This is a genomic window from Opacimonas viscosa, from assembly GCF_024199005.1.
GTDB lineage: Bacteria > Pseudomonadota > Gammaproteobacteria > Enterobacterales > Alteromonadaceae > Opacimonas > Opacimonas viscosa.
The window spans coordinates 1-57,671 of the sequence record NZ_JANATA010000004.1 but is presented as its reverse complement, the minus strand read 5'-3'; the positions used below and the strand labels follow the sequence as shown (position 1 = coordinate 57,671).

Annotated in this window: 55 protein-coding genes and 1 other annotated feature (1 of these 56 running past the window's edge); of the genes, 16 read left to right on the top strand and 39 right to left on the bottom strand. The window is 42.1% G+C overall.

What is annotated here, in order from left to right; genetic code table 11:
* The 12 genes from purF to fabB form a co-directional block, all read right to left on the bottom strand.
* Positions 1-926, bottom strand: the 5' portion of a protein-coding gene (gene purF / locus NLF92_RS03705; RefSeq protein ID WP_254099025.1) for an amidophosphoribosyltransferase. It extends 598 nt beyond the left edge of the window; 926 of the gene's 1,524 nt are visible here — the first part of the coding sequence; its start codon is at positions 924-926; its stop codon lies off the left edge, out of view.
* 11 nt (positions 927-937) lie between these two features.
* The gene (locus NLF92_RS03700; RefSeq protein ID WP_254099023.1) at positions 938-1,432 is read right to left on the bottom strand and encodes a CvpA family protein; all 495 of its coding nucleotides are present in this window, start codon (positions 1,430-1,432) and stop codon (positions 938-940) included.
* A 103-nt stretch (positions 1,433-1,535) separates the two neighbouring features.
* Positions 1,536-2,159, bottom strand: coding sequence for an SPOR domain-containing protein (locus NLF92_RS03695; protein WP_254099021.1), 624 nt, complete (start codon positions 2,157-2,159; stop codon positions 1,536-1,538).
* Between the two features lie 20 nt (positions 2,160-2,179).
* Complete coding sequence (gene folC / locus NLF92_RS03690; RefSeq protein WP_254099019.1) at positions 2,180-3,490, bottom strand: bifunctional tetrahydrofolate synthase/dihydrofolate synthase; 1,311 nt, start codon at positions 3,488-3,490, stop codon at positions 2,180-2,182.
* A complete protein-coding gene (gene accD, locus NLF92_RS03685; protein WP_254099017.1) occupies positions 3,490-4,401 on the bottom strand; it encodes an acetyl-CoA carboxylase, carboxyltransferase subunit beta in 912 nt (303 codons plus the stop codon). The genes folC and accD overlap by 1 nt, the downstream gene beginning before the upstream one ends.
* A gap of 124 nt (positions 4,402-4,525) precedes the next feature.
* On the bottom strand, positions 4,526-5,329 hold the full coding sequence (gene truA, locus NLF92_RS03680; protein WP_254099015.1) for a tRNA pseudouridine(38-40) synthase TruA: 804 nt from the start codon (positions 5,327-5,329) through the stop codon (positions 4,526-4,528).
* Positions 5,329-8,307, bottom strand: coding sequence for a FimV/HubP family polar landmark protein (locus tag NLF92_RS03675; protein ID WP_254099013.1), 2,979 nt, complete (start codon positions 8,305-8,307; stop codon positions 5,329-5,331). The genes truA and NLF92_RS03675 overlap by 1 nt, the downstream gene beginning before the upstream one ends.
* Positions 8,308-8,446: 139 nt before the next feature.
* Positions 8,447-9,463, bottom strand: a complete 1,017-nt coding sequence (locus NLF92_RS03670) for an aspartate-semialdehyde dehydrogenase (protein WP_254099011.1) — start codon at positions 9,461-9,463, stop codon at positions 8,447-8,449.
* A gap of 21 nt (positions 9,464-9,484) precedes the next feature.
* Complete coding sequence (locus NLF92_RS03665) at positions 9,485-10,666, bottom strand: 4-phosphoerythronate dehydrogenase (RefSeq protein WP_254099005.1); 1,182 nt, start codon at positions 10,664-10,666, stop codon at positions 9,485-9,487.
* Positions 10,667-10,687: 21 nt separating this feature from the next.
* Positions 10,688-11,629 carry an alpha/beta fold hydrolase gene (locus NLF92_RS03660; RefSeq protein WP_254099003.1) on the bottom strand — a complete coding sequence of 314 codons (942 nt, stop codon included), beginning with the start codon at positions 11,627-11,629 and terminating at the stop codon, positions 10,688-10,690.
* 51 nt (positions 11,630-11,680) lie between these two features.
* Positions 11,681-12,433 carry a class II aldolase/adducin family protein gene (locus NLF92_RS03655; RefSeq protein ID WP_254099001.1) on the bottom strand — a complete coding sequence of 251 codons (753 nt, stop codon included), beginning with the start codon at positions 12,431-12,433 and terminating at the stop codon, positions 11,681-11,683.
* 232 nt (positions 12,434-12,665) lie between these two features.
* Complete coding sequence (gene fabB / locus NLF92_RS03650) at positions 12,666-13,880, bottom strand: beta-ketoacyl-ACP synthase I (protein WP_254098999.1); 1,215 nt, start codon at positions 13,878-13,880, stop codon at positions 12,666-12,668.
* Positions 13,881-14,023: 143 nt separating this feature from the next.
* Between fabB and mnmC1 the strand changes: the two genes are divergently transcribed.
* Positions 14,024-16,141: an FAD-dependent 5-carboxymethylaminomethyl-2-thiouridine(34) oxidoreductase MnmC1 gene (gene mnmC1 / locus NLF92_RS03645; protein WP_254098997.1), complete on the top strand. Its 2,118-nt coding sequence runs from the start codon at positions 14,024-14,026 to the stop codon at positions 16,139-16,141.
* Here mnmC1 and NLF92_RS03640 read toward each other — a convergent pair.
* From NLF92_RS03640 to NLF92_RS03615, 6 genes are all read right to left on the bottom strand, one after another.
* The gene (locus tag NLF92_RS03640; RefSeq protein ID WP_254098995.1) at positions 16,138-16,914 is read right to left on the bottom strand and encodes a FlgO family outer membrane protein; all 777 of its coding nucleotides are present in this window, start codon (positions 16,912-16,914) and stop codon (positions 16,138-16,140) included. The two genes, mnmC1 and NLF92_RS03640, sit on opposite strands and share 4 nt — an antisense overlap.
* Before the next feature lie 50 nt (positions 16,915-16,964).
* Positions 16,965-17,633: a FlgO family outer membrane protein gene (locus NLF92_RS03635; RefSeq protein ID WP_254098993.1), complete on the bottom strand. Its 669-nt coding sequence runs from the start codon at positions 17,631-17,633 to the stop codon at positions 16,965-16,967.
* A 12-nt stretch (positions 17,634-17,645) separates the two neighbouring features.
* Positions 17,646-18,263 (bottom strand): FlgO family outer membrane protein, encoded by a 618-nt coding sequence (locus NLF92_RS03630; protein WP_254098991.1) that lies wholly within the window; start codon positions 18,261-18,263, stop codon positions 17,646-17,648.
* Positions 18,264-18,349: 86 nt separating this feature from the next.
* Positions 18,350-18,649, bottom strand: coding sequence for a YfcL family protein (locus NLF92_RS03625; RefSeq protein ID WP_254098989.1), 300 nt, complete (start codon positions 18,647-18,649; stop codon positions 18,350-18,352).
* On the bottom strand, positions 18,639-19,829 hold the full coding sequence (locus NLF92_RS03620) for an ATP-NAD kinase family protein (protein WP_254098987.1): 1,191 nt from the start codon (positions 19,827-19,829) through the stop codon (positions 18,639-18,641). Before NLF92_RS03620 ends, NLF92_RS03625 begins: the two co-directional genes overlap by 11 nt.
* Before the next feature lie 3 nt (positions 19,830-19,832).
* Positions 19,833-20,414 carry an elongation factor P hydroxylase gene (locus NLF92_RS03615; protein ID WP_254098985.1) on the bottom strand — a complete coding sequence of 194 codons (582 nt, stop codon included), beginning with the start codon at positions 20,412-20,414 and terminating at the stop codon, positions 19,833-19,835.
* 100 nt (positions 20,415-20,514) lie between these two features.
* Between NLF92_RS03615 and NLF92_RS03610 the strand changes: the two genes are divergently transcribed.
* Together NLF92_RS03610 and NLF92_RS03605 are read left to right on the top strand one after the other, a co-directional pair.
* Positions 20,515-20,961: an acyl-CoA thioesterase gene (locus tag NLF92_RS03610; protein WP_254098983.1), complete on the top strand. Its 447-nt coding sequence runs from the start codon at positions 20,515-20,517 to the stop codon at positions 20,959-20,961.
* Positions 20,955-22,187 carry a retropepsin-like aspartic protease family protein gene (locus NLF92_RS03605; protein WP_254098981.1) on the top strand — a complete coding sequence of 411 codons (1,233 nt, stop codon included), beginning with the start codon at positions 20,955-20,957 and terminating at the stop codon, positions 22,185-22,187. The genes NLF92_RS03610 and NLF92_RS03605 overlap by 7 nt, the downstream gene beginning before the upstream one ends.
* 38 nt (positions 22,188-22,225) lie before the next feature.
* On the opposite strand, the gene NLF92_RS03600 is transcribed toward NLF92_RS03605, so the two are convergent.
* The 3 genes from NLF92_RS03600 to fadR form a co-directional block, all read right to left on the bottom strand.
* The gene (locus NLF92_RS03600) at positions 22,226-24,271 is read right to left on the bottom strand and encodes an NADPH-dependent 2,4-dienoyl-CoA reductase (RefSeq protein WP_254098979.1); all 2,046 of its coding nucleotides are present in this window, start codon (positions 24,269-24,271) and stop codon (positions 22,226-22,228) included.
* A 33-nt stretch (positions 24,272-24,304) separates the two neighbouring features.
* Positions 24,305-26,047 (bottom strand): GMC family oxidoreductase, encoded by a 1,743-nt coding sequence (locus tag NLF92_RS03595; protein ID WP_254098977.1) that lies wholly within the window; start codon positions 26,045-26,047, stop codon positions 24,305-24,307.
* A 172-nt stretch (positions 26,048-26,219) separates the two neighbouring features.
* Entirely contained in the window at positions 26,220-26,930 is a 711-nt protein-coding gene (gene fadR, locus NLF92_RS03590; protein ID WP_254098975.1) for a fatty acid metabolism transcriptional regulator FadR, read from the bottom strand.
* 254 nt (positions 26,931-27,184) lie between these two features.
* On the opposite strand from fadR, the gene dsbB reads away from it, so the two are divergent.
* Entirely contained in the window at positions 27,185-27,709 is a 525-nt protein-coding gene (gene dsbB, locus NLF92_RS03585) for a disulfide bond formation protein DsbB (protein ID WP_254098973.1), read from the top strand.
* Positions 27,710-27,747: 38 nt separating this feature from the next.
* Here the strand turns inward: dsbB and NLF92_RS03580 are convergent, their stop codons facing one another.
* The 7 genes from NLF92_RS03580 to NLF92_RS03550 form a co-directional block, all read right to left on the bottom strand.
* Positions 27,748-28,272, bottom strand: a complete 525-nt coding sequence (locus NLF92_RS03580) for a YcgN family cysteine cluster protein (protein WP_254098971.1) — start codon at positions 28,270-28,272, stop codon at positions 27,748-27,750.
* 8 nt (positions 28,273-28,280) lie between these two features.
* Positions 28,281-28,583: a YcgL domain-containing protein gene (locus NLF92_RS03575; protein WP_284700353.1), complete on the bottom strand. Its 303-nt coding sequence runs from the start codon at positions 28,581-28,583 to the stop codon at positions 28,281-28,283.
* 15 nt (positions 28,584-28,598) lie between these two features.
* Entirely contained in the window at positions 28,599-29,741 is a 1,143-nt protein-coding gene (gene rnd / locus NLF92_RS03570; protein WP_254098969.1) for a ribonuclease D, read from the bottom strand.
* Entirely contained in the window at positions 29,742-31,451 is a 1,710-nt protein-coding gene (locus NLF92_RS03565; protein ID WP_254098967.1) for an AMP-binding protein, read from the bottom strand. It abuts the gene before it with no gap.
* A gap of 95 nt (positions 31,452-31,546) precedes the next feature.
* Entirely contained in the window at positions 31,547-32,461 is a 915-nt protein-coding gene (locus tag NLF92_RS03560; RefSeq protein WP_254098965.1) for a DMT family transporter, read from the bottom strand.
* A gap of 29 nt (positions 32,462-32,490) precedes the next feature.
* Positions 32,491-33,384 (bottom strand): DUF6279 family lipoprotein, encoded by an 894-nt coding sequence (locus NLF92_RS03555; RefSeq protein WP_254098963.1) that lies wholly within the window; start codon positions 33,382-33,384, stop codon positions 32,491-32,493.
* A gap of 92 nt (positions 33,385-33,476) precedes the next feature.
* Positions 33,477-33,938 (bottom strand): Mpo1 family 2-hydroxy fatty acid dioxygenase, encoded by a 462-nt coding sequence (locus tag NLF92_RS03550; protein WP_254098956.1) that lies wholly within the window; start codon positions 33,936-33,938, stop codon positions 33,477-33,479.
* 454 nt (positions 33,939-34,392) lie between these two features.
* On the opposite strand from NLF92_RS03550, the gene NLF92_RS03545 reads away from it, so the two are divergent.
* Entirely contained in the window at positions 34,393-36,246 is a 1,854-nt protein-coding gene (locus NLF92_RS03545) for a M61 family metallopeptidase (RefSeq protein WP_254098954.1), read from the top strand.
* A 44-nt stretch (positions 36,247-36,290) separates the two neighbouring features.
* Here NLF92_RS03545 and NLF92_RS03540 read toward each other — a convergent pair whose 3' ends face one another.
* The 6 genes from NLF92_RS03540 to NLF92_RS03515 form a co-directional block, all read right to left on the bottom strand.
* Positions 36,291-37,274, bottom strand: coding sequence for an alpha/beta fold hydrolase (locus tag NLF92_RS03540; RefSeq protein WP_254098952.1), 984 nt, complete (start codon positions 37,272-37,274; stop codon positions 36,291-36,293).
* Positions 37,271-38,032, bottom strand: coding sequence for a Slp family lipoprotein (locus NLF92_RS03535; protein WP_254098950.1), 762 nt, complete (start codon positions 38,030-38,032; stop codon positions 37,271-37,273). Before NLF92_RS03535 ends, NLF92_RS03540 begins: the two co-directional genes overlap by 4 nt.
* Before the next feature lie 175 nt (positions 38,033-38,207).
* Positions 38,208-38,537 (bottom strand): hypothetical protein, encoded by a 330-nt coding sequence (locus NLF92_RS03530; protein WP_254098948.1) that lies wholly within the window; start codon positions 38,535-38,537, stop codon positions 38,208-38,210.
* 194 nt (positions 38,538-38,731) lie between these two features.
* A complete protein-coding gene (tsaB, locus tag NLF92_RS03525) occupies positions 38,732-39,457 on the bottom strand; it encodes a tRNA (adenosine(37)-N6)-threonylcarbamoyltransferase complex dimerization subunit type 1 TsaB (protein ID WP_254098946.1) in 726 nt (241 codons plus the stop codon).
* A gap of 43 nt (positions 39,458-39,500) precedes the next feature.
* The gene (gene yoaA, locus NLF92_RS03520) at positions 39,501-41,426 is read right to left on the bottom strand and encodes a DNA repair helicase YoaA (RefSeq protein WP_254098944.1); all 1,926 of its coding nucleotides are present in this window, start codon (positions 41,424-41,426) and stop codon (positions 39,501-39,503) included.
* Between the two features lie 89 nt (positions 41,427-41,515).
* Positions 41,516-42,379 carry a sulfite exporter TauE/SafE family protein gene (locus tag NLF92_RS03515; RefSeq protein ID WP_254098942.1) on the bottom strand — a complete coding sequence of 288 codons (864 nt, stop codon included), beginning with the start codon at positions 42,377-42,379 and terminating at the stop codon, positions 41,516-41,518.
* A 236-nt stretch (positions 42,380-42,615) separates the two neighbouring features.
* On the opposite strand from NLF92_RS03515, the gene NLF92_RS03510 reads away from it, so the two are divergent.
* Complete coding sequence (locus tag NLF92_RS03510; RefSeq protein ID WP_254098940.1) at positions 42,616-43,113, top strand: DUF2244 domain-containing protein; 498 nt, start codon at positions 42,616-42,618, stop codon at positions 43,111-43,113.
* 56 nt (positions 43,114-43,169) lie between these two features.
* Here the strand turns inward: NLF92_RS03510 and NLF92_RS03505 are convergent, their stop codons facing one another.
* On the bottom strand, positions 43,170-44,288 hold the full coding sequence (locus tag NLF92_RS03505; protein ID WP_254098938.1) for a DUF2855 family protein: 1,119 nt from the start codon (positions 44,286-44,288) through the stop codon (positions 43,170-43,172).
* Positions 44,289-44,403: 115 nt separating this feature from the next.
* On the opposite strand from NLF92_RS03505, the gene NLF92_RS03500 reads away from it, so the two are divergent.
* Complete coding sequence (locus tag NLF92_RS03500) at positions 44,404-45,609, top strand: saccharopine dehydrogenase family protein (RefSeq protein WP_254098936.1); 1,206 nt, start codon at positions 44,404-44,406, stop codon at positions 45,607-45,609.
* 160 nt (positions 45,610-45,769) lie between these two features.
* Positions 45,770-48,670, top strand: a complete 2,901-nt coding sequence (locus tag NLF92_RS03495) for a reprolysin-like metallopeptidase (RefSeq protein WP_254098934.1) — start codon at positions 45,770-45,772, stop codon at positions 48,668-48,670.
* A 94-nt stretch (positions 48,671-48,764) separates the two neighbouring features.
* On the opposite strand, the gene NLF92_RS03490 is transcribed toward NLF92_RS03495, so the two are convergent.
* From NLF92_RS03490 to NLF92_RS03480, 3 genes are all read right to left on the bottom strand, one after another.
* Positions 48,765-49,175, bottom strand: a complete 411-nt coding sequence (locus tag NLF92_RS03490) for a hypothetical protein (protein ID WP_254098932.1) — start codon at positions 49,173-49,175, stop codon at positions 48,765-48,767.
* Between the two features lie 62 nt (positions 49,176-49,237).
* A complete protein-coding gene (locus tag NLF92_RS03485; protein ID WP_254098930.1) occupies positions 49,238-49,465 on the bottom strand; it encodes a hypothetical protein in 228 nt (75 codons plus the stop codon).
* Positions 49,466-49,493: 28 nt separating this feature from the next.
* Entirely contained in the window at positions 49,494-49,742 is a 249-nt protein-coding gene (locus NLF92_RS03480; protein ID WP_254098928.1) for a hypothetical protein, read from the bottom strand.
* A gap of 166 nt (positions 49,743-49,908) precedes the next feature.
* Positions 49,909-50,024, top strand: a sequence feature (His leader region).
* Positions 50,025-50,077: 53 nt separating this feature from the next.
* Between NLF92_RS03480 and hisG the strand changes: the two genes are divergently transcribed.
* Genes hisG through hisIE form a run of 8 tightly spaced genes read left to right on the top strand, consistent with a single transcriptional unit; the run spans position 50,078 to position 57,229 of the window.
* Complete coding sequence (gene hisG, locus NLF92_RS03475; RefSeq protein WP_254098926.1) at positions 50,078-50,977, top strand: ATP phosphoribosyltransferase; 900 nt, start codon at positions 50,078-50,080, stop codon at positions 50,975-50,977.
* A gap of 7 nt (positions 50,978-50,984) precedes the next feature.
* The gene (gene hisD, locus NLF92_RS03470; RefSeq protein WP_254098924.1) at positions 50,985-52,298 is read left to right on the top strand and encodes a histidinol dehydrogenase; all 1,314 of its coding nucleotides are present in this window, start codon (positions 50,985-50,987) and stop codon (positions 52,296-52,298) included.
* Positions 52,291-53,442: a histidinol-phosphate transaminase gene (gene hisC, locus NLF92_RS03465; RefSeq protein ID WP_254098922.1), complete on the top strand. Its 1,152-nt coding sequence runs from the start codon at positions 52,291-52,293 to the stop codon at positions 53,440-53,442. The genes hisD and hisC overlap by 8 nt, the downstream gene beginning before the upstream one ends.
* On the top strand, positions 53,439-54,512 hold the full coding sequence (hisB, locus tag NLF92_RS03460; RefSeq protein WP_254098920.1) for a bifunctional histidinol-phosphatase/imidazoleglycerol-phosphate dehydratase HisB: 1,074 nt from the start codon (positions 53,439-53,441) through the stop codon (positions 54,510-54,512). Before hisC ends, hisB begins: the two co-directional genes overlap by 4 nt.
* On the top strand, positions 54,512-55,120 hold the full coding sequence (hisH, locus tag NLF92_RS03455; RefSeq protein WP_254098918.1) for an imidazole glycerol phosphate synthase subunit HisH: 609 nt from the start codon (positions 54,512-54,514) through the stop codon (positions 55,118-55,120). The genes hisB and hisH overlap by 1 nt, the downstream gene beginning before the upstream one ends.
* Entirely contained in the window at positions 55,120-55,857 is a 738-nt protein-coding gene (hisA, locus tag NLF92_RS03450) for a 1-(5-phosphoribosyl)-5-[(5-phosphoribosylamino)methylideneamino]imidazole-4-carboxamide isomerase (RefSeq protein ID WP_254098916.1), read from the top strand. The genes hisH and hisA overlap by 1 nt, the downstream gene beginning before the upstream one ends.
* On the top strand, positions 55,839-56,615 hold the full coding sequence (hisF, locus tag NLF92_RS03445) for an imidazole glycerol phosphate synthase subunit HisF (RefSeq protein WP_254098914.1): 777 nt from the start codon (positions 55,839-55,841) through the stop codon (positions 56,613-56,615). The genes hisA and hisF overlap by 19 nt, the downstream gene beginning before the upstream one ends.
* On the top strand, positions 56,612-57,229 hold the full coding sequence (gene hisIE / locus NLF92_RS03440; RefSeq protein WP_254098912.1) for a bifunctional phosphoribosyl-AMP cyclohydrolase/phosphoribosyl-ATP diphosphatase HisIE: 618 nt from the start codon (positions 56,612-56,614) through the stop codon (positions 57,227-57,229). The genes hisF and hisIE overlap by 4 nt, the downstream gene beginning before the upstream one ends.
* Before the next feature lie 45 nt (positions 57,230-57,274).
* On the opposite strand, the gene NLF92_RS03435 is transcribed toward hisIE, so the two are convergent.
* Positions 57,275-57,538: a hypothetical protein gene (locus NLF92_RS03435; RefSeq protein ID WP_349293214.1), complete on the bottom strand. Its 264-nt coding sequence runs from the start codon at positions 57,536-57,538 to the stop codon at positions 57,275-57,277.
* Between the last annotated feature and the right edge of the window lie 133 nt (positions 57,539-57,671).

The window sequence follows — 57,671 nt, the reverse complement described above, 5'->3', positions numbered from 1 at the left end:
AAGGCAACATCCATTGAGGTTTCAGGAATAGGAATAACGACATCAATATCTTTGTCAGCCCAGTCACGTGCGATTTTCTCACCTAATTTTCGCCCCATGTTAACCCGTGATGCATATACGGATATACCATCAATAAAAGAATCTGGACGAGCAAAGTAAACAAATTCAAAGACGCAAGGGTTGTGCTGGGGTGAGTCAGAGCATTGTTGGCTAAATAGCTCACCGACTTCACTGACATAGATTGCTTCACCTGGCTCGACATCACGAACAAATTCGTAGCCCACTGCGTCAATCGCAACACTTTCTGATGCGACCATATACTCTGTACCAAATTCCGTCTCACGCTTACCAAGAGCTAGCGGACGAATACCATTAGGATCACGGAAAGCAACCATACCATTGCCAATTATCGTAGCAACTACAGCGTAAGCACCGCGTATTTTGTTATTCACATTAGAAATTGCAGTAAAGATCTCTTCTGGCGTAACTGACATTCCTTTACATGCATTTAACTCATGCGCAAAAATATTCAGTAAAACTTCAGAGTCAGAAGTGGTATTAATATGCCTACGTGCTGTTGCAAAAACTTGTTCTGCCAACTCGTGAGTATTGGTAAGATTGCCGTTATGAGCAAACGCTATACCATATGGTGAATTAACGTAAAAGGGTTGGGCTTCTGCTGAACTGGAGGAGCCTGCAGTAGGATAACGACAGTGGCCGATACCACTATTACCACTTAAATTTTTCATATGACGTGTATGAAAAACATCACGTACCAGACCGTTGGCCTTTCTTAAATGAAAATTACCATTTTCTATGGTCATGATCCCGGCAGCATCCTGGCCGCGGTGTTGAAGTACAGTTAAAGCATCATAAAGTTCTTGAGCGACGGGTGCCTTACCAACAATACCGACAATACCACACATGTTTATACCTACTAAGTGTTGTTAGGTTTTAGGAAACTTGAGTTAGACTCTAGGTATTCGAAAAACCATTGGATAATAAAATCAAATTCAGAAATGAGTATAGATGCATCCCACCACTCTTTCTTGTTAAACGTTGTAAAAGTATCAACAAAAAACAACAAAGCAGATACGATAAGTACCCCACGTAGTGCACCAAACACCATCCCTAAAACTCTATCAGTCCCTGATAAACCTGTTGCTTTGACCAACTGACCGAGCACATAATTTAATACGGCCCCCATAATCATGGTCATAACAAACAAAATTGCAATTGCGGTACCATTGCGAAACATATCATCTTTGATTTGTGTTAAAAATAGTGCAACGGTCGGATAAAACTTACTAGCAATGAAGAAAGCAGAGAACCAAATAATTAAAGAAACGGCTTCTTTAACGAATCCACGCACCAGACTAACAAGTGCGGAAAATGCGATGATACCCAATATAGTGAAATCAACCCAATTCATAAATCCTGCTTGGTAAAGATAGGAGATAAACTACAACGCAAGTTGTAGCAAATTTTCGCGCATTTTAGCAGATGCATTCTGAGAACACACTGACTATTTTGAGCTATTTAACTGTAAAAGGAGTTACTCTTCCGGTCAAACCGGTAACCTCTTGCAGATGCGATAAAGACTTTTCGAGTTTAGATTTATCTAAATCAGGGCCAACAAACACTTTATTAAGCTTACCAACACTGGTTTCAACAGGTTGAGAAAAGACTCGGTAACCTGCTTTTTCGACTTTATCCATCAGCTCTCTGACATTTTTTTGGTGTTTAAAACTGCCTAATTGGATGACCCAGCCCGTTGCTTCCTCATCATTCGGTTGTTGAATAAATGTCTGTTGTTCTAAGGTGCTTTGCGGGTTAGTTTTCACGTCATCGGTCTGAGCAATAACATCGTTACCCGATGACGTGCTAGCGTTAGGTACAAAACTATCGTCGCTTGGGTTTACATCATTCGCCACAACATCATTTTCAAGAGTAATAGGTTTGCTAGTCTTGAGTTTTTCCTCTTGCAGGGAATAACTCTGTGGCTCTTGTAAAATAATAGGCTCAGGGGAAGCTGGGATATTGACGATGATATCTCGTCGAGTTTGCTTCTGCCCATCTAGCATGTCGGGTAAAAAAATGACTGCTAGTGCGAAGATAATGATGGTCCCGACTAATCGATTTTTTATCGCTGGTGCCATGTTAATTCCCTGCTATAGACCTAGTGTTTAGCATTGACTTTGAGAAACGCCAGGAGCGCTTCTACTGTGAAAAACGAACCAAATACTAACACTAAATCTTCTGAATGTGCAGTTTTTAGAATCGCTTTATAGGCAGCATCAATTGATTCAGCAGTGTAAATATCAAGAGTCTTTGTTAAAGATTGTGCAGTTGCTGCTAAGTCAGCCTTATCAGCCGCCCGCTCTCCTTCTAAAGTCACGCAATGTAAACTATGTAGAAGTGGTGCTAGTGGTTCCAATACCCCTTTGATATCTTTGTCTTTGAATGCACCAAATATTGCGTGTAACTTTGGTATCTTGGCGTCATTTGTGTCCTGAAATCCAAGTATCTGTAAATGCTTTGCCAGGTATTGAGCTGCTTGGGGATTATGCGCAACATCTAACAAAAAAGGGACATTATGCGTATTCAAAAAATCTGGAATAATCTTTTGTAAACGCCCATGTAACTTCGTTTTTTCAATCAGTGTTTGAATAAATGCAGAGTTGGTTTTCCATTGCAATGCTTCTATTACAGCCAGTGCTGTTGCAGCATTTGGTAAAGGAATAGAAGGAAGTGATGTGGTGACATCTAAACCCTTTGAGCTGTAATGCCAGCTATCATCTTGCACAGAATAGATAAAATCTTTGCCTGCCCAAGATACCTCAGCATTCAGTTCGAGCGGTATGGTTTGCAACGATGCTGGTGGATCGATTTCACCAATAATAACCGGTTTATTCGCCCTAATAATACCCGCTTTTTCTCGGGCAATGGCTTCTCGAGTGTTGCCTAAAAATGCTTGATGATCTAAACCAATACTAGTAATAACGGCAATATCAGGATCAACAATATTGGTTGCATCTAGACGTCCCCCTAGACCAACTTCCAATAAAACAATTTCAATGGAAGGTTTGTTCAATAGCACTAATGCCGCTAGGGTGCCAAATTCAAAATACGTTAAGGAAATATCGCCGCGTGCTTTCTCAACCGCCATAAATGCCTGACAATGCTTGTAATCATTCAGCAAAGTTTGATTTATCCGCACGCGTTCATTGTATATGGATATGTGTGGTGAGGAGTACACGCCAACACTTTTGTTTTGTAATATACAGGCCTGTTCCAGCATAGCACATGTGGTGCCTTTGCCATTTGTCCCAGCAACAGTTATCACTGTCTGTTTTGACCAAGACAAGTTAAGACGCTGATAGACTTCTCTGACTCTATCCAATCCCATATCAATTTCACTGGGATGGATAGACTCAAGATGCTTCAACCATTGAGATAAAGACCAGTCTTTACTTGGTTGAATGCTCATTATTGTGATTCAGATGTGTCATTAGCATCTGCTTCAGGGTTTGCAGATACAACAGCAGTTTCAGCATGCGTATCTTTATGAAGTTTACTAAGCACGCTATACAAGGTATCCCGCATGTCGCGACGGTCTACGATCATATCAATCGCGCCCTTCTCCAACAAGAACTCACTACGTTGGAATCCTTCTGGCAAAGTTTCACGCACTGTTTGTTCAATAACTCGAGGACCTGCAAAACCGATCAATGCTTTTGGCTCAGCGACATTTATGTCACCTAGCATGGCTAATGAAGCCGATACTCCGCCCATAGTTGGATCAGTCAACACAGATATATATGGTAAACCTTGAGCACTCATCTTGGCTAGCGCTGCACTCGTTTTGGCCATTTGCATTAATGACATTAACGCCTCTTGCATACGTGCACCACCACTAGTCGAAAAACATACTAATGGGCAATTATTTGCTAAACAAGCGTTAACGGCAGCCACAAATTTAGCACCTACGACGGAGGCCATAGAGCCACCTAAGAATGCAAACTCAAAGGAAGCAACGACTACTGGCTTGCCCTTTAACTTACCTTGAACAACAATCAGCGCATCTTTTTCATTCGTTGCTTTTTGTGCTGCAGTTATGCGGTCTTTATATTTTTTTGAATCTTTAAATTTTAAGATATCTTGTGGTTCTAAATCTTTCGCTAGCTCAACCCGACCATCAGCATCTAAAAAGTGGTTAATACGTGAACGAGCAGTAATCCGCATATGATGGTCACATTTTGGGCAAACTTCTTGTAGTTTTTCTAGTTCACTACGATACAGAACAGCATCACACTTGGTGCATTTCGTCCAAATACCTTCTGGTACATTACTTTTTTCTGATGACTGTGTTCGGGGAAGAATCTTTTCTATCCAGCTCATGGAATGGTTTATCCTGTACAAAATTTAGGTAATAGTCGTGGACTATTAATATCCGTCTTATTTAACCATAAAATAGCCAAATATCGAAATCATAACTGGTCTAAGAAGTCTTTATGCTTAGTTTTTAATCCAAGTTTAAAAATATAGGGCCTAACTCGGATGGTGGGAACCCATATTGTGCAGGAAAATCAACATCGACAAAATACAAACCATCAGGTTTGGCCGTTGCAGCCGCTAATGTTCGGTCCTTGCTATCTAATAACGTTTGCATCCAAGTCACTGGTTCCTCACCTGCTCCAATAACCGCTAAAGAACCAATGATATTGCGTACCATATGGTGCAAGAATGCATTTGCTTTGATATCCATCACAATGTATTTACCCTGTCGAATCACATGCACATGATGGATGTTGCGCCATGGTGTATTGGATTGACAGTGCGCAGCGCGAAATGCTGAAAAATCATGCTCACCGACTAAGCATTGTGCGGCTCGATCCATAAGATCCGCATCTAGTGGCTTGTATATTTGCGTGACCCCTTTATTTAAAATGCCAGGACGCGTGCGATCGTTGTAAATCACATAACGATAACGACGCGCGGTAGCAGTAAAGCGAGCATGAAAGTTGTCATCAACAGGTTTAACCCATTTAATCGCGATTGGATCAGGTAGATTGCTGTTAATACCTAATACCCAGGCTTTTTCATCTCGTTCTGCATGAGTCGAAAAATGCACAATTTGGTATGTTGCATGCACCCCCGAATCAGTCCGTCCGCTACATTGGACACTGACAGGTTCATTAGCAATTTTAGATAGGGCTAATTCTAGGGATTCTTGAATACTGGGGACATTTGCCTGTCTTTGCCAACCATAAAATTGCGCACCAAAATACTCCACGCATAGCGCATATTTTTTTTTATTTTCTGACATTATAAATTTTTCAACTGTTCAATTAGCGCTTTCGCTTCTACGACTTGTTCGTCACTTCCCTCTGTGACAACCCCTTCTAGCAAAGCCTTTGCTTCATTGTATTCATCAATTTCAATGTATGCGCGAGCGAGGTCCAAATTAGAAGCAAATACATCATCTTGTAATATTTCTGAGCTTGGTACTGCATCTGGAATACCTGGGATATTCTTCAAAACATCGAGGTCTGGTTCTCCTACCTCAAGTTCGGTAGATTCTTGAAGCAAAGCATCCACATCCAAGTATTCAGGGATCTCAGCATCAACACTTTCAGTGATGTCAGTATCCACGACAGACGCCTTGTTAGAATCTTCAGTGGACTGTTTTCCTGACTCATCAAAACTATTTTCAGCAAATGAATCAAAAGATAAATCCCCTAAAATATCATCACTTAAATCTGTAATTTCATTGCTTTCATCTGCAGACTCTAAATCCTTGTCCAAAGAATCTAGTAAATCATCAAAATCCACATTTTCAATCTCATCCAAAACTTGTTTGTCAGAGTCTTCAGTGAGCCAAGCATCCAAATCATCTAACTCAGGTACGTCATCCACTATAGCCGCAGACTGTTCAACCTCTGGGGACTCAGCATCTCCAGAATCAACATGTTCAGTGCTAGGAGTCTCCCCTAAGGGTTCTCCTAGTAGCTCATCCAACAACTCATCAGTCAATGCCTCTTGAACACTGGTATTGCTGGGCTCTTCTAATACTTCATCCAGGTTTAACTCAGTCAGAAAATCATCGTCATCATCACTGATGACTGGATCGTCTAAGTGATCCATTTCATCAGTCACAGTCAGTTCATCAAGCAGTTCATCGGCCAGTGCATCATTTGCATCTAACACAGGGGTGGCCAGTGTATCTTCGTCAGTCGCGCCTAGTTCTGCTAACAGTTCGTCTGCCAACGCATCGTTATCGTCAAGTGCCTGACCAGATCTCAGCTCAGCATCATCATCCAATGTATCCTCATCAGGTGTATCCGTACCGAGCATACTTTCCATCATCTCAATCTGTTCAAGTTCATTGAGCAAATTATCAACGTCTTTATCTATATTTTGGCTTTGCGTTTCAATCTCTTGATCAAGCGTAGTAATTGCTTCATCGTCTAGGGGCTTATACTCGTCAATATCTAAATTTTCAGGTATTGCGGACTCATTCATCTCAGGGCGTTGCTCTAACTCACTGAGCGCTTCATTTGCCTCTAGTTCTGACTCAGCCTGAGCTTCATCCAACAAACTATCAATATCGTCCTCGTCGACTACGGCAGACTCAGCCTGAGCTTCATCCAGCAGACTATCAATATCATCCTCATCGACTGCGGCAGACTCAGCCTGAGCTTCATCCAACAAACTATCAATATCATCCTCATCGACTACGGCAGACTCAGCCTGAGCTTCATCCAACAATCCATCAATATCATCCTCATCGACTACGGCAGACTCAGGCTGAGTTTCATCCAACAATCCATCAATATCGTCCTCGTCGACTGCGGCAGACTCAGCCTGAGCTTCATCCAACAAATTATCAATATCGGTCTCGTCGATGACTTCAGATACCTCTGGGCTGTCATTTACGCTGTCTTTTTGACTCTCTTGAGTGCTGTCTTCAGGGCTTTCATCAAAAATATTGGAATCATCTAAACCACTATCAGCAAACAGAGCATCCAACTCTGATTGGTCTAGTTCCCCATCACCTGGTGTAAAATCAATATCTTCAATCTGCGCTCGAAGTTCATCTTCATTTATTTGAGCATCGGTACTCTCAGGTACTATGAGACCATCAAGATCCCCAGCAAATTCTTCTTCTGGCTCTTCAACTGTGGTTGGTGCTTCTGTAGGCTCTGGAATATCATCTATTAACGCATTTAAGTCTATTTCAGTTGCCGAAGGTTCGGTCGCTTCATTCTCAACGATTTCTTCTAACAAGGATTCACTGACGTCATCTAGTTCTTCTGTATCATCTACACGACTCAGCTCATCATTATCCAGTACATCTTCTGGTTGTTTGCGTCTAAATAACCACAAACCAAATATAATTAAAGATACCAGTACCGTAAGAGAGACCGCACCTATAACAACCAAAGGCTCTGACATCAATGCCTTTACATCTTCTACCCAAGGCGAAGTCTCTACTTCAGGTTCGTCTGCTGCGCCGTTATCTAACAACGCAAACAAATGCGCTTGCAGTTCAGCTTGTTCCTCTAATTGATTTTGTACGTCACCGTTAACTTGGGCGGCTAAAGTGTTGACACGTTGTGCGACATCATTAACTTGAGAGGCTAGCTTTTTATTTTCCGCCAAAAGTATTTGTATCGTTTCTAAAGAAACCGCATATTGCGCTCTGATTTCATTAATGATTTGTTGTTGACTAGCAACATTTTCAGTTTGATTAATGACATCTGAGACTGCTTGAGTTGTGGGGGTATTGACAGGCTTATCAGCGTCTTTTAGTGCGGTATTTGTTGGAGGTGAGATTTGCTCGTCAGACACATTTTGTGCTGTACTTTGAGTATCCCTGGTAACTGTTTTTATCTTCGTACTATCTTGATAACCCCATTTTGATTCGTCACTCTCAATCTTGCGTTCTGATTCAGCTAAATCTAAGCTGTTGATGAAACTACTGGAAGGCATCTCTAGCATGACATCATTACGCAAATGGTTCACATTATTGTCAATAAATGCTTGTGAGTTTTTCAAATAGATAGCATACATGACTGGGTAAAGTGAGGGTGGTTTTGGACCATCATAATCAGGTGAATTACGATAATCTTTGGCAATTTTCCACAAGGTATCCTCTTGTTGAACAGGACCAAAAACCACATTAGAAATGTCAGCAGATTTCGCACCGCGGATTTGTACCGTCGAAAAGTCACCCGCTGCTTTAGCAGGTACTGCGTAACCAATAACCAATACAGCAACCAGTGCTATTTTCAACAATGTCATGGATAGATTCCTAGCATTTTTGCCATGCTTTTAGGTTTTTCTTTATGAAATATTTGCAGAGTATTCTATGCTTTTATTCCGCATAAAAAAAGCCCCGATATAATTGATATATCAGGGCTTTTCACTAATTTCTTTAATTTTATAAATATTCTTTAATTAAAAGCTCGGCAATCTGCACACTATTTGTTGCCGCACCCTTACGAATATTATCTGATACAACCCACATATTGATACCATTTGGATGTGAAATATCATTGCGAACTCGACCCACATGCGTTAAATCATTACCACTTGCACTACATACTTGCGTAGGGAATTCTTCTTGCGCGGCATACAACTTAACGCCTGGAGCTTCGGCAAGTAAATTCTTTACATCTTCAGCATCAATCGGAGTACGAGTCTCAATATGAATGGCTTCCCCATGACCATAGAACACTGGTACACGAACCGCTGTAGGGTTTACTAAAATGGTATCATCACCTAAAATTTTGCGCGTTTCCCACACCATTTTCATCTCTTCTTTGGTGTAATCATTGTCGGTAAAGACATCAATTTGTGGAATAACATTAAATGCGATTTGACGTGCAAAATCTTCATTTTTCACTTCACGGGCATTCAATAGATCAGCTGTTTGTGTTGCTAAACCTTCCATCGCTGATTTACCAGCACCTGATACTGATTGGTAAGTACAAACATTGATTCGCTCAATCCCCACAGCATCATGAATAGGCTTTAATGCAACCATCATCTGAATGGTAGAACAGTTTGGATTGGCAATAATATTGCGGTTACGGAAATCAGCTAATGCACTGCCATTTACCTCTGGGACCACCAAAGGAATATCAGGCTCATAACGGAAATGAGAAGTGTTGTCGATAACAACACAACCTGCCTCAGCAGCAATCGGTGCAAACTTTTCGGATACGCTACCACCAGCAGAAAAAAAGCCTAATTCAACTTGTGACCAGTCAAATTTATCGGCATCCAATACTTCAATCTCTTTCCCTTTAAAAGTAATTGTACCGCCTGCTGAACGCGCTGATGCTAATGGGAATAACTGGTTAATAGGGAAATTACGTTCCGCTAATAAATCCATCATAGTTTGGCCTACTAGGCCAGTTGCGCCTAAAACGGCTACATTAAAAGATTGAGACATGATGATCTAAGATCCTATAAATTAGATTAAACGAGTTGTGACAAACCCAAGTGCACCAAGTATATCTTGGGTAACAAGGCTACTGCAAGTGACTTCAAGCACTGAAAACTCACGTCGTACCATTGCTGTCGAAGAAAACTTAGGATTTCGGTATGCTTTACGTAATTCGGCAAAGCAGGGAGATTGTGCCATTTCAGTCACAAATTCTCTATTATCAATTGCTATATCATATACCGCCCAGACTAATGTAGTAAGCGACTCAACGCTGAGCACATCATCATGACAAGCGTAAGCTTTGTGACATTTAGGTAAAAAATCAGACATAGCGAGTGTCGCGGGCTGACCTACTTGCTCGGCAAGCCAGGCATACAACATGAAAGTACCCCGAGTTTTACCTTCTAGACTGTGGCCTGCAATATGTGGCGTCGCAATTAAGCAATGTGGTATTAATGCGCTAAGAATGTTGGGTTCATTTTCCCAAACATCCAGAATGAGGGTTGGCATTGCTTGAGACTCATACAAAGCTAACAATGCTTGATTATCAATGACCTCGCCACGACCAGCGTTTAGCAAAATTTGTTCAGGTTTAAGTTGGGCCAGAACATTAGCATCAAATAAATGCTCTGTTGGGGTCTCACCTGTTTTCACTAACGGGGCATGCAAGCAAATAATATCACAATCTAAAATAGCCGAAAAATCATTCAATGCAGCATTATTTTCAGCTTTTGCTCGAGGAGGATCATACAAATGTATTTCGCAGCCCAAAGCAGTAAATTTTTGCGCTACCCGACTACCAACCTGCCCTACCCCAACAATTCCGACTGAAAGATTTTGCAAAACAGTTATCGGGTCTTGAAGACGGATTTTGTTAGTCTCCAACAAGGCATATAAAACCGCACTTAGCGCATATTCGGAAACTGCTTGTGCATTACAACCCGCTGCATGGTAAACGCCTTTGTTGGTCTTGGCTAAGGCCTCAAGATCTAAATGGTTGTAACCGGCGGTGGCCGTAGCTACATACTTACATTGGGTCAGACGCTCTACTAAATGCTCATCCACTTTGGTCGTCGAACGAATCATCAGCGCATCCACCCCAGAAACATCTAAATGAGGAATTTCAGCATGGTTGAATTCTTGGGCTGTACCTAATGTACTAAAAACCTCTTTCGCAAAAGGCATATTATCATCGTAAAATATGTGCATAAAAGCGTACTCAAAACTCTATTATTGTGTATCTGACATTCGCCAAAACTCTTTTAAAGCCAAGTATACGCTATTTGGATCTTCAAGTTGAGGATAATGCCCTACATCTAAAGCTTTGGTGTAGGCGGATGGCAGTAATTTGGTGAAGGCATCAAGCATATGCTGCCCGGATATAGGATCTTGAACACCGTTAATGAACCCCAGCGGCACCGGCGTTGATTGCATAGCCCTTACCCAACGGTTTCGGTATTGTTTGCGTTCATCTAAATACCCTAGCAAACTCGGGATAACTCGAGTGCCTTCTGCATGTTTTAATAAGGCCCATAATTCATCCAATACCAACGTTTCCGGTGGAGTACTTTGTCCAAAAATCTTGTTGAAACCTTTAGTGAGACTTCGTTTTGACATGCATTTCGCTAACCAAGGGCCAAGTGAACTATGCAGTAATTTTTGCGTCAAAATAGGACGATGTAATTCCGCAAATAATCCCCCATTTAGAAACATCATAGATGTGATCGAAAAATTATCATTGTGCTCTAGAGTTTGCCTTGCAAGTAACTCCTGGGCTACTGAGACTCCGTAATCATGAGCGACTATATGACATTGCCTAATACCTTGCCGGTGCAAATATGTCACGATAATATCGGCTTGTTCCTGCAACGTATATCGGTGAGGATGAGGTTTATCAGACAAACCGAAACCCAGAAAATCAATGGCATGAAAATCCCCATACCCATCATTATTTTGCGAGTTTGAGAGCAAATTCCACACTTTGGACCAATCCAAACTCGCACTAGGAAACCCATGCAGAAACACTATTGGTTCAGCACTAGGCGAAAGTAAATGAGGCTCAACACGCACACCGGTAGGACTGGGCGTCGACACCTGCCAGTAAGCGATGTTATAGCCAGAGTATGAAAAATACTGTGCTGTTTGTTGATAACCGAGTAAATTTTTGAACATACATGACCATTTGGATGATACAGATAAAGGGAATATCTATGTTTTGCTACCCTACGCTCTAAACCCAGGATAATCGCGGTCAAGCTTGCGTAATATTCCCGGCCATGCGATGCCACCAAATGCATTATTCGTCGCTTTAGCACCGATTTCTTGTACCGTAGCAATAATCTCGGCAGGAACTTCAATCAGATCTTTGCCAGTTGCTTGAGCTAATAACTGAATTTCACAGGAGCGTTGCAAGAAGTACATATTTAAAAATGCATCTGGTACACTTTTACCCGTCGTTAACAAACCGTGATTCCGTAAAATTAAAAACTCGGTGTTGCCGATATCAGCAACTAAACGTGCTTTTTCGTCCTCACGTAAGGCCACGCCCTCGTAGTCATGGTAGGACAAATTACTCAACGGCAGTGTAGATTGTTGAGAATAAGGCTGTAACCCCTCTGCTAAAGTAGCGACAGCGACCCCTTCATTCGTATGTAAATGCAAAACACACTGAGCATTGTCACGGGCAGCATGAATCGCTGAATGAATTGTAAACCCAGCTGGATTAATTTCGTACTCACTATCCATCACCTTTTGCCCATCTAAATCGACTTTGACCAAAGACGAAGCCGTTACTTCCTCGAACATCATGCCATAAGGATTGATTAAAAAGTGATGTTCAGGACCAGGGACACGTGCAGAAATATGAGTAAATACCAAATCATCCCAGCCATAATGAGCCACAATGCGATAACATGCGGCCAAATTCACTCTCAGTTCCCACTCTTCTTGACTCACTTTATCTTTTACACTTTGCATAAATACATCCTGTCAGTTGTTTTGTTAATAATACGTTAATTCATTTTATGTCAGAAAGATATTTTAAAAATATAAATGTATACAATGTGAAAGAAGAATTCAGAAAAAACAGAATTAAAACAAAAAAGCACCTTCTGAATGACTCCTAAGGGAGTATTCAGAAGGTGCTTTCATCTATAGTAGGCAGTGGTCAATTATGGATTCACTCAAACTGCCGGAAAGTAAGAGGTACTTAGCCTTCGTATTTCTGCATCACTAAGGTGGCATTTGTCCCGCCAAAACCAAAGCTATTTGACATAATCGTTTTCAATGCTTGCTGACGTGGCTCAGTCACAATATCTAAACCCTGGGCTGCCTCATCAAGCGTCTCGACGTTAATAGATGGAGCAATAAAATCATTTTCCATCATCAAAATACTATATATGGCCTCATTAACCCCCGCTGCCCCCAACGCATGACCTGTCATAGCTTTCGTTGCACTAATAGCAGGTGATTTTTGCCCAAAGACTTCTTGAATCGCTTTTAACTCCTGAACATCACCAACAGGTGTTGAGGTACCGTGAGTATTTAAATAGTCAATTTCACCTGACACATTTTGCATCGCCATTTGCATACAACGAACCGCACCTTCACCAGAAGGGGCTACCATATCATAACCGTCAGAAGTGGCACCGTAACCTACGATTTCGGCATAAATATGTGCGCCACGAGCTAGTGCATGTTCCAGTTCTTCGACAACCACCATACCGCCACCACCAGAACTAACAAATCCGTCACGGTTCGCATCATAGGTACGCGACGCTTTTTCTGGCGTGTCATTGTATTGTGAAGACAACGCACCCATGGCGTCAAATTGGCCTGATAATGCCCAGTGTAATTCTTCACCACCACCAGCAAAGACGATGTCTTGTTTATTTAACTGAATCATTTCTAAAGCATTACCAATACAATGCGCAGAGGTCGCACATGCTGAAGAAATAGAATAATTGACACCTTTGATTTTAAACGGCGTCGCCAAACATGCCGAAACAGTTGAACCCATACAGCGAGTCACCATATACGGACCGACTCGGCGGACACCTTTGTTGCGTAAAATATCAGCAGAATCGACTTGGTGTTCAGATGATGCACCACCAGATCCGGCAATAATGCCTGTTCTAATATTGGATACTTGGTCTTCAGTTAGACCAGAATCAGCAACGGCCTGTTCCATTGCAATGTAGGCATAAGAAGCAGCATCGCCCATAAAACGAAGTTGTTTACGGTCAATATGTTCTTTCAAATCAATATCAACTTTGCCCCATACATGACTGCGTAAACCTTTTTCTGCAAATTGCTCAGAAAACGTAATACCAGACTTACCTGTCTGTAATGACGCTAGCACTTCTTCTTTATTGTTACCGATACTAGATACAATACCCAAACCGGTGATAACTGCTCTTCTCATGATAATCCTACTCAATAATTAATCGTGCAAAGTGTACTGCAAAAAATCCAAAACACTGGTCTGCTGTTCCACTTAAACTGTGACGACATCATAACAAAATCCGATTACAATAAAACTATTGTACTTATAGGTGTTTAGCACAAATGAAAATATCCCCTGCCAATGTCACGTTTAACCCTACTGGGACACCAGTGTCGGAGGATTTTGATGACGTTTATTTTAGAGATGGCAAAGGGTTGGCTGAGACCGATTATGTGTTTATCAAGCATAATTACTTGTTGGAAAAGTGGTCAACTCATAGCGAAAGTCATTTCGTTATTGCTGAAACGGGGTTTGGTACAGGCTTAAACTTTTTGCGTACATGGCAAATATTCCAACGTTTCTTGGCAGAAAACCCGTCAGCAACTTGTCAACACTTGTACTTCATTTCTACGGAAAAATTCCCCATTCCTTTGGCCGAACTACAACAAGCGATTGCCTGCTATCCTGAGCTAGCTCAAGAAGCAAACGCGTTTTATGAGCAATATCCACAACCTTTGTTTGGGTGTCATCGTTTGCATTTTCCTAATGTAACTTGTGATATTTGGATTGGTGATATCAATGAAACTTTGCCGTTAATCTACACGCCCAAAAATGGCTTAGTAGATGTATGGTACTTAGATGGGTTTGCACCCAGCAAAAACCCAGAAATGTGGCAACCTGAATTGTTTGCCAATATCACGCGGATCAGTAAACAAGGGGCTTCACTAGCCACTTTCACCGCAGCTAGTTTTGTGCGTCGTAATCTCCAAGCGGCTGGTTTTGTCATAAAAAAAGTACCAGGGTTTGGCCAAAAAAGAGAGATGATAACAGCAACGTTTTGTCCAGCTGCCGCCGACCATGCAGTAAACAGTACAACAAATGGTATACAAGAGCCCACTGATGGTGACTCAAATAACACCGTTTTAGACTCAGAAATAAATACGCATCGTTATCGCCAAACCACACCATATTTCAATCGTGAACGAGTCGCCTCTTATGAAAAAATTCATATTATTGGTGGTGGGATCGCAGCAGCTTCACTCGCTTATGAATGTACCCAACTCGGTTTAAATGTCGTGGTGTATTGCAAAGATGCAACACTAGCACAGGGGGCCTCAGGTAATTCTGTAGGTGGCTTTTATCCACAGCTCAATGCTGACCCGGGAGTCAATAGCCAGATCCAAGCACATAGTTTTTTATATGCTAAACGTTGTTACGAAAAGCTTGCCAAAACTCAACACTTTGGCCACGACTGGTGCGGTGTATTGTTAGTTGGTTTTAATGAAAAAGTGCAAGCGAGACAAAATAACCTCGTGGCGAAACAACAATGGCCTAGTCATTTAATCTTCCCTGTCAATGCCGCACAAGCCAGTGCTCAAGCGAATATCGAGATCCCCTATTCAGGGTTATTTATTCCCGATGGTGGTTGGATAAGCCCGCCTGAATTAGTACAAGCATTGATGAGTGCTGCAAATGCGACTGGCCGGTGTGAGGTACGTAGCCAAACTACGGCAAAGTACTTTTCTCATGGAACCCAAAAAACAACGAATATGCTAGACACGCTTCAGTTAAATGATGAACCCTTCACCATAAATGCCAATGAAGCGGTAGTATTTGCTACAGGTCATGATACACCTGAATTGTTGGGTACTTTAAGTCCCGAATTTCGTCTGGTACGGGGGCAAGTTGAAGTCCTGCCACCCACCAACACCAGCGCAAAACTAGCCACTGTGATTTGTCACAAAGGGTATTTTACGCCTGTTGTTAATGGGGCGCACGCATGTGGCTCAACCTACAGTAAAAATGATACCGCGACGGATTATCGTCCAGAAGATTCGCAGACCAACCTACTTAACCATAAAAAAGCACTGCAACAAGCGCCATGGATGCAAGAGTTTAGCTCAAGCGATAAAGCACGTGCTGCGATTCGCTGTAGTACACCGGATCATAATCCCATGTGTGGGAAACTGCCTGATTTAGAGCAACAACGCATTTCGCTAAATACGTTATACAAAGCCAAAGCAGCAGCACAATATCCGGAGGGTGAATGGCACAAAAATTGTTATGTGTTGAGTGGTTTAGGTTCTCGGGGCTTAACAACAGCTCCGTTACTCGCAGCCAACCTAGCGGCAGAATTAGCGGGACAACCTTTACCAATGAGTACCCCTATGCTTGACGCGTTAATGCCAAATCGCTTCCAAGTACGAGCACTCATTCGACAACAACCTAAACAGTCTTAATCATCGCTTGGTACAGGGGCGCGAGTGTTAGTTTGGGCAATTTGATCAACAATAAATGTTGGTAACAACACATCGGTTGTGGCATAAACTTGTTGGCTATGGGCATCAATTACTTGAGCCATCACTTTCATCCCTTGGGCTAGCTGAACCAGCGTACCAGTCAGCACCCAGCGGTATTGCCCAAAATTCTCTAATTGTGCAGCATCAAACACGTGATTACCTGTTTTTCTATGTTGGATTTTACGGGTAATAGTAGGATTAATTAAATGGTAGCCTAAAGGCCCTGCTTTTGCCTGTAGATGCGCACTCAAATGATGAGCGACATTATTAATGTTGTGCATGGATAGATCATACTCGACAAAATCCGTTACCAACATCGGACTCATAGCAATGTAAGGGGGTAACTGCGTTCTGAGTTGGACTAAGACTTGCCAAGCATAATCTCCTAAATCTTTATGGGTAAATGCATTATAATACGTCGAAGAGACCACTTGCCCATTGGTACTGGTGTTATTTGTGGAAACTGATGCAGAAATGTTTTGAGGTGGATTTGCAAGTAATGCAATATCTCCAGTCGTATCACTGGACTCATTTTCCGCATGGTTATGTCTTATGGCACGTTCACTGGCTGTCGATGAAGACTGACTGTTCACTAGCTCAGTTTGTGCCTTGCCGATGCGTTTGCTATTTTCAATAATGAGGTTAGAAAGGCCTTTTACGCCTGCACAACCGCTAATGATCCAAACAAGACTTAATATAATGACGATTTTCATGTGGCATCCTTGTCACAGATTGATGTTTAAATGGTAGTATTTGAAGCACTTTATTGCTCGACTTGCGCTACATCGGTAATGGTTTCCAGCTCACCCACCACATCTGATGGAATTAACAAGGCTGTCGCGGCAACGACCTTTTTAGTGGTTACACCCAAGACCCTAGCATTAATCATGACTCCTCGAGGAGTATCCGCAAGGGTCCCAGTCACGATATAATCCATCGGCAATTGATTTTTTAAATCGTTGTAATCCCGACTCAAAAAGAAGTCTCCATTGGGTGTCACACGGATATATTCTGTCGCTTTATAATCGACAACAGGCAAACGAAACTTATGAAACTCTGTCACTAAGGACTCCGCAATCTGCAACCCAAGTACATTGGTCGTCATCAAATCACTGTCCAACTGTGCAAAATGGGTCACACCAATCGGTGTATCGGGCGTAATATATTCCATATTACCCACTAAATTCTGCGCCAATATTTGTACGTGATCAGCCAAAGTCAAAGACTGTATCGCTTGTGGCATAACGAATCTAGCATCCGGAAGGATTGCATTTTCTTGGTAACTATCTGAATGTATAGGAAAATTCATTTCATCTTTATAATAGCCAGATTCCACTTGCTGAGTTAATACTGAACAGCCTGTTAAATAGGTCGTCAAAAGCAAAACAGAAAAGGTATGTTTCACCAAGGATTTTTGGTTAAGTATGGGCATAAAACTATCCTATTAATAAGTTAAGCTACGACGGACTAAACGGTTATTGCGCATAATGACTGACTGTTGCTCAGAACGTGGTATCGGTATAAATATTGATTTGGCGGTAACAATCTGCCCAGTTGCATTGTCAATAATACGACCGTTAACCAGCGAACCATCACCTTGAACCGTTATGGTGCCGGTGACTGTATAATTTGCACTGGGTAATTTTTGTTGCAACTTCTGGTCATGGCTTAAGCCCTGCAAACCTGTAGCTGTATGTAATATATCTTGACGTATGCGCGGTTCAACAACACGTACCTCATAGCTATTGGCAAAAGCCAATAGCAATTCGGCAAGTTCTTGCCCCAGCTGGGAATGTGGATGTGCATGTTTTGACGAAAGGCGGCCGCCTAAATGCACAAAATTAGTTAGGACATAAGTACCCGGTAAACGCCCTTGGATCGGCGAAAATAAACCTTTACCTAAAATTTCTGCATGTTTGTGAAGATACGAAACAGTGGGCGCTAGACGCTCATCTACCGTGCGTTTATGAATCGTATCCCAAGGTGCTGTTTTAGCGATGACTGAAGCACTAGCGGTAGCTAGCACCACTAACAATAAGGGGGCAAAAAAGGCTTTTGACATAAAACACACCTAGACAATAAATCACATAAGATACGATTATTTAGCAAGGTGTATACCAATTGTTTTATTTAGGGTTCATGAATGATTCAGAGTGAATTGTTTTTACAACTATCCCACAAAGTCCATACTAATGCTTGGTCGGGTTCTGCCAACTCGCCATTAGTAAAAGCCACATTGAGATTGTCTTTGAGAATTACATCTAATGCATGGTAGGGATCAGGGTGTTCGGGGTTTACTTGACTCGCTGCTAATGAAAAGTGCCCATGAAAATAACTCGCTATAAACAACTCTTCATCGTTACCGGTTTCCACAACGGTATTTAAACGATGTTCAATATTATCTAAATAATTAGAAAAATTACTATCGGTGGCAAAGCTAGCCGGCATAGTCTACTCCTACTCGATATAACACATGGTCTCGATAACCAGTAATAATGTCAATGTTCCCAGATAAAGCTTCATCTAACTCACTATCGCCAGTATCACAGTGCAACGGGCGCTGTGCTAATGACTCAAGTTTAGTCTTGGTGGCCACGACGATAATATTTTCTTTGCCTAAAGCACGGATAAGTTGTGGTGATAACTGTTGGTTACCACGACCAAAAATATGCCCCTGACCACCGATCAAGGTAATCACTAATTTACAAGGGTGTTGTGCAATGAGTGCTTCTAAATCAGCAGCTGTTGTATCAACCGCAATTTGTTTATGGTCCATTACGACATCTACACCGAGTAAAGTATTCGCAAAACCCCATTCCTGCATCACAAAATCGATTGTAGAGCCTGAGCCCATAATAAAAGCATGATCAGGATATTCATCGCGGATTTCAGCAAGATATGCCGCCAAGTCGGTCAATACTAAATCGTCTGATTCTTTACCGCCCATTTTTACAGCTTGGACATATTGTAATTCACTTGGGATAAGTAACTCACCAAAGTGTTTAGCAATAACCGTCCCAGCGCGAAACTTTTCTTCATCAATATCGCGCACATCAGCTAGTTCGGCACTCACTAATTCACCCGTTACCATTTGATGAATCACCTTACCAGCCCCCTTCGGACTGATAGCAAAAACACCTGAATGGATTTTACAACCTGCAGGGACACCCAGCGCAGGCACGTGATTTGGCCAAACACTACAAATGTTCCTGGCTGTTCCGTCACCACCGGCAAATAACAAACAATCAACACCAGCTGCATAGATTGCTTGCGCAGCGGCGAGCGTATCATCGGCTTCAGTTTGGCTCTGAGCCGGAGTAAATACCGTCGTAGTCTGAAAACCTAGGCGCTGAGCCAGTGTTTGTCCCATTTCATCGGCTGCGGTTATTATCTCTATACGATCTGACAACGCCAAACACTCTTGTAAAGCAACTGCCGTTTTATTGTTGGATTGGGGGATTGCACCTAGGGCCAGTGCTTGTTCCCGAATTTCAGGGCCATCACTACCTTTTAGGGCAACAGCACCACCGATCCCTGAAAAAGGATTGATAATTAAACCGAGACGAAATCGACGCTGAGAAGTCGAGGCCACTGAATTAGGCCTATGACCTTTGATTGGTGTATTCATAATTTATGTAAAAGAAGTCTCTACCGAATTCGCGTACAAACGTTGAGCACGAGTCAATGGCTTACTTATACAAGCTGGGAAGTAATGCATGCGCAGTACTTCTAAAAACATTTCTGCGCGTTCTGGGAAACCATGCGTCAACAACTGTGATAGTTTGTAAGCAACGGACGATTTAAACGCCAACACATCGCCCTGTTCACCATTAAGATTATCTATGGATACGTTAAACTTCAATCCACATGCAAGGCAATAAGCCCACTCAATAGCCTGAGGAAGGACTTCAACTGCTTCAAACTTAGCTTGTTGTTCCGCGTTACGTCCATCAGGCGCATACCAGTAACCGTAATCAACTTGCTTTCTGCGCTCTGGACCTGCAATACACCAATGCGCAATTTCATGTAAAGCTGAAGAAAAATAGCCATGGGCAAAAATAATTTGTGCGTAATCGGTTTCTTTACCCGCAGGAAGATACAAAGGCTCGTCACCGCCTCTCACCAAACGAGTGTTATATTTTTCAAAGAATGTATTATCAAACAGCTGAATGAGTTCAGAAACATCAAACCGACCTTCTTCATACCCTAGCATATAAATTACCCTTTATTCGTAACCTACAGTTTAGCTTTTTTAATCATAATGTGTAACTATATTTCTCATGTTTTAAAAATTAAGTACATGAAACCTTAGGATGATAGACAGTTATTTTTCCAAACCCAATCCCTTTACTTGTCTGTGGAGCATTGATAGCGACGTCATTGATCATTATGGTCATGTGAATAACGTGGCCTATGTTAAACAACTTGAGGTGACTGCTTGGCGTCATTCTAACGAACTGGGGCTGACGATTGCAGCATACCAACAAGTTGATCGAGGCATGGCGATCATCGAACATCACATAAAATACTTAGGAGCTGTTTTAGAAAATGATCACATTATCTGTGCCACTTGGATTACCCATTGTGATAAACGTTTAACACTCACTCGGTATTTCGAGTTTTACTCCAAAGCCAAACAAAAAATTATTCTAAAAGCGGAAACAAAGTTTGCTTGTATCGCGTTGTCATCTGGCAAACCCAAAAAAATGCCAGAGCTTTTTGTCGCACCTTATTTCGCCGAGATGCTGCGTCAATGTTAAAATTTACATTGTTCATATCTATCATTGTTAACATTGCCTTAGTCTACTGGATAATTGACCTGCCCCAGAGAGATAACGCAACAACCGAACAACCTCTTCCATCTGTTAATAATAATCACTATCAGTCTAGAACAGATACTGAAAGTAAAGGTTTTGTTAGGGATAAAACGGTTCTGGAAAATGACATATTTTTACCTCACATACCAAAACTGAACATCCAAACCACACAGAAATCAGCGGAATTCCCAGATCAAGCATGGAGTAGCATACTCCAATTAGTTGAAAACCAACAATGGACTGAACTCGGTGAGCCTTTGCGGACGTATTTACGGTTGCATCCCCAACACGCCCAAGCGTTGTTTTTAGAAACCCAATGGTTGTTTTATACCGTTGGCGAATTAGCGGGTATTAGCGCAATGTATCAACTAAGTGAGCAAACTAATGAGACAGGCTTACAAAGCCAGCTCAATCAGTTTATCAGTAGCTTTACGCATTCCAAAATCACTCGTCTCACCCGTGAACAGGACTGGCAAAACCTAGCATTATTTGTCGAACCTTTATATGCACTCGACCCGGATTCCAGATCGTTTATTCGCGCTTTAGGAACAGCATACGCTTATTTAAACCTTCCTACTGCAATGGAAGATACCCTTGCCAACTTGCCCAGTGATGATACTTTAGTGCGTTATGTGCGGGATATTTGGACAGCTGAATATGCTAGAGGGATGACATATGATGATAGAGATTCTACAGAAAATACGAGAAAGATATCCAATCATTCATCGACCAAGGACGCAACCACTGTGAACATGGATATCATTCCTTTGAAAAGGATGAATCAACAGTTTTTTGCGCCGGTCAGTTTTGCGATAACCGGAGGAAGTTTTACTCATGAACAAGTGCAAACAGAGTTATTAATTGATACCGGAGCAAGTATCACTGCTCTTAGCCCTGTCACCTTCGCACAGATCCCTGCTCAAGCTAAAACATTTCAACGCAATGTTAATGTCAATACGGCCAATGGGATGGTACAAACAGAACTTTACCACATCGCAGAAGTGCGTTTAGGTGAACAGGTATTTACTGAAGTTGAAGTGTTGGTGTTACCAGACAGTGTTTCAGTTAATACCGCGTTTGACGGATTGTTGGGTATGAATATGCTAGCGCAATTTACCTTCTTCATCGACCAAGACAATGGCTTGTTAGAATTGAGCGAGTTGCGCTAACCAGAGTTTCTTACTCACAGGTACTCTAATATCTCTACCTACAAATTAGCACACAGACGTGTTCCTTGGTCAATCGCACGCTTGGCATCTAGTTCACTAGCAAAGTCAGCTCCTCCGATAAAATGGCAAGGTTTTGCAAGCCCTTCAGCTAACACTTTAAGCGGCTCTTGACCGGCACAAATGATCACATGGTCAACATCTAATATTTGTTGTTGTTCCGCAATAGAAATGTGTAAACCGGCGTCATCAATCTTGTGATATGTCACACCAGCAAGCATTTTAACCCCTTTTTTCAGTAAACCAGCCCGATGTGCCCACCCCGTGGTTTTACCTAATTGACTGCCCACTTTAGATGCTTTGCGCTGGAGTAGAAATATTTGTCGCGGTGACGGTTCAGGGAGTGCTTGTACATTTTCAATGCCACCTCTTGCAGCAAGTGACATATCAATACCCCACTCACGCATAAAGGCAGGAATATCTTGGCTAGGGTTTGCATCACCATGACTTAAAAACTCAGCCGTATCAAAACCGATACCACCGGCACCAATAATGGCAACTTTTTTACCCACAGGTATTTTATGCTTTAGCACATCGATATAACTCAAGACTTTATGGTGCTCTATCCCCTCGATACTAGGAGTACGAGGAACAATCCCTGTAGCTAAAATCACCTCATCACAATCCATCTCGTTCAACATTTGCGTATCAACGCGGGTATTTAATCGCAAATCAACCTGTAGTAACGTTAGCTGTTTCGCAAAATAACGTAGTGTTTCATAAAACTCTTCTTTACCCGGTACTTGTTTGGCGATGTTGAACTGTCCACCAATCTCATCGGCAGCATCGAACAAAGTCACTTTATGTCCTCGTTGAGCCGCGGTGGTAGCAGCAGCTAAACCAGCAGGACCAGCTCCCACCACTACGATATGCTTGCGCTGTGCAGCTGGCTGAATATTCAATGTTGTTTCATTACAGGCTCTTGGGTTGACTAAGCAACTCGCTAATTTAAAACTAAAGACATGATCTAAACAGGCCTGATTACAGCCGATACACGTGTTGATTTCATCCGCACGACTTTCTTGAGCTTTTTTGACAAACTCTGGATCGGCTAAAAATGGACGAGCCATCGACACCATATCGGCATCCCCACGCGCTAACACTGATTCGGCCACCTCTGGAGTATTGATTCTATTTGAAGTAATTACCGGAATCGACAATGCACTGCGGAACTTTGCGGTCACCCAAGTAAATGCCGCTCTTGGTACTTTGGTCGCGATAGTCGGAATACGGGCTTCGTGCCAGCCAATTCCTGTATTAATTATCGTTGCACCAGCTTTTTCAATAGCTTGACCCAACTGAACGATTTCGTCACTGGAAGAACCGCCTTCCACGAGATCAAGCATCGATAAACGATAAATTATAATAAAGTTTGCTCCGACTGCTTTACGGACTCGTTGCACCACTGACACGGGTAATCGAATTCGGTTTTCATAAGCGCCTCCCCACTCATCGTCACGATGATTGGTTCGGGTTGCTATAAACTGATTTAGGAAATATCCTTCAGAACCCATAATCTCAACACCGTCATAACCCGCTTGTTGAGCTTGTAAAGCAGTGTTGATAAATGCTTGAATTTGATCTTCAATCTCAGCAGAGCTTAATGCTTTTGGCGTGTGTTTATTAATCGGTGCGCGGATAGCAGAAGCACTCACCAATTTTTCATTAAATGCATATCGTCCTGTATGTAAAATTTGCATACAAATTTTACCGCCATGCTGATGTACTACATCGGTCACATATTTATGTTCAGCTAGCACCTCAGGGTTGTCCAAACGACGGGATACGCTATGTGTCGCTCCTTCTTCATTCGGTCCAATTCCTCCAGTAACCATCAAAGCAACGCCACCTTTTGCTCTTTCCGCAAAATAAGCAGCAAGCTGCAAATGACCACCTGGTATCTCTTCCAGACCAGTATGCATTGAGCCCATTAACACTCTATTTTTTAATGTTGTAAAACCCAAATCTAATGGTTTTAATAAATTGGGGTAAAGAGGATGTTCTAGCGACTTTGCTACTGGAGACATACGATATTCCTTTTTATTATTGACTAAATTTGACTAAGAGCCTATTGCAGCATGCTTAGTCAATATTACTCGAGCAACCTGCTCTGCAATCATAATGGTCGGGGCATTAGTATTCCCACCTACTACTGTCGGCATTACTGAGGCATCCACTACACGAAGCCTACGCATTCCGTGGACACATAAATCGCTATCAACAACGGCAAGAGGATCTTTTTTGGGTCCCATTTTACAAGTAGCGACTGGATGATAAACAGTTTCAGCCTTGGCTCGAATAAAATCAGCAATTGCCGCATCATCAATGTTCTGGCTAGAGGGTTCTAAGGGGAGTGCTAAATATTTGGCAAATTCAGGTTGTGCAAAAATTTTAAAAGCCCAGCGAACACCATCAATTAATGCTTCTAAGTCATCTTTTTCAGATAAATAATTTGGGTCAATCAACGGTGCAGCAAAGGGATCTGAAGAAGCTAAACGAATACTGCCACGACTTTTGGGGTATAAATGACACACATGCAAACCAAATCCATAATCAAATGCGGTTTTACGCCCATGCTCAAGTAAAATGGCAGGGATGAAATGAAACTGTAAATCAGGTCTAAGTGCAGAGCCATGTCTTGAAAAAGTAAAACCACCTGTTTCTGCAACATTCGAAGAAAACAGGCCTTTTTTACCTGTCAAATAATGCCAAGCACCTTTGACGAATTTAGGTAACACTCGAGGTAGTAAGGCATAGCCTACTGCTTGTTTAGTCTTCATTTGAATAATCACATCTAAGTGATCTTGTAAATTTTTGCCCACTCCAGGTAAATCGAGAATACAAGGGATGTTGTGTTCTGCTAATTCATCCTTTGGCCCAACACCTGAAAGCATGAGCAGCTGTGGCGAGTTGATCGCACCTCCGGATAAAATCACCTCTTGGTCAGCCCTTATTTCTTGTTCACCGTGTTTATTATGTACGAGCACGCCTGAAGCAGTCTGTTCATCAAACAAAACCCGCAAGACAGTTGTTTCAGTTAGCACAGTTAAACGCGGATGTTGTAAAACTGGCTCGATATATCCTTTGGCAGCAGAACAACGTTGCCCATCACGATGGGTTGCTTGGTATTCTCCAACACCATAGCGACTATGACCGTTGAAATCTGGGTTATGCGGCAAACCTGCGGTTTGTGCGGCAGCTAGAAAACTTTGTGATAAGGGATCGGTATGATTTAGGGTTGTGACCCCTAGCAAACCTTCAGAACCATGATATTCAGTGGTGAAGGTTGTGCCTAATTGTGCATTGTGCTCGGAATGTTTAAACACAGGTAAAACATCTGCATAAGACCAACTCATCGCAGGATTCTGCTGGTGACTCAGCTCATTAATAGCGTCCGTTATTTCAGGTGCTGGTTTTTTATGTAGTTGCGTAGGCGCTTGTTCGGTTGGATAAGATCCCATTGAGAACGCTTCAGCCCAGTCATCATAATCTTGACGATCACCACGTATATAACACATGGCATTAACAGAGCTCGATCCCCCCATGACTTTGCCTCGAGGCCAAAATAAACAGCGGTTATTTAAGTGTGGTTGTGGCTGGGTGTTATAATTCCAATTTATCGCAGTAAACCGCGATAACAGGGCCACCCCAAAGGGGATGTGTATAAGTGGGTTATGATCTTTTTTTCCCGCCTCCACCAGACAAACCGTTGCATTAGAACCATCTAATAAACGTCGTGCTAAAGTGCAGCCAGCCGATCCAGCACCGACAATGACATAATCAAACTTGATATTTTGAGACATTTACAATCCACACATCGTACCAGTAAGTGAATTATAACAAAGCAAGGAAGAGAATGTTATATTTTTGTTATAAATATAACCCAAATGCCGGCTTTACCGCTTTAGGTGAGGTATAAACGTTGCTAACGGTAGTTTTACTAAATTTTAAATTTGTTGGCTTTTAGCGATTGTTTTAATCAACGATATCTGCCGGTAATTCATCACGAATTTCTAACCAAATCTTACCCGACTCAATACCATACTGACGAATCAATGATGGTGCTTGACTTGAGTCGCCTTCTTTAGCGATTCGAATCAGATCTTTATATAACTGCGTAGCGAGTTCACGCGCTTTTGGCTTTGCAAAGTAATAACCACCTATACGGCTATACATAGATTTGAAACCGTTCATCAATAATACATACACATTATTATTTGAGGCAAACGCAAGATCATGGTTCATTTGATAATCAAACTGCGCGAAAGCATTGCCATCTTGTGGCACATCTACATATTTCTCCATAATCTCAATCGAGCGTTCTGGATTATTTTTTAACGCCAAACGAATGAATACTGCAGATACATTGGTTCTTGCAGCTAACAGATTATCAATCAACTCTTTGATATTGGTCGGATCCAAACGCGCTAGTGCTTCAAGAATATTTAGACCACAGGTTTCCCAATAGTTATTTACTTGGGTAGGTTTACCATGTTGAATCGTCAACCATCCGTCACGTGCGAGGCGTTGTAAAACTTCACGCAACGTTGTTCTAGTAACACCAATCAGCTCAGAAAGCTCCCTTTCAGCAGGCAAAATAGTACCGGGAGGAAAACGACCACTCCAAATAGATTCTACGATATACTCTTCTGCAAAACCTGCAGGACTTTGTGCTTTATAAATCATAATGGTGTAATTAAAATTAGATAGTAAACTGATTGTACCAGATAACATAAAAAAAGCGAAAATATCACTGCACTTAAATACTTAGTTTTTATCTAGTTGTATAAAATACACACAAAACACGAAGTAAATAATACCTAGGAAAATTTCATAGAAAATTTAACTTAGTTCACGCTGTGTTTATTTTATGTCATGTATGATTTAATTCTATTTTTGATTTTTTCATCATAGATACACTATTTCACAAAGGAAATGATATGTCATTTGCGGGTTCTCTATGTTCATGGTCTGAAACCAAAACGCCATGGTTACTCTTATTTTTCAGTGCTTTAGCCCTATTTATAAGTGCCTTGGTTTTTCAGCATGGGTTTGATCACGCTCCGTGCATTAAATGTATTTACCAAAGAACTGCTGTTGTGGGGATCATGCTATCAGCTTTACTGCCTTTACTGCTAAACGTCGCTCCGGTCAGGTTAATTGCATACATCGGTTGGGCAGTTGGTGCGGTTTGGGGATTTATTATCGCAAATGAACATGTCGATATTATTTTCGCTCCTAATCCATTTTTTGCAATTTGTGAATTTGTCCCTAACTTCCCAAGCTTCATGCCATTACACGAATGGTTACCAAGCATATTTGCCGCGCCTGGTAGTTGTGATGATACGCGTTGGCAATTTGTCGGGATGGGCATGGCCGAATGGATGCGTATTATCTTTGGTATATACAGCTTGCTTTGGTTAGCGATCATTGCTACGCGTATGTTTCATAAAAAAGCCTTTTAAAAAAGGCTTTTTTAGGGGCCAGTGAAACGCTTAATGATTTATGCTAGGGGCCAACTCACTATATAGTCTTCAAAGTTCACCATATCAGCATCCAGTTCAGAGATTGTTTTTCCCCTCACAGAAACACCTTGTTCATGCATAGCGGTCTTTTTCCCCTTATTTAACAAAGGGTGCCAATCCGCTAAACCTGCACCTTCATGTAAACGGCGGTAACTACAACTTGGTGGCATATAAAAAATTTGTGGTAAATTGGCTTGGGTTAATTTAACACATTGGGGGACGAGTTCGGTCCGCTTATCATAAACAGTACAGCCACAGTTTTTGGTATGCAGGTACTGACAGGCGATATTGGTGAAATGCATTTCTTCTCCCCCCTCTTTTACTGCATCCGTAAACTCCACATCGGCCACATCATCATCGTCGATAAACTTATGTAAGCAACATTTTGCACAGCCGTCACAAATAGCTTCCCATTGGGCGTCATTCATATCTGACAAAGGCAAGGTTTCCCAGTACTTTGATGCGATTAACGCTTTATATTCTGGAGTAAGAGTTTTGGCCATCGCTGTCTCTATCTGTCTTGTTGGGGGTCTGGAGATAAACCTAATTCTGCGCGATGCTGCGCCAGCAGACTCGGGGTGGAAGGTGGCAACTGCAAATAAAAACCATGTTCTGCAAAAGCCGCTAGTAGTTTAGGCTCTTCGACTCCCACTAATTTTTTAGTTGCTGGTAAAGGGATTTGCATGACCAATTTTTTGGCCCCAAAGCGTTCTAATAAAGGCTCGGGAACTGCCGAAAAATCGTCTTTTTTGGGTACATAGATATATGTATCCGCGCGTTTTAGTGATTTATACACAGCGCATAAAATTTTCAAAGGTAACTCCTGCGACTACGCTCGGGTAGTCTCTAACATTAAATCTTGAATTTTTTGAGCCAATAAAGGGGCTCGCCAACCGGTCATCAAATCAGGTTGCATCCCCCAAGCTCTAGTGTCATCGTAATCCCACCAATACCATGTCAAAATTTGGTTAATTTGGCGCTTAGAAGCCAGTTCAGCAAGTTCACAATCTACCTCCTCGGCAACTGTTTGACAGATAGCTTTGATATTCGCATACATTTTCTTGTAAGAAGGTACATCCATTAAACGACGAGCATGGGGTGGATATTCGTTAGGATCCAGTGCGCGACATTCTTTAACAATTTGTGCAAATACTTCGCCATGTTTGCGTGCTTCTTGTGGAGCCACCACATCCAGGTGGAATACAGCACTCTTGGATGTCGGTAGTTTGAGGGCAACCTCATATAAACTCGTTTCACGTGCGATAAAATTTTGCGTGATATCATGGCGTCTAGCATAGCGTAAGCGCCATGCAGCAAGACGCTGTAATACCGCTAAATTTAATGGATTTAATTTATGAATATTTTTAAATAACAAATACGCATCTTCTGGAGCAAGTTCTGCTGCTTTACGCAAAGACAATTGAGTAATTTCTTGGGCTACCCATTCGTTTTTATGTGCCGGTAATTTATTGACCAATAATTCATAACACGGCAATAAAAACAACACATCTTCGGCGGCATATTGCAATTGTTCCGAACTAAGAGGACGTTTAAGCCAATCTGTGCGAGACTCACCTTTTTCTAACGTTTTCTCCAAGAGTGCTTCAACCATTCGTCCATAACCCATGGTAGGACCAATTTTGGCAAAACCTGCCGCAATTTGCGTGTCATAAATAGGCGTTGGTATTATGTCCAAAGCATGGTTAAACGTTTCTAGGTCTTCTGAACATGCATGAAATACTTTGACGACATTTTCATTGAGCATTAACGCTGTTAAATCAGATAAATCATCAATGGCAATGGGATCAATCAGCGCCACACTTTCACCATCATAGATTTGCACTAAACCAATTTGCGGATAAAAAGTCCGAGTTCGCACGAACTCAGTATCCACTGCAATGGCTTTGTGTTGACTGGCTTGTTTACAATATTTTGCCAGCTCGTCAGAACTATCTATAAAGGTGTAAGACACTTATTTCAATTCTCTACGTAAAATTTTACCCACATTCGTTTTGGGTAACTCGTCGATGAAGACTACCTTTTTCGGCACTTTATAGCCAGTTAAATTCGCTTTACAGTGCTTTATAATCGCTTCTTCGCTAATATTAGCATCTTTTAATACAACAAATAGTTTGACCACTTCACCCGATGTCGGATGTGCTTCACCAACAGCGGCAGCTTCTAAGACACCATCCAGCATCACCGCGACTTCTTCGATCTCATTAGGAAACACATTAAATCCAGAAACAAGGATCATGTCTTTCTTGCGGTCAACAATAAACAGATAGCCTTTGTCATCGATTGTCGCTACATCTCCGGTATGTAACCAACCATCTATAATGGTTTCGGCAGTGGCATCTTCTCGCTGATAATAACCCGCCATCACTTGAGGACCTTTAAGACATAACTCACCAGGTTCACCCAATGGGACTTCTTGGCCATTATCATCAATCAATTTTACATCCGTTTGTGGCAAAGGAATACCGATCGAACCGGTATAACTATCAATTGAAAAAGGGTTTACGGTGGCCACTGGAGAACTCTCAGTCAGTCCATAGCCTTCTAATAATGGTGTTTTGGTGATCTCTTCCCATTTATCCGCTACGGCTTTTTGTACGGCCATACCACCGCCCAGCCCAAATTTGAAACGACTAAAATCAAGTTTGGCAAACTCAGGGTGATTCACCAAACCATTAAAGAGTGTATTCACCGCCGGTAAAATACTGAAAGGCGTCTTTTGTAATGTTTTGATTAAACCATCCATATCCCTTGGGTTGGTAATTAGGACACTGGTGCAACCATATCGAACAAACAGCAAGCAACTCGCTTGTAAAGCGAAGATATGGTACAGGGGTAAGGCCGTAATGACGGTTTCTTTGCCTGGCTCAATGGCTTCATCTAGAAAAGTCGCCACTTGGGCTAGATTTGCCATCATACTGGCATGATTTAAAATCGCACCTTTAGAAGGGCCAGTGGTACCGCCTGTATACTGAAGAAAAGCAATATCTTCAGGCACTATTGGTACTGGAGAAAACGTCATAGTCGAGCCCAGACGCAATGCTTGTGAGAAACTAATATGAGGCTGCAAAGCAAAAGTGGGTACCATTTTTTTGACGTGTTTGATCACTGTATTCACTAGGACTCGTTTGACCGGTGAAAACATATCTCCCAGACGGGTATTAATGACGTATTTTACGGACGTTTCACTAATGACCGCTTCGAGTGTCGCAATAAAATTATCCACAATCACAATCGCTGCAACTTCTGCATCATTTAATTGATGTTTTAGTTCTCTAGGCGTATACAACGGGTTGACGTTGACAATGGTTAACCCCGCCAAAAGACCACCAAATAAAGCGATAGGATACTGTAAAACATTAGGCATCATCAGGGCAATTTTATCCCCTTTTTGTAAGCCTAAAGACTGACAATATGCAGCAAAAGCGAGTGCTTGTGAGTGCAGTGTTTTAAATGTTATCGCGTGCCCCATATTAATAAAGGCATTGTTATTCGCATAATCGTTGGTCGCCTTTTCGAACATATCAATCAAGGTATGCGAATGGTCATAGGGCAAACCATGAATTTGTGCGTGTTGGGCCGCTTTTGAATAAAGCGCATTCCAAGGACGGGCAAGCAGTTCAGGATTAACAGATACTGGGTACAAAGATGCGTCACTCGACATGAAGTTTCTCTTCTTATAATTATTTTATTCAACAATTATACAATAAAATCGAGAAAAAACTGATTTTGTTCTAGAAATAGCCAATATAGTTGGGTTTAGCGAGTTTTCTTGCCCAATGACGTCATAATCGACCCTAAAATGACCATTATCGCACCAACATAGGCTAAATCATCTAATGTACTATGGGCAAACTGTTCTGGTGCAATACTAATCGCAATCCCCATTGAGAGATAAGTAAAAATTGGGGCTGTGGCGATGACTGCACTTACTTTAGAGGCACTCCAAACTTGCATGGCTTCGGTAAAAGCGCCATAAGCAATCACAGTATTGAGACAACAAAATACTAATGCCCAAAATTGTAATTGGTTCACCTCAGCGACACTGGCAAAATCAGTAAAGGGCAATAACATCACAAAGCCACAACTGTACATTAATAAGGTTAATTGTTGCGGTGCAAATGTTTGTAACAATGGTTTTTGTGCTAACGCGTAAATCGCCCAAGCACTTGCAGCAAAAATAATAATAAACATACCAATGGTATCTTCAGTTGCCGATTCAGAAAGCGTCTGTAAGCGCTGATGAAAAAATAAGGCCATACCACCAAGTAGCACACCTGCGCCAATAAATTGGAAACGCGTGAAGGACTCTTTAAAAATAACAACACCGCCAAGCATCAATAGAAATGGAGCCAATTGCATAACAACTTGAACCGTTTCTGGGTTTAAGTAAGCTAATCCCAAAACATTGGTCACATAGTTTAATACCAACATAAATGCAGCAAACAACATCCAACTAAGATTGTTACGAGAAAATAAGAGTTTATTCGGAAACTGTTGTCGCGTCACCAGAACACACGCAACAATCAGTGTTGCCACTAAAAAGCGTACCGACGTGATCGTCATTGCATCCATCGCATCTAAGCATATTTTCAAAAATATAGGGAGAGCCCCCCACAATACTGATGTCAGCAAAGCGAGAAAAAACCCGTACACCGGACGAGGTGACGACATTTGTTGTTCCTTTGGGATAACGTTGGTGGTTAGTTTGCAATAATATCTTGGACCAAATCAATGTAAGTGTCGATTTCAGCAATCAAGTTTTTACGTTGTGTAGGCTCAAGGGTGGGAAACATATCTGAAAGCATGTTGATATACAACTGCTTATTCTCGTTACGAGCTTTGGAATAATTTGCTGAGCGCATGGCATCGGTATTGAGCATCAGAGTTTCCAGTTGTTGAGCACTATCTGGAATAAAATCTTTAGCGATTAATATTCGACGGAATTCAGCTTGAACATTGGCATTATGCGTCATCCACATATCATAGGTGCTATGCAGTTGCGCCGCATAGGTATTTACAATTTGCCGTTGTTCGTCAGTAACATAACCTAATCGTTCAGCAAAATTTTCTATCAATCTCTCTGCGCGTTTGGGTTGCTTCTTGGTACGTTTTTTAAAATCAACTATGTTTTCTTCACGTTTGTCTGCCAAAGTGACAAATAATTGTGACATCTGACTAATATCCAGTGTCATCGCAAAATCACTGACATCTGTGGCGATATATTCACGGACCGTAGACCAATATGTGTCGACCTGATCACTGTGCTTGCGTAACTCTTCAGCGGTTATTGTTCCACCTTCGATTTGTTGTTTTAACCTCGTGAGCTGATTAAGGTATTGCGGCATTTGTGTCGAACGATGCCAAGCGAGCCAACTATCAATCTTTGCCTTGACGATGGGTTCTTGTTTTGGCGTAAACTCAATATAATCTGACAAGTACCAAGAGATGATAAAATCTGCGTTGTTGTAAGCAAGTTTGCCTGCACAACCTGATAATAATAACAGGAGCGCAACTACAACAAATGACTTTTTATAATGACGAGAAGACGGCAACACTCGAGCAAAGAGACCAGACTGCTGCACAAAACTTTTCATAATCACCCACTCAGAATTAGACGTATATTTTATTTATACCATGACTAGAAAAATTAGTTCAATCCGACCTGGATTTAATACTTTATGAGAATTTATGGTTGAATATTCAAGCGTTTAAGTAGGTGCATCCACCACCATGCAGGGCCTACCAATAAAAACCGTAAATCTTCAAAAAATGAAGGTTTTTTGCCCTCTACTTTGTGTCCCACAAACTGTAAAACCCACATAGCGACAAATAAAGCGACACTGAACCAGAGCACTGATACTCCGAATGATTCAAGTAGGTTGATCCCACCAAAAACACCTAAGGTCAATAAGGTCATTGCAGCGCCAATCGGTCCTGATAACTTAAAATAATACATCAACATTGGTATGGCTAAAATATGTGCAAACGTAACATCAAAACGCCCAATAAAGTCTGGAACAGGGATCATATAAATCAAACCAATAGTCACAAAAAAAATACTAGGTACAGCGACGCCATGGATTAAAATATTGGTTTTATTTTGGTGTGATTCACCATATTGGGAAAGTAATTTATCAATTTGTCGCATATTAAATCCTTGGGGATAGGTTTTGCTTGTTATTATAATAACTTTATTATTTTGTATTGGATATTTTAGTTGTGCAAAATAAAGTGATACCGAGCTTTGCTTGATTCAAGCTGCTATCTATCGTAATCAAGTTAGTGCTAGCTCAATACTCTCCATCAATACTATCCAGCAGCCCTTTCATGTTTACATTGCATCATATATTAACATTAATTTTACAAGCCGTCAGTATTGATCATAGATGCCTCAAAATCCAGATGGTTATTAGTTAGATAAGTCCTTTTTTAATAGATTCCTCACGAATAAAGACTAGTACTCAGCTTCATATTAAGTAAACTTAGTATTCATACAACCAAATTGATAAAATGTAGGGAATAAGAAGTGGGGGATAAAATTTCACTGAGTTCCCGCAGAATTTCAATAGTGCATTTCTAATCACGTTCATAAGGATAATACGGTGTCTAAACCTATTTTGTTCCAAGTTTTTTTGCATGACATTCAAGCACAAATTATTCAAATTAAAATGCACCTTCCCGCTTCTAAGTCCCCTCGTTTGTTGCGTCTCCCCTCTTGGATTCCAGGTAGTTACATGATCCGTGATTTCGCCCAACACTTGCATCGAGAGGTAGCGTTTACAACGAAACAACAACGTGTCGTACTGACCAAAGAAACTAAAAACACTTGGCTATTAGCGCCTTGTGAGGATGCATGCATTGTCAGTTATGCTGTGTTTGCGAATGACCTGTCGATTCGCAGTGCATTTATTAATGACCAATATGCGTTTATGAATGGTACTTGTATCTTTTTGCAGGTGCTTGATGCTGATGAGCAAGGTTCGGTGTTAAATGAAACAGGCATCCAAGATGCACAGCCCTACCATGTTCAGATTATGCAAAATGCTTATTTACAAAAGAAGAAGTGGCAAATAAGCACTAGCATGAAAGAGATTAAGCATCGCCCTCTAGATAGTGGACTGTTAATGGGCGAGTATCATAGTGCTGATTATGCTGAATTGATTGATCACCCCTTTGTAATAGGTCAACTCAGTGAACACACTTTTATGGTGGGTAATACTCAGTTTACGATGATGTTTACAGAAGAAACCCAACTCGATCCGACAATCTTAATGACGGACATCCAAAAAATTTGTGAGCATCACTTTGCTTTGTTTGGAGCGATTCCTTTTACGCAATATATTTTTCAAACCTTGGTAGCTCAAAATGGCTATGGTGGTCTAGAGCACAAAAACTCTACTGCATTGCTCTACCCCAGAGCTGAACTAAACAATACGGACCCTAGTAAACGAGAAGGCTATGAAACATTCTTAAGTTTATGTGCCCATGAGCTATTTCATGCATGGCATGTCAAACGGATCCAACCGAGTTGCTTACAATCTCCCAGTCTTAGCGAAGAGATTTATACACCACAACTTTGGATCTATGAGGGGATCACAAGCTTTTATGATGATGCTAGTCTCCTTAGGTCAGGTGTTATTGACGAAAGCGCTTATTTAAAAATATTAGGGCAAAACATCACACGTTTATTACGCAATCCTGGTCGCCTAGACCAATCAATTGCTGCATCGAGTTTTGATGCTTGGACAAAATTTTATAAACAAACGCCAACGTCAACTCACTTTATTACCAGCTACTACAACAAAGGCGGTATTGTTGCGCTATGCTTGGATATTGTTTTGCAACAACTATCACAAGGTAAAACTAACCTAGATGATGTTATGGCAAAACTGTGGGATGAATATGGGGCTACGGGCATAGGGACTGAGGATGATGTTATAGAAACACTGTGCTCAACTCATTTTGGTCTGGATATTAGAGGCTTCATTCAACAAGCCACTGCAACCGGTATGGATTTACCGCTCTCTTCATTACTCCAAGATATCGGTTTGGATATCACCATGCGTGCCACATCTTCAGTGGCTGATAAAGGCGGAGTTGCCGCCAAAACTACAATTAAATATGCCTTTGGCGCTGTCTTTACTAAAATGGATCTAGGTGTACAAATCCAATCTGTATACGCAGGCTCACCAGCACATGATGCGGGCTGTTTACCTGGTGATAGAGTCATAGCCATTGCTGGCTGGGAAGTCACTATGGATAGCTTGCATGGTATTTTGGATGGAGTGAATACTGCTAGCACAAGCTTTGTTTCCAGTGTACCGCTCACGGTACTCAGGGATGGTCGTTTGTTGACGTTAGTATTGCCTATCCGAGACGCAATTCCTGATACCGCAGAAGTGAAAGTCGTTGATCCTGCGTTATTTCAAAGTTGGTACCAAAGAAGTCGTACATAACTACAATCATATGACTTATATTGAAACGATTTTTAATAAAGCGTTTACGTTAATGACTCTGTGAGAAAGTTTTGTATTGCCAAAAGTAACTGGTGTGGAGCCTGCATATGGACATAGTGGTTACCCGGCAAAGTCGTTAAGCTATGCTGGGTCTTCAACCATTTAGTTCGTTGTGCGTATTGTTCACTAATCCGAACAAAACCTGAGTCCCCTTTGATGAAGAGTATCGGACATCGAATGTTCTGCATAATATCTTTAGCTTGTGCAACGGTCATTCTGAAGGTTGAAACGGTGCGTAGTTTTGGATCTGTTCCCCATACATAGCGACCTTCAGTTTCGCGTAAGTTCCTGCGCATAATCATTGTTGCGTGCTCTTCAGATAAATTACCCGCATGCATTTTGGCACTAAGCACTCGAGATAATGAGTCGGGTTGCTTGATAGTCTTTTGTGCTTGTTCTATTCGGCTACGCAAAGCTCGTCGCATCTGTTGTACGGTCATAGTGGAGTCCTCCACCAAAGGTCCAACAGCTTCAATACTAATAAAACGTTGAATACGCTCTGGTAATAAGGCACAAACAGAGGCACCAACAATGCCTCCCATCGAATGCCCCACCAATATCACATTTTCCCAACCTTGGGTTTCAATCAAAGCGGCAATATCCATAATATAATCGGTATGATGATAAGCCGCATCAGAACCTCTATGTTCCGATAAACCGTGGCCCGGAAAATCTATACAGTGCCATGTGTAACTAACTAAATTTCTTTCAGCTATAGTGGCCTGGTGCGAGGCCTGTGAAGTAAGTTCTGCCTCTACAGTGGCCTCTGAACCAAGATTATCTATCTTTTGTGATGCCACAAATAAATCATCCCAAAGAGGAAGAAATGAAGCGGCATTGTCTAACCAACCATGCAGACACAAAATAACGGAGTTTGATTTTGCAGTCATCTCAGTTGCAGGGATATAAGAAAATCCACGTAAAATTAACCCTGAGGGCAGTGGAAACTCACTCGGCGTATACCTCATTTATTGCGAACTCTATCACGTTCGTCGACTTGCCTAGGACGCTCTAATTGAGGGCGTGGGGGCGGCACAGTTCTCTCTGGTAACACTTGTCGAGTATGTGAGGTAGTACTGCTTGTACTTTGTGCACCATCTGATCCAGTTGTATTTTTTGTCGGGACACCAGAGGGCTGTCCGGATTGATTATTGTTCGAGCGAATTCGAATACGGCGATTTTCCAAATAATTAAGATAGTGACGGCTTCTAAAATAAGGAAATCCACTGTCAAATCCAAACCCATGACCAAAGCGATAAAATGGCATGACCGAAATAGTTTGGACATCTACCTCCTGAACATCTTCCCAAAGGTGATAACCTGACACTTGAATACTTGGGTACACATAAGGTTGTTCCTGGATAATGTCGCTGACCGGTTCACCCACTGTACCTAGCACACTAACAACGCGTTCTTGTTTAAATACTAAAGGATCAATAAATCCATCGACAAACGCTTTAAAACGCCCAATACTTTCCGCTCGCAAATTTGGACGACCTGATGCACGCAATGGATAATGCACGATTTCGATAACACTGCCATCTGCATTATTTTTTACATTAGCAATGACACCACCCCATCGGGCCTGAGCATTTTCACTTACGTTTTGAGTCACTACATCTTGGTAATTAACCAAACGAGCATTTTCCGGTGCTTGTAAAGTATCAGGAATACTTGAACAAGCGCCAAGTAATAAGATACTCGTCAATACTATAATTTTTTTCATGAGGCCGTACTCCATTTATCAATGTGTACACACAAATTGCATGTCACTAAGTCGCTAGGCACAGGGCATTAGCTATCGTCTATATTAATAAACTTACATGAATATAGACTGAAATTCAGCATATTATAAATAGTGGAGCGAACAGTGGCAGGTTTTTATTAATCGGTGAAGAAGGTTAAGCGTAAATATCAACGCCCATTAATGCTCTAACCTCTTCACGTTTTTGTTCTGTTTGGAGTGATTGATAAGCGTGTAACGCTTCTCTGACTTGGCCATCAGGCTGATCGTAAAAGGTTTGTTGATCCTGACTAAAGCGTTCTGCTTTTGCATATGCTTTATCCGAAGCGACTTTATCCAGCACTTTTCCAACAATAATCGTGTCACTTTTTTCCGGGGAATCGATTTTTTGTTGTGGGCGAGCTTGGCCTTCCTGCTGTAGTGATTTTACAGCGGGATTGGTCACCAGCGCACGTTGCGCTAATAAGGCTGAAGCTTCAATATCCATAGGTAGTGTGTATTCTCTTTATATTGATTTATTTTATAACTTTACCGTTAGTAAAGACAAAAACGACTATTTTGTCCAATCTAAACTCGGTTAATTTTATTGCTGAAAATAATAACATCAACTGTTTATTTTTTAAACACCCAAACAGGTTGACTGTAAATATCCGAATAAAATGGTACCCGTAACTAAAAGACCTACCCTCGTCCTGGTAGTTTTTTCCATGTAACCTTGTCACGCACATATTCCGGCTGAACCTCTGCAATAGGCAAAGCCTTACCAGCTGCAATTTGGCTTAATGCAGCTGGCAACATAAATTCTGCTGACGGCAAGGTAACAGCTAGTTCTGCAGTAATGCCAAACTCCGCATAAGCTTGCCAACCGGTTCCTGCTAACACGGCTTTTGTATGAGTTATATTTTGTTCAGCCAATCGCGCCAAAACTTCGTCAGGTGCTAACACTTCCTCGTGCCCTACTGCCTCTACACTGTGACCGTCAAAGCGATAATGAGCGAAATATACTTCAGACATGCGCGCATCAATAGCACAAAGAATATTGACTGGTGTACCCTTTATAAAAGCCATATCTTCTGGGTTATCAGCAATATATTGATTCGATGCTTGTTGTGCCAAAGCCTCTAGTGTCGAAATTCCGACGACTTTTTTATCTAAACCCAAGGCTAACCCTTGAATAATACCCGTAGCAATTCTCACGCCAGTAAAGCTACCCGGACCACGACCGAAGCCCAAAAAGTCAAGTTCTGCTTTTTTTAACCCAGATTGTGCGAGTACCTTTTGCACCATGGGGAGGATATTGACGGCGTGTTCTTGGGGACAAATAGCAAAATCAGTAAAGGTAGCTGCTGGTGTATGTATCGCTACGGAACAGGCTTCTGTAGCGGTATCAATCACAAGAACATTCATAACTTGTACAATCCTAATAAAACTTGCGCAATGCAAGACATGGTTAACGTTGAGGTTTAAGGGTTTCTAGAAACTGCACCGCTTGTTGCAAATCTCGGGTTCGGCGCATAGGTGGCAAACTCTTTAAGAAGATTTTACCATACTCTTTAGTCGCAAGACGAGTATCACAGATCACCAAAACGCCCTTGTCTGTTTCGTCACGAATCAAACGTCCCGCACCCTGTTTTAATGTAATTACAGCTTGGGGGATTTGAATGTTAGCAAAGGCATTCCCCCCATTTTTTTTACAGTCATCAATCTTAGCTTGCAAAAGAGGATCATCCGGTGCTGCAAATGGGAGTTTATCAATCAATACACAGACTAAATCATCACCACGCACATCGACGCCTTCCCAAAAAGCCCCAGTAGCACACAAAACAGATGTACTGTCGGCTAAATAAGCATCTAATAATGCCTGTTTGGTTGTCGTACCCTGCACCAGTATTTTATTTGTAATTTCTTCTTGGAGACTTTCGGCCACTCGACGCAACATATAATGCGAAGTGAATAACAAGAAACAGCGTCCTTTTGCGGCACGAACTAATTGTTTTGAAATATCGATAAGATGACCAAGCATTCTCTTGTCAGAAGGCTCGGGTAACAACCTCGGCACACATAACATAGCCTGTTCTGCATAATTGAAAGGACTGCCTAAGGTCATAGTTTTAGCCGAATGTAAGCCCATTGCATCTTGGAAATGGGTGAAACCTCCATCTACCATTAGGGTTGCAGAAGTAAAAATCCAAGAGCGTTTTGGCGATTGTGCTATTTCATTGAATTTTTCTGCAATACTCAGTGGTGTACGGTGCAATACGACTTGCTTCATAGTGGTTTCATACCACAATGACACTCCTAGCACTGAAGTATCAGTAACCGCTGCTAAGTTCGTTTTTGCTTGTACCATACGCTCGTAAATATTATCGAGTGCCTTATCGCGACCGATATGGACTTTTAAAACATCCACACAAGTATGCAAGGTTTCAGTCAAACGTTGTAATGTCTCAGCGACACTCGCATTTTCAATCGCTTCAATATACTTCCCACGTTGACCTTTTTCAGGAAATGCTAAACGAAAATCAGCCGCCAGAGCAGCAAGTTTTGTCGCAATTTTATCTGCCTGTTCAATATCTTTTAGAGATGTTCGATAAATTTGATGTATATCACGTGCTGCATCATGCAAGAAACGAGTGGAAAACTGTTGGCCAAAGTATTCACTCGCAATATCAGGAACTTGGTGTGCTTCATCAAAAATAATGGTTTCGGCATCAGGGATCAGTTCACCAAAACCAGTGTCTTTTAACGCAAGATCTGCAAAGAACAAATGGTGATTCACGACAATAATGTCAGCATCTAACGCCGATTGACGGGCTTTTACCAAATAACAACCATCATAATCGGGGCAATCTCGGCCTAAGCAATTATCTACTGTCGAGGTAACAAAAGGTAAAATTTTCGCATTTTCTGGTAAGGCTTTTAGTTCGCCCATATCGCCAGAACTGGTGCCTTCGGCCCATGACCTTACCGTGGTCAACTCCATCAGTTGCGCTTTGTCTAAACCACGGTTAGTTTTACCATATTGGTCCATCCGAAATTTACAAAGATAATTAGATCGTCCTTTTAGCAAAGCGACTAATTTATGCGAAGACATAGCATCACGCACGACAGGTAAATCACGATGAAACAACTGTTCTTGAAGGTTTTTAGTCCCAGTCGAAATAATGGCTTTACCGGTACTTGCAAAAGCGGGGGCCAAATAAGCAAACGTTTTTCCGGTCCCCGTCCCTGCCTCTACGATTAAGGTTTGCTTTAATTTCACCGCTTCAGCGACGCCTTCGGCCATTTGGATTTGTGGCTCGCGTGGGGTATAACCGGAGATTACCTGAGCTAAGAGACCGTCTTGGTCAAAAACTTTACGAATTTTTTTAGGCATGTAAGGAGCTCAGTAAACTAGGATAAAAAAAGTATGCAACAAAGTGTGCGCATAAACCACTGTATATAGGTACAGATATTAGCATCATTTTACCACAACGGTAAACTAGCAACTCCCATAAATAATACCCAGAAACCAAAGAAAATTTTCACTTGAGTGGCCGAAAATAACAGCACAATATGTTTAGCTAGGGTACCACCAATAATAGCTCCTAACCCGGCAAATATCGCAACTGGATAGATAATAGTAGAGAAGCCTTGTACGCCTTTATCAAGTGCAATTTCATTCAGTAATACAAAATAACCGATGCCACTCCAGACTGAAAAAGCCGTTACAATTACAGCCACAGCAATCGCCATCGTGACCGATGCTGAGCGTAAAATCAGATAGACTGCAACCATTTCACCGACACCTATACTCAACCAAGCCGTAATGACACCGCCAAACAAAGCAATGATCGGCAGAGCAATGTAGTCTAGACGAGTCAGACTAAATGGTTGTTCTTCTTGTTTTAGCTTTGGTAACGTAACAAACAGCGCAATGGCTAAAAATATTGAAAAACTGCCAAAAATCCAGTGCAATAAATGATCTGCATGCATGACCACATTGACCCATCCGGCGTATTGATTCAGCCAGATCCCAACAATAGAGGATGGTACGGTCAGCAATAACAGTGTCGGTAAAGTTTGCCAAATAGGTGCTAAAACAGGATCTTGTTTGTTTTGTAAATATTGATCACGCCAGCTAATTGCGCCAGCCGTCATTCCGAAACATTGGATCGCAAAACTTGTCGCCACAATATTTATGGGATTAAACGCAAATTGATTAAACAGAGGAACAAAGACAACGCCACCCCCTGCACCCGTCGCGTTAGCAAATATAGCACCGACCACACCCACTAAAGAAAATAATATATAGTCTTTGACCAACACGAAGGGAGCATCCTGAGACAAAAGCAATCCAACTAGACTGAGTAACAGTACTAATAATATTAACAATCGCTTTTTAACTAACATGACATATATGCTTCTTGGGTTGATTTTGTAAATGAATTTTTATAATTTGCTATTGATACGTGTGTTTTGTAAAACGGTGCTATTGTGCGTGCCAAAATTATGAAAAACAATGACATTTGCTTTTACTCAACACTTTTCATCCAGCAAAACATTGCTTTTATAAGGCTTTTTGCATGATCGAAGTCAGTAAAAACGACAGCGCTACTATCATATCTTTACGTCCAAATCGCTCAGCTACTTGGAGTGAGACCAAATGGATGATTATATTTATGGTCGCTGTGGTATTTATTATTGCGGGTGGCTGGGCCTTTGTGGGTGCTTGGGTTATTTTACCGTTTGCGGGTTTAGAAGTCGGTTTATTTGCTTATTTTATGTACCGTGTTTGTCGGCAGGGTTTCGCGCAACAAATCATAACAATTACTAAAGACCTCGTGGTCATCGAAGAAGGGATTATACGCCGAGAAGTCGCCAGGACTTATGACCGCAATAGCCTCTCTTTTGAAGTCACAGAAACCGAACGAGATTGGCACTTACCTGATATTGTGGTTTGCGTAGAAAATTATCGACTCAATATCGGTGAATTCTTAAACAAAGACGACCGAATGCTCCTCAAAGATACTTTAAAAAATATCGGCTTACCTCTGAGTCGAACAAAGTGGTGGTGCGACTAATTCCGACACCAGTCTATGGGGTACTCTGGTAGCCCCAATTCAACTACCGCAAGATTTTACCACTGACACAACACTATCTGGCTAGTGTCAACTTTACCTTTTAAGAAACTTTGATAAGTCGCAAGTACATTGGCTACCCCTTTGTGCTCTTCCACCATTAAATGCCCCGCTAAACGCTGCGCCACAAATGTCCATGACTCTGCGTATTTTTGATTAAAGTTTGGTTTGCCCCACGTTTTGTTGAGCACTTTTACATGGTCAGGTGCAAAGAATACGGAGCCTTTAATTTTCCCTTCTGGTTTGTTGCTTTGGGATTGTAAATCAGTGATCCCAATAAATGATGTCTGTCGATGTTTGGCATCTAAAATTTCTTGAAGTTGCTGCAATAATGCTTTGTTACCTGCAAAATCTAAAATCCATACTGGATTTGTAAAACGCATATTACTCACTTCTGAATACTCTATAACCTCATCATAACACGCCAAATCTGTGACGAAGTCGACCGAACGTGCGCTGGTCAAGCCGACGACTTCACAATGAGCAAGTTGTTTTAGTAAAAAAGCACAACCGTAAGCCGTTTTACTAGAAGCACTCGTCAACAGAATGGTCGTAGGTAACCCCACCGTTTGAGCGGCAATATGTTCTTTGAGTACAAACGAGGTTAAAAATAAAGGCCGGAAATTCGCTTGCCAAGCTTCGCGACTAGCATCATACATAGCATCATTGGCACACCACATATACTGATTATACACCGGTGAATTTGCTACACGAGTCACATGATTGTCGCTAAAACCAATGGCACTAACATTCTGTGGTGACATGATCCAATGGCTCGCCATCGGCAGATAGCCAAACAAACGTTGACCAACAGATACCTCTGGATGTTCAGAATCGGTAACAACAGCAAACCCCCAAACAGGAACAATGCCAGAGTTTTCATCAACTGTACCGAGTGGTGTCCAAGCAGGAAAAAAGCCCCAATACCCAAAAGTATCGCCGGTTACGGCATAAGTCACATTGTTGGATGAAAAACCAAACCGTTCAATACGCACACGTACTTCCCCTTTTACTAAGCTTTGCTGAGGCAAAGGCACTAGGGTTTGTTGGGCAATATTGCTCTTTTTAGTATGGATGGAAAATGCGGTGTGATTGTCGAGATTATTGTTCTTTTGCATTACCAGCTCCCTATAACACGCCATTAATAAAAATGATGTGTGTTTTGATCAGTGTCTTGTTTTAATAGCACTATAAACACTATTTTACGCTCTGTCTAAACAGTAAGGAATATCTTTGAAAACTGAAACGTCTTTCGACATTATCGTATTTGGGGCAACTAGCTTTGTGGGTCAAATATTGGTGGAGTATTTAGCTAATTATAGTGCAGAAGAAGTCAAATGGGCTATGGCTGGTCGGTCTGAAAGTAAACTAAAGGCCGTACAAATTGACAAAGGTGTGGCTAATATCCCTTTAATCGTGGCTGATAGTCATGATGAGGATGCTTTGCACAAAATGTGTGAACAAACCAAGGTTGTCATTTCTACTGTTGGTCCGTATGCATTATTTGGTGAAACGTTGGTCAAGGTCTGTGCGGAAACAGGTACCGATTATTGTGACCTAACCGGAGAACCACAATGGATCAAGGCGATGCTGGATAAATACGAAACCACCGCTCAAACCAGCGGCGCTCGTTTGGTTCATACTGCAGGGTTTGACTCTATCCCTTCCGATCTAGGAGTGTGGGCATTGCAACAAAAAGCCATTGCGCAAACAACAAAACCCGCACAACACATTCGCATGCGAGTGCGTCGTATAAAAGGAGCTGCATCAGGCGGCACTATTGCTAGTATGCTCAATGTCGTTGCAGAAGCTGGTAAAGACCCAAGTTTGCGTAAATTACTCGTCAATCCTTATGTACTATGTCCAACTGGGCACCATTACTCATTGCGTCAAACTAATCACAAAAAAGCACAGTTTGAAACTGCAACGGACATGTGGACCATGCCATTTGTTATGGCGGCCATTAATGAGCGTATTGTTCATCGCAGTAATGCCTTACTAGATGATCTGTACGGTACTGACTTCAAATATGATGAAGCGATGCAAGCTAAGTCGGGAGTACAAGCATGGAGCATGACCTTGGGCTTAGGCGCATTTATGCTGGGCGCCAGTATTGGTCCAATACGTCGCTTGATGGCAAGTAAATTGTTACCTAAACCCGGTGAAGGTCCTAGCCCAGAAGCGCAACTAAAAGGAATGTTTGACATGCGTTTTTATGGCGAGTGTCACGATGGCTCAAAACTCGAGTTTAAAGTGACAGGTGATCGCGATCCGGGTTATGGCTCTACCGCAAAAATGCTGACGCAAACGGCCCTATGTTTAGCTTTTGATAAGCCAGATCTAGCAGGCGGTAGTTGGACACCGGCTGCTGGTTTGGGGCAAGACTTAGTGACTAGACTTGCAGAGCATGCTGGGGTTGAGGTAGTTGCTGTGCAGTAAGTGATAACTGCATAAAACGGGTTGGCTATTCTAGCCGACCGCTCATACCACAGTACTCATCAGATAAACCAAACGAGTAATAAAGCTGTATAAACATGCAGCTTCCGTTTAATCGTAAATATTTATAGAATCGAATAATTACAATAATAAGGATTTGTTTATGCAACTGTTTTCTCGTTTTATCTTACTTGCTAGTAGCTTATACTGCGCCACAAACGTGGTGCACGCTAATAACGAGGACATGCCCCAAGTATTTGCCCAAGTGTCTTCTGCGCAAATACAATATGCTCCCCAATCCAACGTTATCGCTTTACCCCACTCTACACATGCAGACTATCGCTTGGATATTAATGCACTTAGGGCCGCTGCAAAACAACAGAATCGGGTAGCCAAATCAGCTCATAATACGGATAGTCAACACACCTCTTTTAGTAAAAGTATCGCGTTGGATGGATTCACATATACTTTGTTGCATACCCAAGGACAAACAAGCAGTATCGGCGAGCTAATAGGTCATGGGCAGCACTGGTTTTATATTTCTACAAATAACGGGACTTGGAGTACTGATCTCACTCTAATTGATACGGGTGAACGCCAACATATCAACGACACTATTGGCACGCCTGAAATAAATCCTCGTACCCTTGCTAAAAATGCCTCTTCCCGTCAAGCACGCTTACTTAATGGCTATTATGTAAGTGATGTACTGCTGTTATACACCCCCAATATTGTGGCTGAATTCCCGGGTGAACTAACCCAAACGTTACTTGAGCATCTCATTTTCAAAGCCAATCAAACTTTTGTAAATAGTAGTATAAATGTGCAATTAAGGTTGGTTGCGACCGAATTTATTGATTACACACAGCCTTCGTCTTTGATTGCTCTAGATGAGTTATTAGCTGCATTGCGTGAAGAAAATGTTGTTACCCCTAGTCTACAAGGTATTGCCGACGTTCGGAATGCCGTTGGAGCCGATTTGGTTGCAATGATCCGCACACATGATCTTAATGAACGCGAAGTGTGTGGCGTAGCAATATTTCCAAACAGCAGCGATGACTTTGTTGCGAATATTTCAAACGTCGGGATCAGTGGGGGCTCAAATTGCGCGTTTACCTTTACCCATGAGGTGGGGCATAACTTCGCGGCAGAACATCAAAAATTTGGTGACCAAATCACCTCTCCTAGCACGCCAGCGGGTGCGTTGATCATCCCTGGTCAATTCAACACCATCATGTCATCGATTGGCACTGGTGATGTGAACCGCAATTACAAACTCGAAGTTTTTTCTAATCCTTCCACCACCTGCGGTGGGCAGGCGTGTGGTGACCCGCGTATTGCCGATAATGCTGCGGCGATTGAGGCGGTAGCGGCACAAAACGCCAACCACCGTGAACCGGTTGTGCCATTGACGAATTTGGTCGTGCCGTTGCGCACCATGCCAGATCAGGACGGTGATGGTGTGGATCAAACACTGGATGCATTTCCATTTATGGCCACTGAAACTACAGATACTGATGCAGATGGCGTTGGCGATAATAGCGATGCGTTTCCAAACGATGCTACTGAAACAAGAGACTTTGATGGTGATGGTGTAGGTGATAACGCAGATCTTGATGCTGATAATGACGGCGTAGCGGATGCTTTGGATGACTTACCGTTTGATGCCAACAGCGCTGTAGATTCAGATTTTGATGGTGTTGGGGATAACCTAGATGCTTTTCCGTTCGATTTCCAAGAAACACAAAACTTTGATAACGATGGGTTTGGTGTGCTAAGTGATACGGACAATGATGATGATGGTGTAGATGATTACACAGTGCCTAATGTGTTATCTGCAAGTAGTATGGTGGTTGTTAGTGCAGATTCTCAACAATTATTGGAATACGATGCGACTACCGGAAACTTTTTAGGCGCCATTGCTGATTTTGCTCCACTTGCTTTGACTTTTCGCACTGACATTGTGCGAAATGGCAACAACCTTTATTTCATTGAATATAGTGATGTCGTACGTTTTAACTTGGTCACTCGTGAAAAACAAATCGTTATCGACCGAAGTCAGCTTCTGACGAATTTTCCAGTTCATATAATCTATGACGATAACCGTGATCGCTTAATCGTAAATAATGGTCTGGGGCGTTCTTTTATTGAATCGTTTGCATTGGATGACAGTGGAAATAGTCTGATCAATCAGCTTGGCTCAGTCGATGTTTATCGCGATATGGTTTTGTTGGACGACAACCGTTTGTTAGTTGCAGTTCGTAGTAATAATCGCTTGGTCACACGCACATTTAATGAAAGCAACGTGATGGGGTCAGGAAACTTATTTGCCAATCAAGGTTTGGACAAACCAGAACACATGGTACGTTTAAACGATGGTCGGATATTAGTGAGTAATGCAGGTGCTGGTAATATCGTTGCATTTGATGCCTCAGGTGGTTTTTTAGGTGAGTTTGTTGCCGCTGGTGACAATGGCCTAGCCACCCCAACTTGTATGGAACGCGGTCCTGATAACCGTTTATATGTGTGTAGTGGTGCGACTGACGAAATTTTTGTATATGACACATTGACCAGCGGATTATTTACTAAAATTGTTGCCGCGGGTGCTGGTGGTTTAGACCGGCCAGTGGGCATTGTATTCATCGGTAAAGTCCTCGATGACGAGCCTTTTAATCCACAAAACGACAGTGATTTTGATGGGGTGAGTAACATTTTAGATCCACTCCCATTAGATGGCTCTGAGACTAGTGATGTCGATGGCGATGGTATTGGTGATAATGCTGACACTGATAATGATAACGATGGCATGCCTGACAGCTTTGAATTGACCTATGGCTTTGATCCGTTAGATCCCTCTGACGCCAACGGAGATGCAGACGGTGATGGAATAACCAATGTTAACGAATACAACCAGCGCTCAAACCCTATTCGCAGTGAAGCTGATTTTGAATCAGAACGTGCTAGCAGTGGTGGTTCACTCCATTGGTGGTTGTGGCTTGGTTTAGGGTATTTGGTTTATCGCCGTCGCTGCCAGACTTACGCTAAGAGAGGCTTCAGGGCTTAGCCTATGCACTTTGTCTTGCGCTGAATAGACAGCCCCCGAGAAGGGGCTTGTTGGCAAAAACACATATAAACTGAACAGTTACCGGCTTTTTTACCTATTTATTTTTCTTCTCAATGACTATATCGGCCTGACTACGCAATTTCTTTTTCTTACGGATATTGGCAAAAGGATCTGGCTGAGGAGTATCTTTAGCTGCGGCTCGAAGCTTGACGGTTTGCTTTGCCACATCTGAATCCGTAGACGACTTGCGTGGCTTGATTTTATCAAAGGCATCTAAAATAACGTTACCTTTACTAGGCTGACAGAGCTCCTCTGCCTCCGCTTTTTTATTTGCATAATGATTTATCAAACCAAAACCCAACAATAATGCCACATAAGCTAAGTATTTATAAACAAAACTCATACCTGTCGCGGGTACGGGGTCTTGCATTTGTGCCCACATGAGATAATCAGAATGTGCCATGTTTATCATAATAATTGTCAGGACCAACAATAACGTGCTCACAATGAGCACCTTGTAATTACGCCACAATAAAAAGGTTAAAAAATATTTCAGCAAGCGATGCATTAACCGAATACTCCTATACCGAGTACAGCTAATACGGCGAGGACACCTTTTTCTTTGATCGCAGAATAGATTTTACGCTCTTCTTCTTGCACCACAATTTCAAGTTCTTCTTCGGTAAATTCAGATAAATCACGGTCACATAAAATAATCCGGACTTCTGCTTTTTCAATCGCTTTATCTCGGATCACTTGCCGGTATTTATCTTTAATATCTGAAAAATATTTCATGTGCTTTCCTGTGTGAATAAATTACAGTCTACACAAAAATATCTAAATGCTCAGTATCATCATCATTATTTTGACCGGTTTGGTCAGAAGAATTATGTTTCGAAATGTGTTTTTGCTTGCGCGCAGCATAAGCTGGATGAAACTTTTCTTCTGTAAGATCAGCTTCATCTTCTACGGTTTTCCTTACCTCTAACTGCTTTTCGACTCTACCACTGGGTTTTTGCTGCAACCTCACTGTCGAAGGACGGGGTAAGTATGGGATCATCATATCACTCATACAGAGTCCTCGAATATATAAGACTTATTTATTATATCGGTAGCTGATAAAAAATCCTTAATTATACGGCTTGAGGTTTGCCAAGCCCGAGATAAAGAGGTAATATTCATCACATCTTTTAAGAAGTAACGTCTTCTATCAAAATAATGAATTTTATCTGCGCAAATCATCATCACCATCATTTAGCATAACCTTTCTGGTTCGTGCCGGAAGGGTTGTATTCCTTCCAGAGGCGTAGAGTTATCTTACAACCCCCGGAAGGAATTTCGGGGGTTTTTTGTTTTATAAAATTGATTGCACCAGACAGACGTTAAAACGCGAGAGGACTAAATCGCATGAGTGACACCACAAGATTACGTATAGCTATCCAAAAATCAGGTCGTTTAAGTGACGACAGTATCAGTTTATTAAAAGCCATTGGCGTAAAATTACAGATCCGTGACCGTTTGTTAATTGCCCATTCCACCAATGAGCCTATCGACTTGTTACGTGTACGTGATGATGATATCCCTGGATTGGTCATGGACGGTGTGGTTGATTTAGGTTTTATTGGTGAAAATGAGTTAGAAGAAAAAATGCTCGAACGCGCTGCAGCAAATAAGCCAAGCGATTTTAAAACATTGCGTCGCTTAGATTATGGCGGTTGTCGTTTATCCATCGCCGTACCTAATGAATTGGACTACCAAGGCGTCCAGTCATTAGAAGGAAAAAAAGTAGCAACCACCTACCCTTATCTACTGGAGCGTTTCTTTGCCGAAAAAGGGGTAAATGCCCAAGCGGTTATGTTGACTGGTTCGGTTGAAGTTGCTCCTCGAGCTGGGGTAGCAGACGCAATTTGTGATTTGGTATCTACCGGCGCAACTCTAGAAGCTAACGGTTTACACGAAGAAGATGTCATCTTTTCCTCAAAAGCAGTGTTAATCCAAAAATCTGGTGAACTCAGTGCTGACAAACAAGCTATGATCAACCGTTTTTTGCCTCGTATTGACGGTGTTATGCAAGCTAAAGAAAGCAAATATATCATGTTGCACGCCCCAAAAGCTTATTTGGAACAAGTCAAAAGCTTGTTGCCTGGTGCAGAAAACCCGACGGTATTACCCCTTGCGCAAAACGATGAGACTGTTGCCATACACGTAGTTAGTACCGAAACGTTATTTTGGACCACGATGGAAAAACTCAAAGCACTAGGATGTAGTTCCATTCTAGTGATGCCAATCGAAAAAATGATGGGTTAATACACACATGCAAATACAGTGGAATGAACTGACCGAAGCACAACAAGCCGCTGCGCTTGCGCGACCAGCACAAAGTAATAATCCACAATTGAGTGAGCAAGTAAGCGATATTATTGACCGTATTAGAACCAACGGGGATGCGGCCTTACTTGATTACACAGCTCGTTTTGATGGCGTTAACTTAGCTACGGTAAAATTAAGTACTGAAGCAAAAGCGACTGCACTCGCCCAATTAGGAACAGATGTAAAGGCAGCTATTGATATTGCTTATCGCAATATTAAAGCATTTCATACTGCACAAATGCCCAAAGACGTCACATTAGAAACCCAACCAGGTGTGCTATGTGAACTCAAACATGTCGCATTAGATGCTGTAGGTTTATATATCCCTGGTGGAAGTGCACCTTTGCCGTCTACCGTTTTGATGTTAGGAACGACAGCCCAAGTTGCAGGGTGTCTTCGCAAGGTGCTCGTGAGTCCACCAAATGCTCAGCAATCCTTGGCACCTGAAATCATCTATGCTGCTACTTTGTGCGGGATTGATGAAATTTACCTGTGTGGTGGTGCACAAGCCATCGCTGCATTAGCCTTAGGGACTGAAAGCATCGCCAAAGTTGATAAAATCTTTGGCCCTGGTAACTCTTATGTGACCGAGGCCAAACAACAAGTCGCCTTATTAGCTGGTGGACCAGCAATCGATATGCCCGCTGGCCCATCGGAAGTATTAGTGCTAGCAGATAAAGATGCCGATGCAGATTTTGTTGCCTCCGATTTGTTATCCCAAGCAGAACACGGTAAGGACTCTCAAGCTATTTTAGTGACAGAATCACAAGCTCTTGCAGCAGCCGTAGAACTTGCTGTGGCTGACCAGCTAGCCCGATTATCACGCCAAGAAATTGCCGCTCATGCTATGCAATATGCTCGTTATATCGTTTGTGATGATATTACCCAGGCCATCCAAGTCAGTAATTTATACGCGCCAGAACATTTAATTGTTCAAGTGACTGACACAGATACGGCTTTAGCCCAATTGAAATATGCGGGGTCTATTTTCGTAGGACCTTATTCACCCGAATCTGCAGGTGATTATGCCAGTGGGACTAACCACGTATTACCAACTTACGGATATTCACGCAATTATTCCAGCTTAGGCTTGTTGGATTTCATGCGTCGTTTTACGGTGCAAACATTGTCCAAAGCTGGCTTACAAGACTTAGGGCCAGCCATCATGCACCTAGCCGAAGCTGAAGGTTTGGATGCACATAAAAACGCAGTGGCCATACGTTTAGCAAAGCTCAATGCAGGAACCCGTGATGCTTAATTTTTTGAAGAAAAACGTTGCTAAGCACGTTTTAAACTTAGTTCCTTATGCGTCGGCACGCCGGTTATTTGCAGCGAGTGAACAAGACAATAATGCGCAAACACCGATTTGGCTCAACGCCAACGAGGCCCCAAAAGCCCATGACTTTACGCTAGATACGAGCCTGTATAATCGCTACCCAGATTGTCAACCTGACGCTGTGATTACCGCTTATGCTGAGTATGCTGGAGTAGCCAAAAATCAAGTCTTAGTATCGCGAGGCGCCGATGAAGGAATTGAGCTACTGATCCGGGCATTTTGTAATCCAGAACAAGACAGTATTTTGATATGCCCTCCTACATATGGGATGTATGCGATTTCTGCAAACACGTGTAATGTAGAAGTAAAAAACGTCCCACTCATTCATCGTAATGAGGATAGTGAAAATACTGAAAATCGCGACTTTGGCAGCTTTCAATTGGACGTGCCAAAAATCGTCGCACAAGACGACAGTGTCAAACTCGTCTTTATCTGTGCACCGAATAATCCCACTGGAACTTTACCTGCCACTGCGGATATTGAGGCGATCATTAATCACTATGCGGATCAAGCATTAGTCGTTATAGATGAAGCATATATTGAGTTTGCCGATGCCACACACACTGCATGGCTTGACCGATATTCCAATGTAGTGATTTTACGAACATTATCAAAAGCATTTGCTTTAGCGGGTTTGCGTTGTGGTTTTACACTTGCGCACCCGGAGGTCATCACGACCTTATTAAAAGTCATTGCGCCGTATCCTTTGTCTGCACCGGTGGCGGATGTAGCAGCTCAAGCTTTGAGTATTGCTGGTCTCGCACGCATGCGTGCACAAGTGAGCGAAATTATTGCGGAACAAACACCTTTGGCCCAGAGTATTACTCAGCTAGGCGATATTGAACTGGTAGGTGCCCAGTATGGCAATTTTATTTTATTCCGTACATCACACAAAGACGCATTAATGCAATATTTAGTCGATCACAAAGTGTTTATTCGTGATCAATCCAAACAAATACAACTTGCTAACTGTCTGCGTATCAGTACCGGTGATGCAGCCCAAAACGCGCGACTGTTAGCATTGATGACTCAGTTTTATAACCTTCAGGAAACGACTGCCTTATGAGTTCAGCCCAACCTATCTTATTTATTGACCGTGATGGAACATTGGTTGAAGAACCACCTGTGGACAAGCAATTAGACCGTTTGGATAAATTAGTCTTTGAGCCTAATGTCATTCCTGTATTGTTGCGTTTGCAAGCAGCAGGTTTTCGCTTGGTAATGGTCTCCAACCAAGATGGACTTGGTACAGACAGTTTCCCGCAAGCAGATTTTGCTGCACCGCATGACATGATGATGGCAATTTTTGCATCCCAAGGTGTGCATTTTGACGATGTATTAATTTGCCCACATCACCCAGAAGATAATTGCACCTGTCGCAAACCCCACTTAGGTTTAGTCAAAGATTATCTACAACAAGGTCGCATCGATTTTACCCGCTCTTGTGTAATTGGAGATCGCATTACGGATGTACAGCTAGCTGAAAATATGGGCATTCAAAGTTTTCAGTATCACCCAGAAACGTTAAACTGGAATGATATTGAACGCGCCTTATTGTTTTCTGAGCGCGTTGCAAAAGTCGAACGCAACACTTCAGAGACGAAAATTTCAGTTGAAGTCAATCTAGACCAACAGCGTCCTTCAGAGATCTCTACTGGGATCGGCTTTTTTGATCACATGCTGGATCAAATTGCGACGCATGGCGGTATTTATCTCAATATCCAAGTCTCTGGTGACTTACATATTGATGACCACCATACTGTCGAAGATACCGCCCTAGCCTTGGGTGCAGCAATGAAGCAAGCTTTAGGCAACAAATTCGGAATTGGCCGGTATGGTTTTGCTCTACCCATGGATGAATGTCGTGCAGAATGTTTAATGGATATTTCTAATCGTCCAGTTTTACAATTTACCGCGAATTTCACAGAAGCCAAAGTCGGTGAATTAGCGACTCAAATGGTCGAGCATTTCTTCTATTCGCTATCCCAAAGCATGGGACTGTCTTTGCATTTATCTACGACTGATGGCAATGCGCATCACCAAGTTGAAGGGCTATTTAAAGCCTTTTCACGTGCCTTACGTCAAGCTATCAGCAAGCAAGGTAACACCTTACCTAGCTCTAAGGGAGCGTTGTAATGGCTCAAAATATTGTCATTATTGATACCGGTTGTGCCAATATTTCTTCGGTGAAATTTGCTTTGCAACGCTTGGGTGTACAAGTCACTGTTTCAGATGATCCAGCGACGATACTTGCCTCTGATAAAGCTTTTTTACCCGGTGTTGGTTCCGCGCAAAATGCGATGGCTTCGATTGCTAACAAAGGGTTAATCAAGACGATTCAATCTCTGACACAACCTACTCTTGGGGTATGTCTAGGGATGCAACTTATGACGGCAGTATCCCAAGAAACAGGTTTACACAGTACGGATGATATTCCCTGTTTGAATCTTATCCCTGGCGCTGTTGAAAGAATGCAGGTGGGTGATTTACGTCTTCCACATATGGGTTGGAATACAGTTAATCCCAATCGCAACCCATTATTTGCAGGCATCAACCATGGGACACATTTTTATTTTGTCCATAGTTATGCTGTGCCGGTATATGAACATACTTTAGCAACCTGTGAATATGGTATGGCCTTTAGTGCAGCAATCCATAAAGATAACTTTTATGGGGTACAATTCCACCCTGAACGCTCGGGTGACGCCGGTGCCCACCTACTTGAAAATTTTGTGAGACTGTAATGATCATTCCAGCAATAGATTTAATTGATGGCGAAGTGGTTCGTCTTTACCAAGGCGATTACGCCCAAAAAACCCAGTATGCCAAAGACCCCATCGCCGTTGTCCATGAATATGCGGATGCCGGTGCCCAATGGCTACACATCGTTGATTTAACCGGTGCCAAAGATGTCACTAAACGGCAATTAACCTTAATCAAAGCTATGGTCGATACCCAACGTATGTCTTTCCAAGCTGGCGGTGGGATCCGCAGTGAAGAAGATGTCGCGCAATTATTAGACATTGGCGTGAAGCGTGTCGTTATTGGCTCATTGGCTGTTAAAGAGCCTGAACTGGTAAAAGGTTGGATGCAAAAATATGGTCCTGAATCGATTGTATTGGCATTGGATGTCAATATAAATGCCGCAGGTAAAAAATGTATCGCTACGCACGGTTGGCAAGAAGACTCAGGCGTAGAAATCGAAGCACTACTAAATGATTTCTTGAGTGTGGGTGCTAAACATGTGTTATGCACTGACATTAGCCGTGATGGTACTTTACAAGGCGCAAATGCTGAACTCTATGCTCAAATGAAAGCACAGTTCCCTTCTGTAGTGTGGCAAGCATCTGGTGGTATTGGTTCTTTAGATGATATAGCGCGTTTACAACCGACTAATGTAGATGGTGTTATCCTAGGTCGAGCCTTGTTGGAAGGTAAATTTACGGTAGCGGAGGCAATTGCATGTTGGCAAGACGCATAATTCCTTGTTTAGATGTCAAAGACGGTAAGGTAGTTAAAGGCGTAAAATTTCGCAACCATGAGATCATTGGCGATATCGTTCCACTAGCCAAACGCTATGCGGAAGCTGGTGCTGATGAGCTCGTCTTTTATGATATTACCGCATCAAGTGACGCGCGTGTTGTTGATAAAAGCTGGGTTGAACGTATTGCAGAGGTAATTGATATACCTTTTTGTGTCGCTGGTGGAATCAAAACAATCGAAGATGCAGGACGTATTTTAGCAATGGGGGCTGATAAAATATCAATCAACTCCCCTGCTCTAGCCAACCCTGAATTAATTACTGAGTTACACGATGTCTATGGCCAGCAATGTATTGTTATCGGCATAGATAGTCATTTCAACGAAGCTACCGGAAAATATGAGGTGTATCAGTTTACCGGTGATGAAACACGGACTCAACAAACCTCATGGGAAACCGCTGACTGGGTAAAAGAAGTGCAAAAACGCGGTGCTGGTGAGATCGTCCTAAACTGTATGAACCAAGATGGTGTTCGTGAGGGTTATGATATTAAACAACTCAAAGCGATTCGTGAACTATGCCAAGTCCCGTTGATCGCTTCAGGCGGTGCGGGTCGCGTACATCATTTTGCAGATGTATTTAAAGAGGCAGATGTTGATGGTGCATTAGCAGCTTCAGTGTTCCACAAAGCGATTATCGATATTGGTGAGCTGAAAACTTACCTACATAATGAAACTATTCCAATGAGAACTGTATGATCATCACCACAGAAAATAGCGCGCAAATCGCGTGGCAAAAAATGGATAACTTGGTCCCTGCTATCGTGCAAGATGCCGTATCAGGTAAAGTATTAATGCAAGGCTACATGGATCAAGCTGCTTTGGCACATACTTTAGAAACGGGCCACGTTACGTTTTTTAGTCGTTCCAAACAACGTTTATGGACCAAAGGCGAAAGCTCTGGTAACACATTAAACCTAGTACAGGTCGAGGCGGATTGTGATAACGACAGTCTATTAGTACTCGCCCACCCTGTCGGCCCTACTTGCCACACAGGTGAGACGGCATGCTGGTTTGATAATGCCCAAAGTGATTATACGTTTATCGCAGATTTGGAACAGTTAATCGCTAGTCGTAAAGGCGCCGATCCAAGCTCTTCATATACAGCATCTTTATATAACAAAGGCATTAAACGCATTGCCCAAAAGGTCGGTGAAGAAGGTGTAGAGACGGCATTGGCAGCAACAGTTGCTGATTTAGACGAGTTGAAGAATGAGTCGGCAGATTTGCTGTATCATTTGCTTGTGTTACTTCAAGCAAGTGGTTTATCTATGCAAGATGTGGTTGGTGTGTTACGACAGAGACACAAATAAGTCGTTGTGGCTTAAATAGACTCTAAGCACGACTCCCTCCAAAGATCAGTAAGATTGTGACGCCTTCTCTGAACCTAACACCTTTTGTGTTTCGCTTTGAGAGTAGGCGTTTAGTTTTTTATTGCCCGGTGACCAGCCTACTAAGAAGCGTTCAAAGTCAGCCCATGCATAGCTCACTAAACTTTGCCATTCTAGAATGGCTTTAGTGTCTACTCCCAGATTCGCAAGATAACTATAATACTCTGCCAAGATATCGTCAGCGTATAGTGCTAACTCTTCTCCCGTAAAACAGCTTCCCAGTAAATACACCACATCCACCACACCGACACCACGTCCTACATACTGAAAATCGACAGCACAGACTTGCTGTTTATCTGCCGAAAAACAGTAAGCGTACGGCCATTACACCTAGTATCTTTATTTAAGTGTCCACTTGTTTTTT

Coding starts and splice junctions, on each gene's coding strand:
- NLF92_RS03700 (WP_254099023.1), bottom strand. CDS start 1,432: ATGAATTGGGTTGATTTCACTATATTGGGTATCATCGCATTTTCCGCA.
- NLF92_RS03695 (WP_254099021.1), bottom strand. CDS start 2,159: ATGGCACCAGCGATAAAAAATCGATTAGTCGGGACCATCATTATCTTC.
- folC (WP_254099019.1), bottom strand. CDS start 3,490: ATGAGCATTCAACCAAGTAAAGACTGGTCTTTATCTCAATGGTTGAAG.
- accD (WP_254099017.1), bottom strand. CDS start 4,401: ATGAGCTGGATAGAAAAGATTCTTCCCCGAACACAGTCATCAGAAAAA.
- truA (WP_254099015.1), bottom strand. CDS start 5,329: ATGTCAGAAAATAAAAAAAAATATGCGCTATGCGTGGAGTATTTTGGT.
- NLF92_RS03675 (WP_254099013.1), bottom strand. CDS start 8,307: ATGACATTGTTGAAAATAGCACTGGTTGCTGTATTGGTTATTGGTTAC.
- NLF92_RS03670 (WP_254099011.1), bottom strand. CDS start 9,463: ATGTCTCAATCTTTTAATGTAGCCGTTTTAGGCGCAACTGGCCTAGTA.
- NLF92_RS03665 (WP_254099005.1), bottom strand. CDS start 10,666: ATGCACATATTTTACGATGATAATATGCCTTTTGCGAAAGAGGTTTTT.
- NLF92_RS03660 (WP_254099003.1), bottom strand. CDS start 11,629: ATGTTCAAAAATTTACTCGGTTATCAACAAACAGCACAGTATTTTTCA.
- NLF92_RS03655 (WP_254099001.1), bottom strand. CDS start 12,433: ATGCAAAGTGTAAAAGATAAAGTGAGTCAAGAAGAGTGGGAACTGAGA.
- fabB (WP_254098999.1), bottom strand. CDS start 13,880: ATGAGAAGAGCAGTTATCACCGGTTTGGGTATTGTATCTAGTATCGGT.
- mnmC1 (WP_254098997.1), top strand. CDS start 14,024: ATGAAAATATCCCCTGCCAATGTCACGTTTAACCCTACTGGGACACCA.
- NLF92_RS03640 (WP_254098995.1), bottom strand. CDS start 16,914: ATGAAAATCGTCATTATATTAAGTCTTGTTTGGATCATTAGCGGTTGT.
- NLF92_RS03635 (WP_254098993.1), bottom strand. CDS start 17,633: ATGCCCATACTTAACCAAAAATCCTTGGTGAAACATACCTTTTCTGTT.
- NLF92_RS03630 (WP_254098991.1), bottom strand. CDS start 18,263: ATGTCAAAAGCCTTTTTTGCCCCCTTATTGTTAGTGGTGCTAGCTACC.
- NLF92_RS03625 (WP_254098989.1), bottom strand. CDS start 18,649: ATGCCGGCTAGCTTTGCCACCGATAGTAATTTTTCTAATTATTTAGAT.
- NLF92_RS03620 (WP_254098987.1), bottom strand. CDS start 19,829: ATGAATACACCAATCAAAGGTCATAGGCCTAATTCAGTGGCCTCGACT.
- NLF92_RS03615 (WP_254098985.1), bottom strand. CDS start 20,414: ATGCTAGGGTATGAAGAAGGTCGGTTTGATGTTTCTGAACTCATTCAG.
- NLF92_RS03610 (WP_254098983.1), top strand. CDS start 20,515: ATGATAGACAGTTATTTTTCCAAACCCAATCCCTTTACTTGTCTGTGG.
- NLF92_RS03605 (WP_254098981.1), top strand. CDS start 20,955: ATGTTAAAATTTACATTGTTCATATCTATCATTGTTAACATTGCCTTA.
- NLF92_RS03600 (WP_254098979.1), bottom strand. CDS start 24,271: ATGTCTCCAGTAGCAAAGTCGCTAGAACATCCTCTTTACCCCAATTTA.
- NLF92_RS03595 (WP_254098977.1), bottom strand. CDS start 26,047: ATGTCTCAAAATATCAAGTTTGATTATGTCATTGTCGGTGCTGGATCG.
- fadR (WP_254098975.1), bottom strand. CDS start 26,930: ATGATTTATAAAGCACAAAGTCCTGCAGGTTTTGCAGAAGAGTATATC.
- dsbB (WP_254098973.1), top strand. CDS start 27,185: ATGTCATTTGCGGGTTCTCTATGTTCATGGTCTGAAACCAAAACGCCA.
- NLF92_RS03580 (WP_254098971.1), bottom strand. CDS start 28,272: ATGGCCAAAACTCTTACTCCAGAATATAAAGCGTTAATCGCATCAAAG.
- NLF92_RS03565 (WP_254098967.1), bottom strand. CDS start 31,451: ATGTCGAGTGACGCATCTTTGTACCCAGTATCTGTTAATCCTGAACTG.
- NLF92_RS03560 (WP_254098965.1), bottom strand. CDS start 32,461: ATGTCGTCACCTCGTCCGGTGTACGGGTTTTTTCTCGCTTTGCTGACA.
- NLF92_RS03555 (WP_254098963.1), bottom strand. CDS start 33,384: ATGAAAAGTTTTGTGCAGCAGTCTGGTCTCTTTGCTCGAGTGTTGCCG.
- NLF92_RS03550 (WP_254098956.1), bottom strand. CDS start 33,938: ATGCGACAAATTGATAAATTACTTTCCCAATATGGTGAATCACACCAA.
- NLF92_RS03540 (WP_254098952.1), bottom strand. CDS start 37,274: ATGAGGTATACGCCGAGTGAGTTTCCACTGCCCTCAGGGTTAATTTTA.
- NLF92_RS03535 (WP_254098950.1), bottom strand. CDS start 38,032: ATGAAAAAAATTATAGTATTGACGAGTATCTTATTACTTGGCGCTTGT.
- NLF92_RS03530 (WP_254098948.1), bottom strand. CDS start 38,537: ATGGATATTGAAGCTTCAGCCTTATTAGCGCAACGTGCGCTGGTGACC.
- tsaB (WP_254098946.1), bottom strand. CDS start 39,457: ATGAATGTTCTTGTGATTGATACCGCTACAGAAGCCTGTTCCGTAGCG.
- yoaA (WP_254098944.1), bottom strand. CDS start 41,426: ATGCCTAAAAAAATTCGTAAAGTTTTTGACCAAGACGGTCTCTTAGCT.
- NLF92_RS03510 (WP_254098940.1), top strand. CDS start 42,616: ATGATCGAAGTCAGTAAAAACGACAGCGCTACTATCATATCTTTACGT.
- NLF92_RS03505 (WP_254098938.1), bottom strand. CDS start 44,288: ATGCAAAAGAACAATAATCTCGACAATCACACCGCATTTTCCATCCAT.
- NLF92_RS03495 (WP_254098934.1), top strand. CDS start 45,770: ATGCAACTGTTTTCTCGTTTTATCTTACTTGCTAGTAGCTTATACTGC.
- NLF92_RS03485 (WP_254098930.1), bottom strand. CDS start 49,465: ATGAAATATTTTTCAGATATTAAAGATAAATACCGGCAAGTGATCCGA.
- NLF92_RS03480 (WP_254098928.1), bottom strand. CDS start 49,742: ATGAGTGATATGATGATCCCATACTTACCCCGTCCTTCGACAGTGAGG.
- hisG (WP_254098926.1), top strand. CDS start 50,078: ATGAGTGACACCACAAGATTACGTATAGCTATCCAAAAATCAGGTCGT.
- hisD (WP_254098924.1), top strand. CDS start 50,985: ATGCAAATACAGTGGAATGAACTGACCGAAGCACAACAAGCCGCTGCG.
- hisC (WP_254098922.1), top strand. CDS start 52,291: ATGCTTAATTTTTTGAAGAAAAACGTTGCTAAGCACGTTTTAAACTTA.
- hisB (WP_254098920.1), top strand. CDS start 53,439: ATGAGTTCAGCCCAACCTATCTTATTTATTGACCGTGATGGAACATTG.
- hisH (WP_254098918.1), top strand. CDS start 54,512: ATGGCTCAAAATATTGTCATTATTGATACCGGTTGTGCCAATATTTCT.
- hisA (WP_254098916.1), top strand. CDS start 55,120: ATGATCATTCCAGCAATAGATTTAATTGATGGCGAAGTGGTTCGTCTT.
- hisF (WP_254098914.1), top strand. CDS start 55,839: ATGTTGGCAAGACGCATAATTCCTTGTTTAGATGTCAAAGACGGTAAG.
- hisIE (WP_254098912.1), top strand. CDS start 56,612: ATGATCATCACCACAGAAAATAGCGCGCAAATCGCGTGGCAAAAAATG.